Below are 56,280 nucleotides of genomic sequence, written 5' to 3' on the forward strand. Positions count from 1 at the left end.
CGGGTGGGGGTGTTACCGACCTGCGTCATGCTGAATCCTCCTGAAGATCCCAGGAGGGGAAGAACACCACCCGCCGTCGTGGTCTAGACTGGCGTCTCAACGACAGGGGAGCGCCACCGCGGCGCTGAGAGTGCGCGTGAGCGCAGACCCTCGAACCTGATCCGGCTCGTACCGGCGCTAGGGAGTCGAGTATCTCAAGGACCCGCTCGCAACGGCGGGTGGTGTTCTTCCCCTCCTGGGATCTTCAGGAGGATTCAGCATGACGCAGGTCGGTAACACCCCCACCCGTACACCGCGCGCAGGCGGCAACCGCAGCTCGTCGTGGCGGGTCGTGGACATCGTGGTCACCGCCGTGTTGGCCGCGGTGTGCGCCGTGATCTTCTGGATGTGGTCCAACCTCCTGTACCCGGCGGTCTCGGCGGGCACGGTGGCCTACCCGCCGTCCGCGGGCCTCATCGCGGGGGGCTGGCTCGTGGCGGGTACCCTGGGCGCCCTGATCATCCGCAAACCGGGCGCGGCCCTGTTCTGCGAGTTGCTCGCGGCCGTGATCGAGGGCTTCCTGGGTACGCATTTCGGGTGGCTCGTGGTGCTCTCCGGTCTGGTGCAGGGCCTCGGCGTGGAGGTCGTGTTCCTCCTGACCCGCTACCGCCGGTTCGGTCCCGTGACCGCGGCGATCGGCGGGGCGGTGTCCGGGCTGTTCCTGGGCGTGAGCGAGAACATCATGTACAACTTCGAGTGGGCCCTGGACCAGCAGGTCGTCTACGCGGCGCTGACCACGCTCTCCGGGGCCGTGATCGCCGGGCTGCTCATGTGGGCCGTGATGAAGGCCCTGCAGGCCACGGGTGTCCTCGGAGCACTGGCCTCCGGCGCCGTGCGCCGATGACCGCGGAACCGACCGTGCAGCTCACGGGCGCGCGGGTGGTCCTGGAGGGGTTCGGATGGCATCACCCCGGCCGCGAGACGCCCAGTCTGGTGGACCTGGACCTGATCATCGAGCCCGGCGAACGCGTCCTGCTTCTGGGCCCGTCCGGGGCCGGCAAGTCCACGCTCCTGCAGGCACTGGCCGGTGTGGACCAGGACCCTGACGGCCGTTCCGCATCGGGCGGGTTGAGCGTCGCGGGTGTCGACCCGCGCGACGCCCGCGGCACGGTGGGCTTCATGCACCAGGACCCCGAGACGCAGGTGGTCCTCTCGCGCGTGGGGGACGACGTCGCGTTCGGCCTCGAGAACCTCGCCGTCCCCCGCGAACGGATCTGGCCTCGCGTGCGGGAATCGCTCGCGCGCGTGGGCCTGGAGCTTCCTCTCGATCACCCCACCACGGCGCTGTCCGGGGGCCAGAAACAACGTCTCGCGCTCGCCGGGACCCTGGCCATGCGCCCGCGGTTGCTGTTGCTGGACGAACCCACGGCGAGCGTGGACCACGAGGGGGCGCAGCAGTTGTGCCGCGCCGTGGCCGATGCGGTGCGTGAGGACGGGACGACCCTCGTGGTCGTGGAGCACAGGGTGGCCCTGTGGGAACCGGTCGTGGACCGCGTGATCGTGCTGGGCGACGACGGTCGGGTGGCCTTCGACGGCCCCGCGCAGCAGACCCTGCAGGACGCCCGGGAGCTGTTGCAGCACCAGGGGACGTGGGTCCCCGGCTGGGTACCGCGCACTCGCACTCCCGTGCATGCCTTGAAGGGCATGGATCCCGCGGCACGGCGGACAACCTCCTCCACGGAGCCACACGGCAACACGCCACTCGCGGCGTGTTCGGAGAATGCGCGGGCCGCGTCGTCCATGAGAGCTCCGGATGTCGCGGAGTCTGCGCAGGATACGGGTGGTTCCCCCACCGTGTCCGTCGCCATCGCACGGGGCACCACCTTGTTGAGCGCGCGCGACCTCGCCGTGTCCCGGAGCCAACCGGGCCGGCGAGCGCTCGCGCGGCGGCGTCGTCGGGCGCTCACCGCGTGGCGGCGTGGGGAGACGTACCCGGAACCGGATGTGCGCCCGGGGGCCGCGCCGGCGGCGGAGAACATCACCGTGGACGTCCGCGCGGGGCACGCGCTGGCCGTCACGGGCGTCAACGGCGCGGGGAAGTCCACCCTCGCGCTGACCCTCGCCGGACTGCTGCTGCCCGTGCGCGGTACCGTGCGGGCCACGGCCGCCCTCGCGACCGACGCGCCCGCCGATCCCTCCCTGTGGGACGGCGCGGAACTGGTCTCCCGCGTGGGCACCGTGTTCCAGCACCCCGAGCACCAGTTCCTGCGGCCCACGGTGCGCGAGGAACTCGCGTTCGGTCCCCGACAACGACGACGCCGCGCGGGCCGACGCGATGCGCGCGTCACCGACGCGATGGCGGACGCGGACGGCGCCCGGGTGGCCGAGCTGCTGCGACGGCTGCGCCTCGAGGAGCTTGCCGAGGCCAACCCGTTCACCCTGTCCGGCGGGCAGAAGCGGCGACTGTCCGTGGGCACGGTCCTGGCGGCGTCCCCGCGCGTGCTGATCCTGGACGAACCCACGTTCGGTCAGGACGCCCGGACCTGGAAGGAGCTCGTGGACCTGTTGGTCGAGGAGCTGGACGGGGGAACGGCCGTGGTGGTCGTGACCCACGACCGGGATCTGGTCGCGGCCCTGGGCGCGCACGAGCTGAGGCTCGGCTCATGAGCACGGTCGCGAGCGTGCTGCCCACCGTGGCCCGCACGGGATTGCTCGCCCGGACGAATGCCGTGGTGAAACTGCTCGGGGCTCTCGTGATCACGGCGGTGCTCGTGGTCAGCGCGGACCCCGTGACGAGCGGCGTGGCACTCGGGGGACAGCTGATCCTGCTCGCCGCCGCCGGGATCGGTCCTTGGCGGTTGCTCACGACCCTGTGGCCGATCGTGGTGGCCGCATTGATCAGCGGGTGGGGGACCGCGGTGCTCTCACCCGAGGGCGGTCCCGTCCTGCTGCACCTGGGCTGGATCACGATCACCACGGGATCCCTCGCGGCCGGTGGCGCGATCGCCCTGCGTGGGCTCGCGATCGCCCTGCCCGGGATCACCGTGCTGCTCACGACCGACCCCACGGACCTCGCGGACGGTCTCGCCCAAACCCTCAAGCTGCCGGCGCGCTTCGTGCTCGCGGCGCTCGCAGCCCTGCGGCTCGTGGAGGTCATGGTCACCGAGTGGGGTGTGCTCGCGGCGGCCCGGCGCGCCCGCGGTGCGGGGGGAGCGCGGGGCCCGTGGGCCGCTCTCACCGAGTTCGCCGGTCTCGCGTTCACGTTGCTCGTGCAGTCCTTGCGCCGGGCCACGCGCCTGGCCATGACCATGGAGGCGCGCGGTTTCGGGGCGGGTCCGCGCACATGGGCGCGCGTGCCCCGTTTCGGCCGCGTGGACGTGGTCGTGGGGTGTGCCACCGTGCTCATCGCGGTCGCCGCGGTGACGCTGTCCCTGCTCACGGGGGCGCACCGCTTCATCTGGCAGTGATGCGCCGAAGGTGACGGGGGAGCACTCGCGCCCGGGCATGTCGAGACGGGACGGGCGGTGCGGGCGGCGACCAGCCGTGACGCGCTCAGCGCCCCGGGCGGCCCAGCAGGAAGTCCGTAAGGGCCCGGGTGAGCTGCGGGTCCGAGGCCACGGGCCGCCCGTCCACACTCGTCACGGGAACCGCGAGCCGCACGGAGGACGTGAGCCACACGGCGCTCGCCCCAAACAGGTCCTCGGGGTACAGCGGTCCGTAGTCCACGGCCCAGCCGCGCTCGCGGGCGGCGTCGAAGATCCGCGCCTGCGACGTCCCCGGCAGCACCCCGCGGGACGGTTCGGGCGTGAGCAGGGTGGGCGCAGCGCCGTCGTCGTGCCGTGCGCACACCACCGAGGACGTGGCGCCCTCCAGGATCCTGTGGTCCGTGGAGGTCATGAACACGGCGTCCTGCGCGCCGTGGGCGTGGGCGTAGCGCACCGCGGCCATGTTGACCGCGTAGGACAGGGTCTTGACCCCCGGGAGCAGCCACGGCAACCCGGTGTCCTCCGCGGGGTCGTGGCCGCGCTCGAGCAACACCACGGACACCCCCGTGCGCCGGGCGGCGAACGTCCGCTTGGGGACGGGCGCGACCGTGAGCCACGCCCACGGCTGATCACCGGGGACACCGCGGCTGATGCTCAACTTGACCGTGTGCTCCGCCCCGAGATCGGCCGAGGGGTCGCGGGCGCCGGGACCGGCCGCCGCGAGCGCCGCCGTCAGGGCCTCGCGCCACGTATCCGCGGACGGTGCGGGCAATTGGGCGGTCCTCGCGGAATGCCCCAGCCTGACCAGGTGGGCGTCGAGCTTGTACGCGGTGCCGTCCAGGACGTGGAGGGTCTCGAAGACGCCGTCCCCGCGGGTGAGTCCCTGGTCCTCGAGGCTCACGTGGGCCTCATGCGGGTCCACGAGCCGCGGCGGGGCACCGATCGGGGAGATCAGCACGGCCGCGGCGGGTCCGGGTGCTGCGGGGGACGGAGCGGGTGTCCCGGCACCGGGCGAAATCACGGGGTATCCCGCTGTTCCGTGCCCGGTTCCTGGGGTGAGGGTCCGGGGTGGAGGATCTCGGCGGACTCCCACACGGGGTCCTCACCGAGGTACTGCTCCTCCTGCTCCGCCCACACGTCCCAGTACTTCTCGTACGTGGCGCCGTCCCGGTCCAGGGCGCGCTGTTTGCGCTGTGAGGCGGGGAGTTCGACCCACACGGAGACGTCCAACAACGCCCGGGCCTCGCGGTGGCACGCCCCGACGCCCTCCACGAGCACGATCTGAGCGGTGCGGGTCAGACGCGGGGTGCCGGGCTCGTTGGTCAGCCAGTCCCACGCGGTCCAGTGGGCGTCCTCCTCGCGGCGCAGCGGTTCGAGGATCTCACCGCGGTACCGTTCCATGCCCTCGAGCAGTCCGTTCCACCCAGGGTAGATGTCCTCGAGGTGGAAGCTCACGACATCGTGCGAGCGCTCCAGCACCTGCGAGAGTTGCTCGGTCAGCGTGGTCTTGCCCGCTCCGGAACGGCCGTCGATGCCCACGATGAACGGCTTGCGCGTGGGTGGGGGCAGCAACCGTGCGAGGTTAACGCCTTCCGGGTACTGGGCGATCTCGTCGTCCTGGAAACCCTCGTCCGGGGAGATCACCGCGCGTCGATCCGATCCTCGACCCACGAGACCACGCCCGGGGTGGCGGCCGTAATCTGTTCCCACGCGGTGTCGAAGTCGTCCGAACCGCCGTACCATGGGTCGGCGATGTCGAGGCCCGCCTGTGAGTCGGCCACGGCCGGGTCGAAGCTGCGAATGAGCCGGACCTTCCGGGCGTCGTCCGTGGGCAGTCGGCGCTGCAGCTGGTCCCTGTGGGACCGGGTCATGGCGAGGATCAGGTCCGCGTCCGCGAGCTCGACGTCCGTGATCCTGTGTGCCTGATGCTCGGGCAGTTCCAGGTGGTTCCTGTTCAGGACGGTGCGGGCGCGGGGATCCACGGGGTTGCCGTGTTCCTCGTCACTCACGCCCGCCGAGCTGACGCGGACGCGCTGCGCGAGACCGGCGTCGGTGAGCTCGGATCGCAGCAGGGCCTCGGCCATGGGCGAGCGGCAGATGTTGCCGGTGCAAACCGTGACGATGGAGAACATGACCTCCACTGTACGAAAAATCCGTTCCCCGTGAGTGGCCTCAAGGTGTCGAGGAGCCACCCCACGTCTGACGTTCGATGCCCGCGAGCAGCAGTTCCAGGCCCGCGATGTATTCCGAGCGGTCGTCGTGTTCACCGAACGAGTCCAGCATGGCACGCACCACCGGGAGCATCCCCGGCCCCGAACGGCCCGCCCGTTCCAGTTTTTCGTGCACCTGCCGGGCGGATTCCTCCGCGGCGGGCCGGTTGTGACGGTGGGCGATTCCCGCGCCCGTTCCGAACGCGTAGTTGGCCACGGCGAGGGATGCGTAGAACCGCTGTTCGGCGTCGAGCTCCATGCGCTGCAGCAACTGTCCCGTGCATTCCCACGTGCGCAACGCGTTCTCCTCGCTGCGGGTGGTGCTGAGCAGCTGCCCGGCGAGCCACGGGTGCTCGCGCATCTGGGAGAACAGGCACAGGCACAGGCACCGCAGTTCCTCGAGGGCCTGCGCCGTGGCCGCGCTCGTACGGGGATCCGCCCTGGGTGCCGGGAAGGCCTCGAACTCCTCCGGCCCCGGCTCACCGTCCCTGCACAGCGCGTGGAACTGGCCCAGCGCGCGGCCCAGGACCTCGCTCGTGACCAGGGCCATGAGGTCGTCCTTGCCGGTGGTGTACCAGTAGAGACTCGCCACGCCGCTGTTGAGCTTGGTCGCGAGCCCGCGCAGGGTCAGGCGCCGCGACCCCTCGCGGTCCAGTACCGCGATCGAGGTGTCCACGATCGTCTCCAGGGACAGCGACGCACGACGCCGCTGGGCCCGGTTCCCGCTCGCCCCGCCCGTGTCGGGGGCGCCGGGCACGTGCTCGCGCGCGGCGCCCCCGGGCCCGTTTCCCGATGGGCTCATGGGCCGGGGCCGGGAATCGGGATCCGGATCGGGGGATCGTGGTGGGCCGTCGTTCATGCGCACCAACGTACGCAGCGTGGCCGTGCGGGACCAAACGGTGTCCCGGTACGCGAACGCGGGGTGCGCGTCCAATGACGTGCACCCCGCGTTCGGGAGGGGGCCCGGTTCAGCGGGCCATCGGTGTCACTGGTCGTTGCGGTGCTTCGGCGTGGTCTGTTCCCACGGGGCCTCGCCCTCGGGGGTGCCGTCCGCGATGTCGTCGGCGGCCGAGGAGACCCACGCCGACTTGTACGTGAAGTCGGTCTCGTCCCCGTTCTCGTCCGTCTGGCGGTACCACTCGGTGATTGCCGGATCGTGGGAGTCGAAAGTGTTGCCCGCGGCGCGATGACCCTCGGCGTGCTCCACCTGCAGGGCGAAGTTGTCGCCGTGCTCGGCGAGACCCGCGGACACGGCCTTCTCCACGGCGGACACCGCGAAGCGGGTGCGCAGGGTGGCCGGGTCGTTGCGCAGGTCCCGGTAGAGGGCGACCATCATCACGGCCACGATGACCGCGAACGGCAGCGCGGAGACGATCACGAGGTTCTGCATGCCAGCCAGGGCGTCGTCGCCACCCACGAGGAGCATCACGATCGCGATGCCCGCGAGGCACGCACCCCAGAAGATCACGATCCACTTGCTGGGGCTGGGCCGCCCGCGCTGGGTCATGGTGCCCATGACCACGGACGCGGAGTCCGCGCTGGTCACGAAGAAGATGCCGATGACGACCATGGCCAGCACCGAGGTGACGGCCGTGAGCGGGAGCTGGTCGAAGAGTCCGAAGAGCATAGACTCGGCGCCGTTTTCCACGGAGAGGTCCGCCCCGTTCTTCGCGAAGAACATGGCGGAGCCGCCGAAGACGATGAACCACAGGATGCACACGGAGGCCGGGACCACGAGGACCACGGTCACGAACTGGCGGATGGAACGCCCGCGCGAGATCTTGGCGATGAACATGCCCACGAACGGGGACCAGGACAGCCACCACGCCCAGTAGTACACGGTCCAGGTGTTGGAGAACTCGGCGCTGTCAGGACCCCACGCGGCCGACTGTCCGGTCATGAAGAGGTACTCGGAGATATAGGTGGAGAACGTGGAGGGGATCAGCGTGAGCAGGAAGACGGTGGGGCCCACGAAGAACACGAACAGCGCGAGCACGAAGGCCAGCGTCAGGTTGATGTTCGAGAGGTAACGGATACCCCGGGAGACGCCGGACACGGCCGAGATGACGAAGCACACGGACAGCGCGGCGATGATCCCGATCAGGGCGTTGTTGCCCAGCGGGCCGATCCCGCCCAAGATCGTGATGCCCGAACCGATCTGCATGGCGCCCACGCCGAGCGAGGCGGCGGTGCCGAAGAGGGTTGCGAAGATCGCGAAGACGTCGATGAGCTTGCCCAGGGGCCCGTCCACGCGCTTGTGGCCGAGCAACGAAGTGAACACCCGCGAGATCAGGGGTGCGCGCCCGCGGCGGTAGGCGCCGTAGGCCACGGAGACACCGACGACGGCGTAGATCGCCCACGGGTTCAGGGCCCAGTGGAACGCGGACTGCACCAGGGAGTAGACCACCATGGAGTCCTGGCCTGGCTCGGCGACGTGCGAGAAGCCGGGGATGCCGCCCTCGAAGTAGGACATGGGCTCGAACGCCCCGTAGAACATCAGGCCGATGCCCATGCCCGCGGCGAAGAGCATCGCGAGCCACGAGAAGAACGAGTACTCGGGTTCCTCGTCGTCACGGCCGAGCTTGATCCGCCCGGTGCGCGTAAAACCGATGAACAGCATGAACAGCACCGCCGCGGTGGACAACAGGATGAAGAACCACCCCGTGTTGGCCGTGACCCACGCGAGCGCGGTGCTCGACACGCTCGTGAGGCTGTCGGTGTCCAGGATGCCCCACAGGATGAAGCCCACGATCAGCAGGGCGGTGACGATGAAGACGGCCTTGTCGGTGCCGAAGCGCACCTTGCGGTCCTCCACGCCCACACCGGGGACGAGCGCGGGGTGGATGCCGTGCGGGTAGGTGAGCTCGTCGATGATCTGACGGGACCTGCTGCGCGCGGTCGATCCCTGGGTGGCGTGGTCGTGGGGCGGGGTGGTCGATGGTTCTCGGTCCGTGGAATGCGGTGGCGTGCTCAAGACAGTTCTCCTGACTGCGGCGGTGGGTGATCGGTGAGCTCGTGTGGTGCGGTGGCGCTCCTGGAGGGGTCGGGGTCAGTGCGGGCCCGGCACGTTTCGCCCTGGGCGTACAAACTCATCAGTGTAACGCGGCTAAGTGTCCACCCCCGAATTGCTGTGGAATTCCCGGCAGCTCGGGCGAGACGCGGTGTGCAGATACTTGAGCCGTTGCGACTCAACTTAGGTTGACAGGGGTAGCTCAAGGTGTAAACTTGAGTCTCGAAAGCTCAAGTCTTAAAGGTTCACGGACCGGCCGCGTCGGCGCCCCTCCGGACCGCATCGGAACAACGAAGGGATAGAACATGTCTCGTGCAGTAGGAATCGACCTCGGTACCACTAACTCCGTGGTATCCGTACTGGAAGGCGGCGAGCCCGTCGTCATTGCGAACGCCGAGGGCAACCGCACCACCCCGTCCGTTGTCGCCTTCTCCAAGGACGGCGAGACCCTCGTGGGCGACGTGGCCAAGCGCCAGGCCGTGACCAACGTGGACCGCACCGTGGCCTCCGTGAAGCGCCACATGGGCACGGACTGGACCACCGAGATCGACGGCAAGAAGTACACCCCGCAGGAGATCTCCGCCCGTACGCTCATGAAGCTCAAGGCGGACGCCGAGTCCTACCTGGGCGACACGGTCACGGACGCCGTGATCACTGTTCCCGCGTACTTCAACGACGCCGAGCGCCAGGCCACCAAGGAGGCCGGTGAGATCGCCGGCATGAACGTGCTGCGCATCGTCAACGAGCCCACCGCCGCGGCCCTGGCATACGGTCTGGAGAAGGGCAAGGAGGACGAGCTCATCCTGGTCTTCGACCTCGGTGGCGGCACGTTCGACGTCTCCCTGCTGGAGGTCGGCAAGGACGAGGACGACTTCTCCACCATCCAGGTCCGCGCCACCGCCGGTGACAACCGCCTCGGTGGCGACGACTGGGACCAGCGCATCGTGGACTGGCTGCTGGAGCAGGTGAAGTCCAAGACCGGTGCGGACCTGTCCAAGGACAAGATCGCCCTGCAGCGCTTGAAGGAGGCGGCCGAGCAGGCCAAGAAGGAACTGTCCTCCGCGACGTCCACGACCATCTCCCTGCAGTACCTGTCCGTGACCCCCGAGGGCCCCGTGCACCTGGACGAGAAGCTCTCCCGTGCCAAGTTCGAGGACCTCACCAAGGACCTGCTGGCCCGCACCGAGAAGCCGTTCAAGGACGTCATCTCCGAGGCCGGGATCAATGTCTCCGACATCGACCACGTGGTGCTCGTGGGTGGTTCCACCCGTATGCCCGCCGTGGTCGAGAAGGTCACCGAGCTCGCGGGTAAGGCCCCCAACAAGGGCGTGAACCCGGACGAGGTCGTGGCCATCGGCGCCGCGATCCAGGCCGGTGTGCTCAAGGGCGACCGCAAGGACGTGCTGCTGATCGACGTGACCCCGCTGTCGCTGGGCATCGAGACCAAGGGCGGCGTGATGACCAAGCTCATCGAGCGCAACACGGCCATCCCCACCAAGCGGTCCGAGACCTTCACCACCGCGGAGGACAACCAGCCGTCCGTGTCCATCCAGGTCTTCCAGGGCGAGCGCGAGTTCACCCGGGACAACAAGAACCTGGGCACGTTCGAGCTCACGGGCATCGCCCCGGCCCCGCGCGGCATGCCGCAGATCGAGGTCACGTTCGACATCGACGCGAATGGCATCGTGCACGTGTCCGCGAAGGACAAGGGCACGGGCAAGGAACAGTCCATGACCATCACGGGCGGTACCTCGCTGTCCAAGGAGGACATCGACCGCATGGTCAAGGACGCCGAGGCAAACGCCGACGCGGACAAGCAGCGCCGTGAAGCCGCCGACCGTCGCAACAACGCGGAACAGCAGGCGTACTCCGTGGAGAAGCTGCTCAATGACGACGAGGGCAAGATCCCCGAGGACGTCAAGACCGAGGTCCAGGCCGACGTCGACGCCGTGAAGTCCGCCCTCGAGGGCGACGACGACGACGCCGTGAAGACCGCGTTCGAGAAGTTGCAGGCCTCCCAGACCAAGATCGGTGAGGCGCTGTACGCCCAGGCCCAGAGCGAGAGTGCCGCCGGTGCCCAGCCGGGTGCCGAGGGTGCTCAGGGTGCGCAGGCCAAGGACGACGACGACATCGTCGACGCCGAGGTCGTGGACGACGAAGACGGTAAGAACGGGAGGAAGTGAGCATGAGCGATTCCGAGAACACCAAGGGTCACGGCGAGTCCGTGCCGGAGGACCCGGATCATTCAGCTCAGGACTCCACCGGCACCGAGCGTTCCGAGGGCGGTGAGGGGCTGACCGTGGACGACATCCTGGACACCCCTCAGTCCCAGGACGCCCAGGCCGGGGACACGCAGGCCGCGGACGCGGCGTCGTCGCAGGACGACGCCGCCCCGGCGGGCGAGTCCGCCGCGCAGAAGCTCGCGGACGAGCGCCTCGAGGACCTGCGTCGGCTGCAGGCGGAGTTCGTGAACTTCAAGAACCGCACCGCGCGGGAGAAGGATCAGCTGCGGGACTTCGTCTCCGGCGAGATGATCACCGCGCTGCTGCCGGTCCTGGACGACGTCGACGCCGCTCGCAAGGCCGGGGACCTCGAGGACGGCCCGTTCGCCGCGATCGCGACCAAGCTCGAGGACGCCCTGGGCAAGAAGGGTCTCACCCGGATCGGGGAGGTGGGGGAGGTCTTCGACCCCACCGTCCACGAGGCCGTGCTGCAGCAACCCACCGACGAGGTGGAACCGGACCACGTGTCCATGGTGCTGCGCTCGGGCTTCCGTGTGGGCGCTCGAGTGGTCCGGGCGGCCCAGGTGGCCGTGGCCACGAAGCCGTAACGCAAGAAATTCCTCGGGGCGGGTCCGCATGACGGGACCCGCCCCGAGTCACACAGGGAAGTACCAGGAGGAAGGAGGCGTCATGGCCAGTCAGGACTGGATCGACAAAGATTTCTACACTGTCCTGGGCGTCTCCAAGGACGCATCCCAGGCGGACATCAAGAAGGCTTACCGCAAGCTGGCCCGCAAGTACCACCCGGACCAGAACCCGGGGGATGCGGCCGCGGAGAAGAAGTTCAAGGACATCACCGAGGCCAATTCGGTGCTGTCGGACCCCGAGGAACGCAAACAGTACGACGCGATCCGGGCCATGGGTTCCGGGGCGCGGTTCACCGCCGGTGGCCCCGGTGGCGCGAGCAACGCTGGCGGCGCCGGGTTCGAGGACCTCTTCGGGGGTCTGTTCAACGGCGGCGGTGGCCGCAGGAGCTACTCCACCTCCGGGGGTGGCGGGTTCGAGGACCTGTTCGCGCAGTTCGGCGGCCAGGGCGGCAATTCGCGGTTCGGCGGGGGCTTCAGTGGCGGCCAGGGCGGATTCGGCGGGGGTCAGGGCGGATTCGGTGGCTACCAGGCACCGCCCGCCAAGGGTGAGGACATCCACACCACGACCACGATCCCGCTGCGTTCCGCGTACAACGGCACCACGGTGAAACTGCGCCGGGGCAACGGCCAGTCCACCACGGTGCGCGTGCCCAAGGGCGTCAAGGATGGGCAGCGATTGAAGATCGCGGGCAAGGGACACTCGGGGCCCGGTGGCCACGGGGACCTGTTCGTGACCGTCAAGGTCAAGGAGCACCCGTTCTTCACCCGCGAGGGCCAGGACGTGCACGTGGACATCCCGGTGACCGCTGCGGAGGCCGGACTCGGGACCACCGTGCAGGTGCCCACGCTGGACGAGGGCCACGTGACCGTGCGGGTCCCCGCGGGGACGTCGTCCGGGCACCGGATGCGTGTCAAGGGCAAGGGCTTCACGTCCGGGTCCACCACGGGCAACATGATCGTGACGGTGCAGATCCAGTTCCCGGCAGACCTGGACGATGCCGCACGGGAAGCACTGCAGGAGTTCGCGCGGGCCACCGAGGACTTCGACCCCCGCGCGAACCTGAGCGAGGAGGCGGCGCTCTGACATGGCCATCGACTTCACCCAGCCAGTGTTCGTGATCTCGGTGGCCGCGGAGCTCGCGGACATGCACCCCCAGACTCTGCGCCAGTACGACCGCATGGGTCTCGTGACCCCGTCCCGGGCCTCCGGGCGGGCCCGCCGGTACTCCCAGCTGGACGTGCAGAAACTGCGTCAGATCCAGGAGCTCTCCCAGGAGGGCGTGTCCCTCGAAGGGATCAAGCGCATCATCCAGCTCGAGAACCAGGTGCAGGCGCTGCAGACCCGGGTCACGGAACTGTCCGAGGAACTCGAACGGGAGCGCCGGGCGCGGCAGGAGCGGGACATGATTTTCACCGCCGGTTCCGCCGGGGATGTGGTGCGCATGGCCCGTGGCACCCGGCGCTCACCCCGCAAGGTGTCCCAGGCTCTCATGCTCTACCGCCCGGCCAAGCCCGAGGCTGCGGCCACCGGCCGGGATGCCATACTGGGCCGGGATACGGCCCCGGGCCGGGACGCGGCGTCCGCGCGGCGGGATGCGACGTCGTCGTCGACCACGAAGCTGCGCGGCTCGCAGAAGTAGACGACCCGCGAACGGCGAGATCCCCGCGGCTCCTCTCGGGAAGGGCCGCAGGGATCTCGTCATCCGGGGTACCGGGAAGGACTACTCCTGGATCGTGTTGCCGTCGAAGAAGTCGTCCGTGGTGGCGTTGGGGTGCTTGGCCAGCGGGGTCACCTTGACGTTCATGTACGCGAACATGGGGAACCCGGACAGGACGGTCTGCAGCTCGTCGTTGTCCTCGACGTCGTAGATCGAGTAGTTGGCGTATTCGCCCACCACGCGCCAGATGCCCTTCAAGACACCCGTGCGCTGGAGTTCACCGGAGTAGGCCTTCTCGCGGTGCTGGTAATCAGCCTTGGTCTCGTCGGTCATCGATTCCGGGAAGACCACGTCCATGCGGGCCAGGAACAACATGCGGGGCTACTTTCTCTGGGGGTCCGTGGAGGGTGCGTCGGGTTCCACCCTAGGCGCTGCCGCGCGCTCGCCGGGGTGTACGACGTCGTGCGAATCGGTAAACTCGCCCGTCTCGTAGTCGTAGGCCACGGGGTTGCCGTCCTCGTCCGTGCGCCGGTACCACTCGGTGACCTCCGGGGCGCTCGAGTCGAAGTCCGCGCCCGCCGCCCACTTGCTGTCCGGGGCGCGCTCCACCGAGAACGTGAAGTCGTCCCCGTACTCGTCGATGCCGTGGCGCACGGACTTGTCCACGGCCCAGCGCGAGTACTGCTCGCGGATGACCATGGGGTCCCGGCGCAGGTCCTTGTGGAAGGCCACGGCCATGACGAACATGATCAGCGTGAACGGCAGGGCCGTGACGGTGATCAGGTTCTGCAGACCCGTGAGCGCGTTCTGTCCGCCGATCAACAACATCACCACGGCGATCCCGGCCATGCACAGTCCCCAGAACACGGTGATCCGCCGCTTGGGGTTTGGGTTGCCCCGCTGGGACATCTGGGACGTCACCACGGAGGCGGAGTCCGCGGTGGTGATGAAGAAGATGGCCAGCATGAGCACCACGATTCCCGCCATGATGCCGGCCGCGGGCATGCCGTCCAGGACGGTGAAGAAGATCTCTTCCGGGGCCGGCAGGGTCTGCGCGGTGCCGTCCGGGGCGATCGCGTGGTCCTGCATCTGCTGGTGGATGGCGGTCCCGCCGAGCACCGTGAAGGCCATCACCACGATGGACGAGGGGATGAACAGCACCCCCAGGATGAACTGACGGATGGTGCGGCCCCGGGAGATCTTGGCCACGAAGACCCCCACGAAGGGTGCCCAGGAGACCCACCAGGCCCAGTAGAACGTGGTCCACGAGGACAGGAACGCCTGCATCTCGGGGCCGTCCGACATGGACGCGGACAGCATGGTGGGCAGCTCGGCGAAGTACGTGACGATCACGGAGGGCACGAAGTTGAGCAGGAACGCGGTGGGTCCCAGGACGAAGAAGAACAGTGCCAGACCCACGGCGAGGACCATGTTGATGTTGGACAACCATCGGATCCCGCGGGCCACGCCCGAGACCGCCGAGGCGATGAACCCCGCGGTGAGCACCGCGATGATGACGACCGCCGCGGCGTTGCCCGAGGGGCCCAGACCCGTGAAGATCTCCACACCGCGCCCGATCTGCAGGGCACCGATGCCCAGGGACGCCGCGGTGCCGAACAGGGTGGCCAGGATCGCCAGGATGTCGATGATCCGGCCGGCCAGGTTGTCGGTGTTGCCGTTGTGGAAGAACGGTGCGAACACGGAACTCATGAGTGGAACGCGTCCGCGCCGGTAGGACGTGTAGGCCACCGCCACGCCCACGAGACCGTAGATGGCCCACGCGTTGAGCCCCCAGTGCAGCGCGGCCTGCGCGGAGGCCTTCTTCATGGCGTCCACCGTGCCGGGGTCTGCGGAACCCGGGCGCGGGGACAGGAAGTAGGTCATGGGCTCGAAAGGGCCGAAGAAGATGATCCCGATCCCGATCCCCGCCGCGAACAGCATGGCCGCCCACGACGCCGTGGAGTACTCGGGCCGGTCCCCGTCCAGGCCCAGCGGGATCCGCCCGTAGCGGGACACCGCGATGTACAGCAGGTAGAGCAGCAGCCCGATCGCCAGGACGTTGAACGCCCACCCCATGTTGAGCATCGTCCAGTTCAGCGCCGCACCGGACACGGCCGTGAGTGACGCGGTGTCCACGACACCCCACCCGATGAACGCGACGATCAACCCGCCGGCCACGCCCACCACGATCTTGTCGATTCCGTAGCGCACCTTCTGGTCCTCCACGGACACGCCAGGCACCACGGCCGGGTGGATGTTGTGGGGGTAGTTGATCTCGTCGAGGAACGAGCGCGTGGCGTCCTTGCGGTTCGCCGGTTTGCGGGCGCCCCCGCGCGGCGAGGGCTCGGGCTCCGCGTCCGACGGGTGGGACGGTCGTGTACTGGAGGACACCGGGACTCCTGCGGGTCGGTCGGTCAGGGACCTTCCCACAATAGGCCCCCGGACCGGTTCGTCCCCGGGTCCGGCTAACGACGACGGTAGGTCAGGTCCCGCGGGATCCGCCCGGCTTCCGTGGCTTTGCGTTCGAAACTCGTGAGGATCCGGCCCTCCCAGCGCGGGGCCCACCCGGCGTCCGGGTGCTCGTCGTCCGTGAGCGGACCCGGATGCACGTTCTCGAAGTCCGCGTCCGCGCCGTTCAAGACCTCGCGCATCACCACCGCGTACTCCTGCCAGTCTGTGGCCAACCGCCACAGTCCACCCGGTTCCAGGACGCGGGCGGCCAGTTCGGCGAAACCGGGGGAGACCAGGCGCCGCTTGTGGTGGCGGGTCTTGTGCCACGGGTCCGGGAAGAAGACCCACAGTTCGTGCACGGAACCGGGTTCCAGCATGTGCTCGAGCACCTCGGGGGCGTTGGCCTGCGCCACGCGCACGTTGGTCACACCGGCCTGGGCGGCCTTCATGAGTAGATCCGCCACACCGGGCTTGTAGACCTCCACGGCCAGGTGGTCCAGCTCCGGGTGGGCCGCCGCATGGGCCACGATGGCCTCGCCCAGGCCCGAGCCCACCTCCACGACGACCGGCGCCACGCGGCCGAACACGGCCTCCCGGTCCAGGCGGTAGCCGGGATCCACGGACGTGTCGGTCATGACGCGGGGGATGTCCAGGACCCACTCGCCCGCATGCTCGTCCCACGCCTTCTGGCGCTTGGGGGACAACCGGTCACCGCGGCGCACGAACGAGTACGGTTGCCGCGGGAACGCCACGCCCGCGGGGGCACCGCCGGTCGCCGCGGCGGGACCCGCGGGAGCGTCGTCGCCTGTCGGAGCGGCGTCGTTCGTCGGGGTGGCATCGGCATCGGTGTGCTCGGATGACGACGGCGCGGCACCGGCGGCACGGGCCTCGGCGGGCTGTTCGGTGCGGTGTTCGGGGGCCGGGGACGCCTCCGGGGCGCTGCCCGGGGAGTCCGGGAGAGCCGCGTCGTGCGCGGACGTGTCAGGGGTGCGATCGCTGGATTCCATCGTGGATCATCCTAGGCGCGGGGGGCGTCACAGGAGGGGATCGGGTGACCCCCGGCACCTACTATTTGAACAGCCCGCCCACCCCTCAGCGCCCAGGCGCGTGCCAGGAGAGCCCGCATGACCCAGAACCCCGCGTTCCCCGAGCCCGGTCGCAGCAGGCTGGGATTGAGCCCGCGCCTGGACTGGATCGTGCTCGTGGGCGCCCTGGGCATCCTCTCCGCCGTGAGCCCGCTGGCCACGGACATGTACCTCGCGTCCATGCCGGAGATGGGCGAGTGGTTCGGCTCCCCGGCCAGCATGATCCAGCTGACCCTCACCGCGTACATGGTGGGCATGGCTCTGGGTCAATTCCTGCTGGGCCCGCTCTCGGACGTGCTGGGGCGGCACAAACTCATGGTCACGGGGAACCTGATCTTCCTGCTCGCGTCCGTGGGGATCATCGTGGCCCCGGACATCCACTGGGTGCTCGCCCTGCGGTTCGTGCAGGGTCTCGCCGGGGCGGCGGGCGTGGTGATCGCCCGGGCCGTGGTTTCGGACATCGCCCATGGCCACCGCGCGGCCCAGCTGTACTCGGTGCTCGCGCTCATCACGTCCCTGGCACCCGTGGTCGCACCGCTCGCGGGCGGTGTGATCGCGACCGTGGCCGACTGGCGTGTGGTGTTCTGGGTGCTCGCGATCTTCGGGGCCGTGATGCTCGCGTGCTCCGTGTTCATCGTGCCGGAGACCCTCCCGCCGGGGCAGCGCTCGCGGGGCGGGCTGGGGCGCATCCTGCGCAACGCCGGGCAGGTGATCAGTGATCGGCACTTCACGCTCTACGCCCTGAGCTTCGCCTTCGCGTTCGGTGCGCTGTTCTCCTACATCTCCGCGTCCTCGTTCGTGATCCAGAACGTGCTGGGCTTCAGCGCCCTGGTCTACTCCGTGATCTTCGCGATCAACGCGTGCGGTTCGATCACCATGGGAGTGGTCAACACCAAGCTCGTGGGCAGTCGGGACCCCTCCTCCCTGTTGCTCGTGGGGGTCACGGGACTCGCAACCTTCTCCGTGCTCAACATGGTCCTGGTGCTGCTGGGCGTGGTCGGAGCGATCACCCTGGTGTTGTTGTTCCTGGCCCAGTCCTGCATGGGACTCGTCCTGGGCAACGCCGTGGCTATGGCCCAGCGCCAGGCCCAACGGCTGCGCCTCTCCGGCACAGGTTCCGCCGTGGTGGGCATGGCCCAGTTCATCCTGGCCGGGCTCGTCACGCCCCTCACGGGCCTCGGCGGGGAGTACACCGCGGTGCCCATGGCGCTGAGCATGGCGGCATGCGCCGTGATCTCCGTGGGACTGGTCCTCACGGCGCGCCGGCAGGGGACGCCCCTCCGGTGAACCACCCGGCGCTGCAACGTCGTTCGTCGGGCGGACGTCCCGGCCGCGTCGTCCGGAGGGCGAATGTCCCGACCCGGCGGTGTCGCCCGTCGGGTGAATGCCCGGACCCGGCGGCGTCGTCCCGCGAGCCGTGCGACATGGCCCCCGCTCCGCGCGCCGACGGGCCCGGAACCGCGCGGGATGTGGTTCACTGTCCGGGACAGTGACATTGTTCACACACCGTCCGTGGCATCCTGCCCCAGTTGAACGAGGGACACCTTCATGCTCGATTCGCTCCAATCCATTCTCGACACGATCGGCGGGTTCGTGTGGGGGCCGTTCCTCCTGATCCCGCTGCTGCTCGGAACGGGCGTCTACCTGACCATCCGGCTGTCCGGACTGCAGATCACCAAGTTGATCCCCGCACTGCGCCTCGCGTTGTTCGAACGCAAGGACAAGGACGCCCCCGGCGGTGACGTCTCCCAGTTCCAGGCATTGACCACGGCGCTCGCCGCGACCGTGGGTACCGGCAACATCGTGGGCGTGGCCACGGCCATCTCGATCGGCGGCCCCGGCGCCCTGTTCTGGATGTGGGTCACGGGCGTGCTGGGCATGGCGTCCAAGTACTCGGAGGCCTTCCTGGGCGTGCGGTTCCGCACCCGAGACGCCAAGGGCGAGATCTCCGGCGGTCCGCAGTACTACCTGTTCCGCGGGATCCCCAACGGTTTCGGCAAGTTCCTCTCCCTGTTCTTCGCGATCGCCGCGGTGCTCGCGTCCTTCGGGATCGGCAACATGACCCAGGGCAACTCCATCTCCGCGAACGTGGAGTCCTCCTTCGGTGTGCCCGTGTGGGTCACGGGCCTCGTGCTCGCGGCGCTGACGCTGCTCGTGCTCGTGGGCGGGATCAAGTCCATCGGCAAGGTCACCGCCGCGCTCGTGCCTATCATGATTGTCTTCTACGTCCTGGGCGCGCTCTACATCCTGGCAGTCAACATCGAGTCCGTTCCCGCGGCGTTCGGGAGCATCTTCAGCACGGCCTTCACGGGGCACTCCGCGGTGGGCGGCTTCGCCGGATCCGCGATCATCCTGGTGGTGCAGATGGGTGTGGCCCGCGGCATCTTCTCCAACGAGTCCGGCATGGGGTCCGCGGCCATCGCCGCAGCGGCCGCGCAGACCACTCACCCCGTCCGTCAGGGCCTGGTGTCCATGACCCAGACGTTCATCGACACCATCATCGTGGTGACCTGCACGGGCCTCGTGATCGTGACCACCGGCGTGTGGGACCAGGGCAAGGACTTCGCGGCCACCATGACCGGGGACGCCTTCAGCCATGGGCTGCCCGGCGGGTGGGGCCACCTGATCGTGACCCTGGGCCTGATCCTCTTCGCGTACTCCACGATCCTGGGCTGGGCCTACTACGGCGAGCGCTGCATGGAGCGCCTGTTCGGCCGCAGGTCCGTGATGCCGTACCGCGTGTTCTTCTCGCTGATCGTGTTCGTGGGCTGCAGCGTGCCGTTGGCCATCGTGTGGTCCTTCGCGGACCTCATGAACGGGCTCATGGCGCTGCCCAACCTGCTGGGTCTGCTCATCCTCTCCGGGCTGATCGCCCGCGAGACCAAGCACTACCTGCGCAACGACCCGCAGTTGCGCGCGGACAAGCTGCAGATCGACGGGTTCATGGAGGGCCGCCCCGGGGCCATCGACAGCTACGTCTCCACCGACTCCGGACGCCCGGACCGGGTGCAGCGCGTGCGTTGAGCGCCGCTCCGCCCGCTCGCCGAGCTTGTCGGGGCCCTCGGTCCCGACGGCGCTGAACAGCCAGGGCCCCAAACGGCATGTGATCCGCGGATCACCTGCCGTTTCGGGCCTCAGCTGTTCCCGACACCCGGGCGCAGGCCCCGCTACGGTTGGGCGCCCGCCCGGGAGTACCCTCTGACTCCATGACGAACAGCTCCACCGCGGTGTCGCCGCCGCACACGCACTTCGAGCCCAGTAGGGGCCTGAGCAATCGACACATCCAACTGATCGCGATCGGCGGTGCGATCGGCACCGGGTTGTTCATGGGATCGGGGCGCACCATCTCCCTGGCGGGCCCGGCCGTGGTGTTCATCTACGTGGTGATCGGTTTCTTCCTCTTCTTCATGATGCGCGCGATGGGCGAGCTGTTGCTGTCCAATCTGCGCTACAAGACCTTCGCGGACTTCGCCGCCGATCTGATCGGCCCGTGGGCGGGGTTCTTCGTGGGTTGGTCCTACTGGTTCTGCTGGATCGTCACGGCGATCGCCGAGCTCGTGGCCATCACGGGCTACGTCCAGTTCTGGTGGGCGGCCGTCCCGCTGTGGCTGCCCACCGTCCTCGTGGTCCTCATCGTGTTCCTGCTCAACGCCGTGAGCGTGAAGAACTTCGGGGAGATGGAGTTCTGGTTCGCGCTCATCAAGATCGTGGCCATCCTGGCCCTGATCGTGGTGGGTGCGATCATGGCACTGACCCATTTCGCATCCCCGGACGGGCACACCGCCCAGCTCGCGAACCTGTGGAACGACGGCGGGTGGTTCCCGAACGGCGCCATGGGCGTGGTCGCGGGGTTCCAGATCGCGGTCTTCGCGTTCGTGGGCATCGAACTCGTGGGCACCACCGCGGCCGAGGCCCGTGATCCCCGCACGACCCTTCCCCGGGCGATCAACTCCGTCCCGGTGCGCATCCTCATCTTCTACGTGGGATCCCTCCTGGCCATCCTGGTGGTCACCCCATGGCGCTCGATCAACCCCGAGCAGTCCCCGTTCGTGGCCATGTTCGCGCTGGCCGGGCTCGCGGGCGCCGCGTCCGTGGTGAACTTCGTGGTGCTGACCTCCGCGATGTCCTCGTCCAACTCCGGGGTGTTCTCCACGTCCCGGATGATGTTCGGTCTCTCCGCGGAGGGCAGCGCACCCGGGATCTTCAAGGGGCTCAACCGCGTGGGCGTACCCGTGCGGGCCCTGTACCTCACGGCGGGCATCCTGCTGCTGACCATCCCCGTGCTCTACGCGGGGGACTCGATCATCGAGGCGTTCACGCTGATCACGTCCGTGGCGTCCCTCTTGTTCGTGTTCGTGTGGTCCATGATCCTGATCTCCTACATCCGCTACCGCATGAAGTTCCCCGAGCGCCACGCCACCTCGGAGTACAAGATGCCCGGCGGCGTGGTGATGTGCGCTGTGGTGCTCGCGTTCTTCGTGTTCGTGGCGTGGGCGCTGAGCACGGATCCCCAGACCGCCACGGGGCTGGTCGCGGTGGCCGCGTGGCTCGTGGTGCTGGGAATCTCGTGGGCCTTCGTACGCCGCACGGAGTCCCACCGGCAGACCTTCGAGTGGTTCAAGCAGGAGATGGCCCGCCCCGCGGAGCATGAACACCCGTCCCGATAGAACACGCCTGGCCCCCTGTTCAGCACGCACCCCATGCTTAAGCTGGGGACATGACTCGACTGCCGGAACCCCTGTCCCTGTCCTGCGCCGACGGCTCGGGATCCGTCCTGAGCTACGGCGCGCACGTGGTGTCGTGGGCACCGGAGGATCACGAGCCCGTGCTGTGGGTCTCCTCCCGCTCCTACAACGAGACGGGCAGAGCGGTCCGCGGCGCTGTCCCCATCTGCTTCCCGTGGTTCGGCCCCGGGCGCACGGGGGACATGGACCCCGCACACGGGTTCGCGCGGATCACCGAGTGGCAGCTCGCCGAGCAGGGGGAGGACACCGAGGGTCACGCCTACGCCGAGTTCACCCTCACGCCCGCGGACGTGGCCGAGCACCTGCGCGAGACGTTCCCCCACGAGTTCGAGGCCCGGTTCCGGGTCACCGTGGGCGCCCGCTTGCGTATGGCGCTCACCGTGACGAATACCGGCACCGGGACCTTCGACTTCGAGGAGGCGCTGCACAGCTACCTCCACGTGGGCGATTCCCGGCGCGTGAGCGTGACCGGCCTCGACGGTGTCTCCTACTACGACAAGGTGGCCAAGGAGCAGCGGCGCCAGAGCGGGGAACTCACGATCACGGGCGAGACCGACGCCGTGTTCGCCCATCGCGGCGAGGTGCGGGTTTCCGACCCCGAGCTCGGTCGCACTCTCGTGATCACCAAGGAGGGCTCGGACAGCACCGTGGTGTGGAACCCCTGGGCGGACAAGTCCGTGGCCATGGCGGACTTCGCGGACGACGAGTGGCAGCAGATGCTGTGCGTGGAAGCGGGCAACGTGATGGGCTCCCCGGTCCGGCTCGCCGCCGGCGAGTCACACACCCTCGTGCAGAGCATCGAGGTGCAGGAGCTCATGGCGCAGGATCCCGTCGCCCACGACGCCTGAGCAGGCGCCCGTCGCCCACGACACCTAAGCGCGCTCTCGCCACGCAACGTCGCTGGCGCCCGGCGAGAGCGCCGCTCGGCCCGGCCCGCACCCCGCGGGGAACGCCCCGGTGTGGGAATGCCCCGGGGCGAAAGTCCCGGGGTGCGGGACCGTCAGTCGCGCTCGGCGGACGACGCCGCGGCGTCGCCCCCCGGTGCCGCACCGGTAGCGGCCCCGGCGCGCGGGGACTCGGCGGGCGGGACCACGGGCAGCGTACCCGTCTCCGACAGCGCCGGGTTGGCCGAGGAGAGGTCCACCGTGTGGTGGATCTGGGCGTCCAGGGCACCGGGGTGGGTGCCCATGAACGCGTCGATCTGATCGGTCGTGGCGTTGAACTTGGGATCGTTCTTCAGATACAGGTTGGTCTCCCGGACCACCAGGCCGGAGAGGATGATCAGCCCGATCAGGTTGGGGATGGCCATGAGCCCGTTCATGATGTCCGAGAAGGACCACACGAGCGTGAGCGGGGCGAGGGCGCCCAGACCGGCCGCGAGGGAGAAGATCACGCGGTACACGATGGCCGCTCGGGCCCCCGCGAGGCGTTCCACGTTGCGCTCGCCGTAGTACGCCCACCCCAGGACGGTGGAGTAACCCAGCAGCACCAGGCAGATGGTGACCACGATCCCGCCCCACGAACCGGGCAGGCCCGTGGAGAACGCCACGGAGGTCATGGTCGCGGTGTCCGCGCCGTTCCACACCCCGGTCGTGAGGATCACGAAACCGGTGATGGAGATGACCACCAGGGTGTCCACGAAGGTCTGGGTCATGGACACGAGACCCTGACGCACGGGGTGGCTCGTCTGCGCCACGGACGCGGCGATCGAGGCGGTGCCCATGCCGGACTCGTTGGAGAACAGGGAGCGGGCGGCACCCATCTGGATGGCCATGAGCACCGTGGAGCCCACGAAACCGCCGGCGGCACCCATGGGGGTGAACGCGCCGGTGAAGATGAGGCGTAGCGACTCGGGGATCCCCTGGAAGTTCACGCCGATGATGTACAGCCCCGAACCGATGTAAAGCACGATCATGAGCGGGACCATGTACGTGGTGACCTTGGCGATCGACTGGATGCCGCCCAGCAGGGCGAGCCCGGTGCCCACGGCCAGGACCACGGCGGTGATCACGGGGGAGACGTTGAAGGTGTGTTCCAGGTTGGACGCGATCGCGTTGCCCTGGGTCATGTTGCCGATCCCGAACGTGGCCACCACGCAACACACCGCGAACATCACGGACAGGAAGCGGCCGAACTTGTTGGGGATGCCGCGGGCCAGGTACACCTGCGGTCCGCCGGTGAGCTGACCGGCGGTGTCCCGGGTGCGGAAGCGCACGCCCAGGAAGCACTCCGCGTACTTGGACGCCATGCCGAACAGCGCGGTGATCCACATCCAGAACAGGGCGCCGGGGCCGCCGATGGACATGGCCGCTGCCACACCCACGATGTTGCCCGTCCCCACCGTGGCGGCCAGCGCCGTGGACATCGCTGCGAAGGAGGAGATGTCGCCCTTCTCCCCGGTGGCCCGGGAACGGCGCCCGAATCCCAGGCTCATGGCCTTGGTGAAGAGTCGGAACTGGATGCCGCGCAAGCGGAACGTCAGGAAGATCCCCGTTCCCAGCAGCAGGGGGATCAGGAGCCACGGCCCCCAGATCAGGTCACGAACCAAGTCCAGATTGTGTTGGAGGGTTTCCATGGGGGTACGGAGCTTTCCGTGAGCAACGGTGCGAATTGCTGACTAACGTAGCAGCTCGGCGCGCGTCCCGGGGGGCGGTCCCGGCAGGGAAGATGACGACGCCGCAGTGGCGGACCACTGCGGCGTCGTCGGGAAAGCGTGGTGCTTGCGTTACTTCTGCAGCACGAGGGCCGCGCCGATGGCGGCCAGGAACGCGTCCTTGGACAGCGTCAGGCCCTGCTCGGACGGGCGGATGCCGTCCTCCTGGGTCATGTCCGAGTTGCGGAAGTACATGCTCAGCAGCCCGGCGCTGAAGGCGAGCAGGCCCGCGCCAGCCAGGCGCTTGGACACGAACGGGGTCAGCAGGGCGGTGCCCAGGGCCAGTTCGGTGCCGGCGATGAACGTGGTGAAGGTCTGGGAGTCCCAGTCCGCGAACTGGGGGACACCGGTGGAGGCGAACTGCTTCAGGCCCTCGGCGGACTCGGCGTCCATGCCGAGCTTGCCGTAGCCGGACTGGAGCAGGAACGCGCCGGGGACACCGCGCAGGATGGCGTTGGAAATGCGCATGACTGAGCCTTTCGTCGGGAAGTGCGGTGGGGGCGGAGCAGGGCCCTGGGTACCCACCGGGGATCGCTGTTCATCCTAACAGCGGGCCTTTTCACGGCGGCGGGGTGGGTGCAACATGCCGACAGTGAACGCACGGACGCCGCCCACGGTGCGATGTCTACTGTGGTGCCACGTCGTGCGCACCGCGCGCCCTCGGAAAGGAGAACCATGGACATCGAGACCATGAAGAAGATCCTCCTGGTGCTGACCAGCCAGGACACCCTGGGAGACACGGGGGAGGCCACCGGTTACAACGTGGCCGAGGCGTCCCACCCGTGGAAGGTCTTCCGGGACGCCGGCTATTTCGTGGACTTCGCCTCGATCGCCGGGGGTCAGCCCCCGCGTGACGAGGTCCAGGAGGACGACCCCGTCCAAGTGGAGTTCACGCAGGATGAGACCGTCAAGGCGTCCCTCTACAACACGCCGCGGGTCTCCGTGGTGGACCCCTCCCAGTACGACGCCGTCTACCTCGTGGGCGGGCACGGCACCATGTGGGACTTCACCGGGGACGCGGACCTGCAGAAGCTCATCGCGTCCGTCTACGACTCCGGTGGCGTGGTGGGCGCGGTGTGCCACGGCCCCGCCGGCCTCGTGGACGTGGAGCTCGGCGCGGGCGTGGCGTTGCTGTCCGGGCGCAAGGTGGCCGCATTCACCAATGCGGAGGAGAAAGCCGTGGGCAAGCAGGACGTGGTGCCGTACCTGCTCCAGGACAAGCTCGAGGAACAGGGCGCCACGGTCAAGCTCGCCGACAACTGGGAGGAGAACGTCCAGGTGGACGAGCGCCTCGTCACGGGGCAGAACCCCCAGTCCGCCGCGGGTGTGGCCAAGGAGATGACCAAGCTGCTCACCGAGGTCGTGCGCGAACAGAAGGCGGAGGAGGAAGAGGCCGCCCAGAAGCTGCGTGCGGAGCGGGACGCGGAGAAGGCCGCGGAGGACGACGAGTGACGGCGTCCTGACTCATTGCCGCACGCCCTGGTGGTCGGCGGCGACACGGGTGAGACTGGAAGCGGTCCCCATGGATTCGACGCCAGGAGTTGTCATGCCAGAGTTCACGTCCCGTGTCGCGCTGGTCACCGGCGCCGCCTCCGGTATCGGTGAGGCCATTGCCAAACACCTGGCCCGGCAGGGCGCAAAGGTGGTGGTCACGGACATCGATGCCACCGGGATCGACGACGTGGTCCAGGCCATCATGGCGGACGGCGGGGACGCCGCCGGGATCCACCAGGACGTCTCCAAGCGCGAGGACGCCGTGGCCGCCGTCGACTTCGCGGTGCAGACCTACGGCGGACTGCACTACGCCGTGAACAATGCTGGCGTGGGCGGGCAGATGGAGGCCCTCGGGGAGACCGATATCGAGGCGTGGGAGCGCACGCTCGCGATCGATCTCACCGGCGTGGCCTACGGGATGCACGCCCAGCTGCCCGTGATCGAACAGCACGGGGGAGGGGCCATCGTGAACATCGGCTCCATCCATTCCACCGTGGCCACTGCCGTGGGCAACAGCGCGTACACCGCGGCCAAGCACGGTCTGGTGGGTCTCACCAAGCAGACGGGCGTGGACTACGCCCGACGCGGCGTACGCGTGAACGCGGTGGGTCCCGCCTACATCGACACCCCGCTGCTCAAGAACCTGCCCCCGCAGACGCTGTCGGAACTGATCGACAAGCACCCCATGGGGCGGCTGGGCACCTCGCAGGAAGTGGCTCAGCTGACCACGTTCCTGCTCTCGGACGGCGCGTCCTTCATCACCGGGGGCTACTTCCTGGTGGACGGCGGGTACACGGCGGTCTGAGTAGCGGCGACACCCGCGGGTCACGGGTGTTCCGGCACGCGTGTAGAATGGTCAGGTTCCCCCGTACACATTGCGGGGTAGAGGCGCGCCGGTCCGAGGCGCGCAGTTCGCGCCCCAACATGGCGCGTGCGCGCGGAATCGTTTCGCGTGGACCAACCTGAAAGACGTTCTTTGTCTCATTCCTTCGAAGACCTCGGTGTATCCGAGGCGCTTTCCGCTGACCTCGCCCGCGTGGGCATCACGGAAGCTTTCCCCATCCAAGAGAAAACTCTCCCCGATTCGCTGTCCGGGCGTGACGTGCTCGGCCGCGGCCGCACCGGCTCGGGCAAGACGGTCGCGTTCGCGCTGCCGCTCGTGTCCCGGCTCGCGGGACTCGCCCCCGGCTCGTCCCGCGTGGCCCGCCGGGCGAACCGCCCCACCGGCCTGGTGCTGGCTCCCACGCGTGAGCTCGCGACCCAGATCGATCGCACCGTGGCGCCCCTGGCCAAGGCCGCGGGGCTGAACACCACCGTAATCTTCGGCGGTGTCTCCCAGAAGCACCAGGAGAAGGCGCTCGCGGGCGGTGTGGACATCGTCGTGGCCTGCCCGGGCCGGCTCGAGGACCTCATCAAGCAAGGTCTGCTCACGCTCGACGACGTCCGCGTGACCGTCCTGGACGAGGCCGACCACATGGCCGACATGGGCTTCCTGCCCGTGGTCACCCGGATCCTGTCCCGCACCCCCAAGGGCTCCCAGCGGTTGCTGTTCTCCGCGACCCTGGACAACGGCGTGGACATCCTGGTCAAGAAGTTCCTCAAGGACCCGGTGCTGCACTCGGCGGACAACGCCCAGGCCGCGGTGACCACCATGGACCACCACGTCCTGGTCACCGACAGCGATCACAAGCAAGCGCTGATCGAGACCCTCGCGTCGGGCACCGGCCGGCGGATGATGTTCACCCGCACCAAGTACCGCGCCAAGAAGATGGCCAAGAAGCTCAGTCAGGCCGGGATCCCCGCGGTGGACCTGCAGGGTAACCTGTCCCAGGGCGCGCGGGACCGCAATCTCGCCGCGTTCTCCGCGGGTGACGTGCGGGTCCTCGTGGCCACGGACGTGGCCGCGCGCGGTGTCCACGTGGACGACGTCGAACTCGTCGTACACATCGACCCGCCCGCCGAGCACAAGTCCTACCTGCACCGTTCCGGCCGCACGGCGCGGGCCGGCGCCTCCGGGTCCGTGATCACGATCGCGACCACCGAGGAGCGCTCGGACGTCAACAAGCTCATGAAGAAGGCCGGTGTCACGCCCCGGGTGGACCAGGTCGCACCCGGTTCCGAGGTCGTGAAGGACCTCGTGGGCGAGCGCGCCGAGCGCGTTGCGCCGGGTGCCACCCCGGCCGGCGCGACCGGTGGCTCGCCTTCCGCTTCCCGTTCCGGCGGGGGTGCCTCCGGGTCCCGCCGCGGTGGCCGTGGCGGTTCGGGCCGGGGCCGCGGTCGCGGTTCCGCTCAGGCCGCCGGACGCGGCAACGGTGCTCGTTCCGGCGACGCCGGTGCCGGGCGCGGTCCCTCGAACGGGCGTTCGCAGGCTCGCTCCAGTGAACGACGCCGCGGTGGCAGCGTCGATGGCGCGGCCTCCGGTAGCGCACGCCCCGGCGCGTCCCGCTCCGCCCGCGGCGGTTCCGCCCAGCGCGGCCACGGGGCGGACCGGGTTCCGGACCGCGCCACGGCGGCGGCGCAGCGGCGTCGTGAGAACAACCGGGCGGGTCAGCCCACTCGCTGATCGCTCGGCGAGGGTCGCCGCGAGCGCTGTCCCACCTCGACCCCGGGGTGGAACGGTGCTCGCGGAACTGCGCTTCCCAGTGGAGAACTCCCGGTCCGATGAGTCATCGGACCGGGAGTTCTCTATTGCTGGTTCGGGCCGGGGCGGTTCCGGCATCATGCCCGCGGGCCTACTCCGGAGGAGTGAGCGAGCGCAGGAAGTCCAGGGTGACGTCCTCGTGCGCGTTGACGAACACCCGGTGCGGGCCGTCAGGGACGGGCTTGTCACCCGGGACGACCACCACGGTCATGCCCGCGGCAACCGCACTGCGCACCCCCGGTTCCGAGTCCTCGATGGCCACGCAATTCCGCGGGGCGACCCCGAGCAGTTCGGCACCCGTGAGGTACGGTTCGGGATCCGGCTTGGGACGGGTCACGTCGTCCTGGGAGACGATCCGGGTGAGCACGTCCGGGGCACCAGCGGCGGTGGTCCCCGCGACCGAGCTCAGCGCGTTCGTGACGATCGCCGCTGGGATACCGGCCTCGCTCAGTTCGCTCAACAGCGAGCGCATGCCGGGCAGGAAGGGTACACGGTCGTCCATGCTGTCGATCACGTGCTCGGCGAGTTGCTGCGTGATGTCCTCGACGGAATCGGTGGCCCCGCGTTCCACGAACTTGCGGGCCGCATCCGGCACGGTCCCCCCGAGGGTCGCGTGATCGTCCTCCACGGTCCAGCTCTGGTCGTACCGCTGCGCGACCTTGCGCTTGGCGGCCGCCCATTGGGGCTCCGTGTCCACCAGGGTGCCGTCGTGGTCGAAGAGCACAGCCAGGGGGTAGGTCATGGCCACCTTTCGGAAGCATCGGGGGTGGGATATGGGACCCCAGTTTACCGGCGAACCCCGGGGCCGGAGGCGGCGTCGTCGGGATGCCGCCGCGCTATGCAGGGGCCAGGCCGCGCAGGAAGTCCAGGGTGAGCGCCGCGTGATCGGCCACGTGCACGATGCCGGGTCCGGGCAGGACCTGCTGCACCCCCGGGACCACGACCGTGGTGATCCCCGCGGCCACGCCGGACGCCGCGCCGGAGGGCGAATCCTCCACGACCACGCACGCCCCGGGCGCCACGCCCAGACGCCTGGCGGCCTCGAGGTACGCGTCCGGATCCGGTTTGGGCCTGACACCCTGGGCCACCTCCTGGTCCCCGATGATCACCCGGAACAGGTTGTCCGGGGCCAGGGACGAGGTGTAGCGGGCCACCTCGGAGGTCGCGTTCGTGACGATCGCCGCGGGGATCCCGGCACGGTCCAGGTCCTCCAGGAGAGGTACGACCCCGGGAATGAACGTGGGCGGGTTCTCCTCCAACACCGCCTGCAGCACCCCGTAGAACTCGCGGTAGACCTCGTCCAGCGACCCCGGTACGCCCAGCGCGCTCAACCGCTCCACGGTGGTCGCGAGCGGCCTGCCCAGGGTGTCCTGGGTGTCCCGCTCGGTCCACTCACCCCCGTGCGCGGCCACGATCCGCTGTTTGCCCAGTTCCCACAGTGGTTCGGTGTCCACCAGGGTGCCGTCATGGTCGAAGAGGACGGCCTGCGGGAAGTCGTGGGTGCTCATGACCCCACGGTACGTGCCCGCCCCGACACGGACCGCGCCCTACGATGGACGTATGAGTGCTTCCGATCCCGCGTCCGCCCATCACAGACCGGGATCCGCGCTGTCCGGCGCCTTCCCGGTAATCATGATCGCGGTGGCCGCGGCGTTGGCCCTGTGGGTCGGCTTCGGCCGGGGCGCCGCGGGTCTGCTCGGCTCCCTCACCCCGGTCTACGCGGCGGCGATCGGGCTGCCCATCCTGCTGTTACACGTCATCGCGGCGGCGCTGTTCCGCCGGGACGCACTCAGCTACCCGTCCCACGCCATGAGCCGGCGGGGCATGCTCACCGCGGTGGCCTCATGGGTGATCACGCTGTGCTTCGGGTTCTTCCTCCCGGATTCCACCGCCCACGGTATGCAGTCCCTGTTCACCCATGCGGTCGGCGCCGAGTACGTGGAGTTGAGTTACGGGTTTGTCAACATCTTCGGCGTGCTGTCCGTGGCGCTCGCGGTCGCCCTGGTGTTGCTCGCGCTCACGGATCTGCGCGTCACGGCGCGCCGGCTGCGCGGTGAGCCCCTCACGGAGGACGAGCGCCTGGACCGCCTTGAGGCGCACCCCCGCGGTCTCGACGCTGCCGCCGACGCCGACACCGACGCCGCCGGTGCCGGGCCCGCGCCGGCGAGCGCGACGTCGTCGTCCCGGGAACGACCGTGACGGTGCCGCTGCGCACGCCGCGACTCATGCTGCGTGCCTACCGCGCGGACGACGCCGCGTTCGTGCGTGACCTGTATGCGCGCGCCGAGGTGCAGCGCTACATCGGGGACGGCACGCAGCGCGTGAGCTCGGACGGGCAGGCCCGGGAGAAGATCCGGGGCTGGGACCAGGGCTACGCGCACGAGCCGGTGCTCGGTGTGTGGGCCATCGTCGACCCGGTCGGCGCCCTCGCGGGGACCCTGCTGCTCAAGCCCATCCCCGATTCCGGCACGAACACCGCGACCGACGTGGAGGTCGGGTGGCACCTGCACCCGCGCGCGTGGGGACGCGGATACGCCACAGAGGCGGCCCGTGCCGTGCTGGCCCACGCCTTCGAGCACGGTCAGGACCGGGTGGTCGCCGTGACGCACCCAGCCAACCGGGCGTCGCAGGCCGTGTGTCGTCGCCTGGGCATAACCCACCGCGGTCTCAGCCGAGCGTACTACGACGCCGAGTGCGCACTCTTCGAGCTCCGGGCACCCACCGCGCACGAAGGGGAGGCAGCATGAGTGATCCCGATCTCGTGATCGGTGCGGACGGTCTCGCCCGGCCCAGATGGGCGGCCTCGGACCCACTGCTCAGGGAGTACTACGACCACGAGTGGGGCGTGCCGGTGCGGGACGAGACCGGGCTGTTCGAGCGCGTGACGCTCGAGGCGTTCCAATCCGGGCTGTCATGGCGCACGGTGCTCGCGAAACGGCCGGCGTTCCGGGAGGTCTTTCACGGCTTCGACCCGGAGGCCGTGGCGGCCATGGATGAACGGGACGTCGAGCGGCTCCTGGGGGACGCGCGGATCATCCGCAACCGGCGCAAGATCGAGGCGACCGTGACGAACGCGCGAGCCACCGTGGCTCTGCGCGAGGACGGCGGTCTGGCGGACCTCGTGTGGTCCTTCATGCCGAGCAGTACCCCGCATCCCGATCGCTTCGCGGACGTCCCGACCACCTCGGATGAGAGTAGGGCCCTGTCCCGCGAACTGAAACGGCGCGGGTTCGTGTTTGTGGGTCCCACGACCATGTACGCGCTCATGGAAGCGATCGGGATGGTGGACACCCATTTGGTGGGCAGTCACCGCCGCGGGACCTCCGGGGTCTGGACGTGAGACCGGGTGCCGCGGGCGCTAGCGATCACGACGGCGCAGATAGCTGCGGCCGTCGGAATCCCTGACCATCTCGTAGTCGTCCTGGAGGTTGCGGTACCAGTCCTGGGCCTCGGGGGTCATCTCGGTGTTGCCCCGCAGGTTCATGGAGCTGCGGTTGGCCGGTCCCACGAAGCGCATCACCACCTTGTTGAAACGCTGCAGCCGACTCGGCTTGCGCGGGGTGGTCTCATCGGACGGTGAATCGGTGTCCACGGCGGGTTCCTTTGGAGACTGCGGGTGGGGAGAGAACTCTGGGGAGCGCACGCGCGTCCCCCTCTATTATGCCCGACGCAGGGGTGAGAAAGGCCCTAGGGCCCCTGACCGTTCCCGGTCAGGGGCCCTAGGGTGCGATTACGAGCGGATCAGGCCCGCTGCGTGTCGTCCTTGACGTTTTTGGCGTGCTCCTGCGCGGAGCCCTTGAGCTGGCCGGCTTCCTGCTGACCCTGCTCCTTGACCTCCTGGGCGCCGGACTGCGCGGTCTGCTTGACCGACTCCGCAGCCTCCTTGGCCGGTTTTTTCAGGTCGTCCGCGATCTCCTGCGCGGTTTCCTTGGTGGAATCCATGGCGCTCTGCAGGTGCGGCTGGACGCGGTCGGCGGCCTCGGCCACGAGCTCCTGCTCCTTCTGGCTCGAGGGCAGCAGGGAACCGATCAACCAACCGGCACCGAGGGCGATCAGGCCCGCGGCCATGGGGTTGCCACGGGTCTTGGCCCGGGCGGCCGCCGGGGCGTTGCTGATGGCCTCGCCGGCCTGGTCCATGCGGTGGGAGGCCTCGTCACGAAGGTCGCGGCCTGTATCCCGGGCGTCCTCTGCGGAGCCCATGATGGACTCACGGACGTCCTGGATCTTGTGGCGGGCCTTGCTCTTCTGACGGTCGACCACCTTTTCCGGGGTCACCTTCTCCGCCACGGCGTCCACGTCCGCATTCAGGCGTGCACGGGTGGCTTCGATATCGGCGCGGATCTGATCAGGGTTCTGCTGGCTCATCGGGTCTCCTTGGAAGGCTTCACGGTATCCGGAATTTCGCTGACGGTTTCGCGGGTTCGGGGCAGCGGGTCCTTGGTGGCCTGGGCCATCTTGCGCTTGCCGCGGTCCAGGTTCTTCTTGCCCACCGCGGCGAGGATCGCGGCGATGATCGCCCAGATGACCGCCACGATCACGGCCGACCAGCCAAGACCCACCAGGTTGCCCAGGGCCCACATGAGGGCCAGGGATAGGAACAGGAGCACGAAGTGGCCGGCCACACCGGCGCCTCCCAACAGCCCCGCGCCCTTACCTGTGACCTTTACGGAGTCCGTGGCCTTCTGGATCGCCATGTTCGCCTCGGCCTTGGCCAGCGCGATCTCCTGCTGGATCAGGGTGGTCAGGTTGGTGCTCAGAGACTTGAACATCTCACCGAGCGACTCGTGTTCCGCCCGCTCTTCGGGTTCCGACGGGGGAATGGGGTGACTCATCGACGCTCACTGCCTTGTCCGGGGTAGGTGGTGCCGGGGACCTGGGTGTCGCCCTGACCGGGGTACGTGGTGCCGGGAACCTGCGCGTCGCGCTGATCCGGGTAGACCGTGCCGGGAACCCGGTCGGTGTAGGTGCGGGTGCCCTCGCCACGGGTGTCGTTGCGGTACGCGTACGTGTCACCCGTGCTGGGGGTGCCGTACGCGGGTGCCTGGGTGCGGGCGACGGTGTCGTGGTGGTCGTTGCCGATCTCGTCGCTGTCCTTGGCGCTGCGCGTGGCGCGCCCGGCGAGCAGACCGATGCCGGCCGCGATGGCCAGGAAGGTCCCGGGACGGCGGGCAGCGAAACGGCGTACGTCACCGAGCAGCTGCTGCGGGTCCTTGTTCTCCAGCGAGGACGCGAGGGAGTTCACGGTGCCCGAGGCGTTGCCGAGCAGGCCACTGACGTACTCGGTCTCCGGCTTCTTGCCCTGGGAGATGGCGTCCACCTCATCGCTCACGGAGCGGACGGTCGATGCGAGGCGCTCCTGCTGCGGGCCCACGTAGCCCTGTAGGTCTTCCTTGAGGCGGCCCCACAGGTCGTGCGCCTGGCCCATGGCCTCGTCCTTGGCGGCGACGGCCTGCTCCTTGGCGGTCTCTTTCACGCGGCGGCCGGATCCAGCCGCCTCGTTCTTGAGCTGCTGCGCCTCGACCTTGCCGGATTCCGCGGCGACGTCCTTCTTGGACGGGACCTCGGTGGAACCCTGGGAGTGGGTCTGTTGACCAGCTCGACGCTGATCGTTGTTGTTGCTCATAGTGGCACCTTTCCTACAGCATGTGGTGGATTTAATAAGGCTACATATTATCGGGGGATTGGTATAGAGCATTCGATAATCTATTTCCACCCGGTTAGGCCGAAAACTCGGAATGGAAAATGAATTGACAAATCATTTCGCGCTGAGCGGAATATCGGGCTTCCCGTATCAAGTTGAGCGTAGTAGACTCAAGTTAACTGAAGTCAACGTCATCACTACTGTCGGAAGGAGCCGCCGTGGACACCAAGTTCACGACCAAGTCTCAAGAAGCCCTGAGCGCTGCAGCGTCGAATGCCGCGACCGCGGGCAACCCCAATATCGAGCCCGCCCACGTCCTCAAGGCGCTCATGGACCAGCGCGACGGCGTGGCCGTCGCTGTCCTACAGGCCACCGGTGCCAACGCGGACGCCGTGTCCATCAAGGCGAGCAACATCATCCACGAGATGCCCAGGGCATCCGGGACCTCCACGGCCCAGCCCCAGCTGAGCCGCACCGCGCTGCAGGCACTGCAGGCCGCGGAGAACTACGCGCGTGACCTCAAGGACGAGTACGTCTCCACCGAGCACCTGCTCTACGGTCTGGCCGCGGGACGCGACAAGACCGCCGAGGCGCTGCAGGCTGCGGGCGTGACCACGGAGGCGCTCGCACAGGCCATCCCGCAGGTGCGCGGTGACCGCCGGGTCACCAGCCCGGACCCGGAGGGGACCTTCCAATCCCTCGAGAAGTTCGGCACGGACCTCACGGCGATCGCCCGCGAGGGGAAGCTCGATCCCGTGATCGGGCGTGACTCGGAGATCCGCCGCGTGGTCCAGGTGCTCTCGCGCCGGACCAAGAACAACCCCGTGCTGATCGGTGAGCCCGGTGTGGGTAAGACCGCCGTGGTCGAGGGCCTCGCCCAGCGCATGGTGGCCGGGGACGTACCCGAGTCGCTGCGCGGCAAGACCCTGATCTCCCTGGACCTGGGGTCCATGGTGGCCGGCGCCAAGTACCGCGGGGAGTTCGAGGAACGCCTCAAGGCCGTCCTGGACGAGATCAAGAAGTCCGAGGGTCAGATCGTCACGTTCATCGACGAGATCCACACGGTCGTGGGCGCGGGTGCGTCCGAGGGGTCCATGGACGCGGGCAACATGCTCAAGCCCATGCTGGCCCGCGGTGAGCTGCGCCTGATCGGTGCCACCACGCTGGACGAGTACCGCGAGAACATCGAGAAGGACGCCGCCCTGGAGCGCCGGTTCCAGCAGGTCTACGTGGGGGAGCCCTCGGTCGAGGACACCGTGGCGATCCTGCGCGGATTGAAGGAGCGTTACGAGGCGCACCACAAGGTGCAGATCGCGGACTCGGCCCTCGTTGCCGCCGCTCAACTGTCCCAGCGTTACATCCCCAGCCGTCAGCTCCCGGACAAGGCCATCGACCTGATTGACGAGGCCGCGTCCCGGTTGCGCATGGAGATCGATTCCGCCCCGGAGGAGATCGACGAGCTGCGCCGCTCCGTGGACCGCTTGACCATGGAGGAACTGGCCCTGGACGGGGAGACAGACCCCGCGTCCGTCGAACGTCTGGCCGCTCTGCGCCAGGACAAGGCGGACAAGGAGGCCGAGCTGGATGCCCTCAACGCGCGGTGGGAGGCCGAGAAGGCCGGACTCAACCGCGTGGGTGACCTCAAGGCGCAGATCGACGACCTGCGCTCGCAGGCCGAACGCGCCCAGCGCAACGGTGACCTGGGGGAGGCCTCCCGCTTGCTGTACGGCGAGATCCCGGCTCTGCAGAAGGACCTGGACGCCGCACAGGCGCAGGAGGAGGCCGGGGCCCGGCATGACACCATGGTCTCGGAGGAGGTTACCGCGGACGACATCGCCGAGGTGATCTCCGCGTGGACCGGTATCCCCGCGGGCAAGATGCTGCAGGGCGAGTCCGACAAGCTGCTGCACATGGAGCAGCTGCTGGGCAAGCGCCTGATCGGGCAGAAGCCGGCCGTGAGTGCGGTCGCGGACGCCGTACGGCGTTCCCGCGCGGGGATCTCGGACCCGGACCGCCCCATCGGCTCGTTCCTGTTCCTGGGTCCCACGGGCGTGGGCAAGACCGAGCTGGCCAAGTCCCTCGCGGACTTCCAGTTCGACGACGAGCGCGCCCTGATCCGCATCGACATGTCCGAGTACTCGGAGAAGCACTCCGTCTCACGCCTGGTCGGTGCCCCTCCGGGGTACGTGGGCTACGACGAGGGTGGGCAGCTGACCGAGGCCGTGCGGCGTCGTCCGTACTCGGTGGTGCTGCTCGACGAGGTCGAGAAGGCCCATCCCGAGGTCTTCGACATCCTGCTGCAGGTCCTGGACGACGGTCGCCTGACCGACGGGCAGGGCCGCACGGTGGACTTCCGCAACGTGATCCTGATCCTGACCTCGAACATGGGCAGCCAGTTCCTGGTGGATCCCACCATGGACGAGGAGGCCAAGAAGAACGCCGTGATGGGCGTGGTCAACGCCTCGTTCAAGCCGGAGTTCCTCAACCGGTTGGACGACATCATCATGTTCGACCCGCTGAGCACCGAGGACCTGGCCAAGATCGTGGACATCCAGGTGGCCCAGCTCGCGCACCGTCTCGAGCAGCGGCGCCTGTCCTTGGAGGTCACGCCCGGGGCTAGCGAGTGGCTGGGTATCACGGGCTACGACCCCGCCTACGGTGCCCGCCCGCTGCGTCGGCTCGTGCAGCGCGAGATCGGTGACCGCTTGGCGCGCGGGCTGCTCTCCGGCGCCATCACGGACGGGGACACCGTGCTCGTGGACGTCAACCCGGACGTCGCCCAGGACGGCCTGACTGTCACGGCTTCGCACGGCGACGACCCGCAGGACGACGACGCCGCGCACGCCCACGACGCCCCGGCGCGGGACAGCGGCGACGACGTCGTGGACGCGGAGATCGTCGACGAGTGACACCCCGGCTACCGCGGATGCGTTCGCGGTGACCGAGACCGCCCGAGGAGCCTAGTGCTGCTCGGGCGGTCGTCCGTTCCGGGGCGACCGCTCATCCACGGTGGGCCTCTCGCCCGCGGCCGGCTGATCGGCCACGGCGGGCCGCGCGTCCACGTAGGTGTCCTGACGGTAGTCGTACTCCACGGGCTGACCGTTCTCGTCGGTGCGCTGGTACCACGAACTCATGCGCTCCCCCGTGGAGTCCACGTCGTGACCGGCCGCGGCGGGGCCCTCCTGGTGGCGGACCTCCAGGGCGAAGTCGTCCCCGTGCTCGTCCATGCCCTGGCGTACCGCGTTGTCGAGCGCCGTGCGCGCGTAGTGGTGGCGCAGACTCATGGGATCGGTGGAGAGGTCCCGCAGGAACGCCGGGATCAGGGCCAGCAGGATCACCGCGAACGGCAGCGCCGCCACGGTCACGAGGTCCTGCAGACCCTGCAGGGCGTTCGCCCCGCCCACCGCGAGCATCACGGAGGACACCCCGGCCAGGGCCACACCCCAGAAGATGATGATCTTCCGGTCCGGTTCGGGCTTGCCCTGCTGGGACATGGACGCCATCACGAGCGTCGCGGAGTCCGCGGACGTAATGAAGAAGACGGCCAGCAGCACGATGATCGCAATGGGCGTGATCTGCGCGAACGGCAGGGCGTCCAGGACGCGGAAGAGCATGTCCTCGGGGGACGCGGCACCCGCGATGTCCACGCCGTCGCGCTGCAACCAGATGGCGGTGCCGCCGAAGACCGAGAACGCGAGCACACAGATCACGGTGGGTGCCAGCAGTACCACGCTCACATACTGGCGCAGGGTGCGCCCGCGGGAGATGCGGGCCACGAACACGCCCACGAACGGCGCCCACGAAACCCACCACGCCCAGTAGAACAGGGTCCATGAGCGCATGAATTCCTCGGCCTCCCTGCCCCAGGACGCGGAGAGGGACAGCATCTGGAACATCTCACCGAAGTACGTGCCCACGACCGAGGGGATGAAGTTCAGCAGGAACACGGTGGGGCCCGCCACGAACAGGAAGAACGCGACCACGGCCGCGAGCACCATGTTGAAGTTCGAGAGCCTGCGGATCCCCTTGGCCACGCCGGAGACCGCGGAGATCAGGAACACGCACGTGAGCACCGCGATGATCGCGATCAGCACCGCGTTGCCCACCTCACCGAGACCGGTGATGATCTGCAGACCGCGGCCGATCTGCAGCGTGCCCAATCCCAGGGAGGCGGAGGTCGCGAAGAGGATGCCCACGATCGCGAACATGTCGATGAGCCGCCCGCCCACGCTCAGGTGCGCGCGCTGGCCGAAGATCGCGGACATCAGCAGGGGCCGCCCACGGCGATAGCCCGCGTAGCCCACGGCCGCCCCCACGAGCGCGTAGATGGCCCACGCCTGCAGTCCCCAGTGGAAGATGGTCTGTGCGAGTGCGGAATGCATCGCGTGGTAGCTCTGCGCCGCGGCGCGTCCCGGGGGAGGGGTCATGTAGTACGTGACGGGTTCGTAGACACCGAAGAAGATGAGCCCCACGCCCATCCCCGCCGCGAAGAGCATGGCGATCCACGACCCCATGGAGTAGGCCGGTTCCTCGCCGTCCTTGCCCAGAGGGATCCGGCCGTAGCGTGAGAACCCCACGAAGAGCAGGAACAACAGCATCACGGCGGCCAACAAGGTGAAGACCCATCCGCCGTAGGTCACCACCGCGTCCAGCGCACCTTTGGACACCGTGGTGAGCGATTCGGTGGAGACCGCACCCCACACCACGAACCCCACGATCAGTGCTCCGGCGACCCCGAACGTGATCTTGTCCGTGCGGTAGCGCACCCGCTGCTCCTCCACCGAGACCCCGGGCACCAGGCCCGGGTGGGTGTCATGGGGATACGGACTCTCGGAGGGCGGGACCCTCCGCGGGGATGAACTCATGGCAAACCTGCTCTGGTGCGGGGAATGTGCGGACTGCGCCGCCGGGGCCGTTTCACTGTACCGGCCGGATTCGCCCCGCGAGTTTCCTCGAACCACGCCGTGAGGGCCCGGGATTCGCCCGGGATTCGCCCGGGGTGGACGCACGGCGTGCGGGTGCGCGAGAAGCGTACAAAACATGTACCCTGGACACACGAAAAACTGACAAGACACTCCGGGGCCGTACTGTGTGCTCAACACGGTACCGCCGATCGGACACGAGACGCAGAGGGGGTCACGCCATGGGGCGCGGCCGTCAAAAGGCGAAGGCGACACGACAGGCGCGGGAGATGAAGTACTTCAGCCCGCAGACCGACTATTCGGCGTTGCAGCGGGAGTTGCGCAGCAGCAAACCGTCCTCCCGAGCCATGGATCACGAGGAACGTCCCGAGGATGAGGACGACTACTCGACCTACGCGGAGAAGTACTCGGACTACGACTGATCCGCTCGCCGCGCCACCGCGGCGGCGTCGTCATCGTGACCAGCAGAGCAAGGAACCGCCCACACGAGCGTGTGGGCGGTTCCTTGCGTGCCCGTCGCGTCGCGGGCGCTCGGTGCGCGTTCAGAGGGCGTAGTCACCTGTCATGAGCACGCCGCCGCCGGCCACGCCCTTGGCGCCTTGCACCCAGTCACTGCCGTGGCGGGAGGCATCCGGGTCCACGGGACCCACGCGGCCCATGATCCAGGACGGCAGCCCGCGTTCGGTGAGATGGGCCACGGCGGCGTCGGCCACGGCGGGGTCCACGATCGCGACCATGCCCACGCCCAGGTTGAGCGTGCGCTCGAGGTCCGCCAGGGGCACCTGACCGAGCTGCGCCACGAGCTGGAACACGGGCGGCAGGGACCACGTGGAGCGCTCCACCGTGGCCTGCAGGTCCGCGGGCAGAACACGCGCCAGGTTGGCCGCGAGACCACCGCCGGTCACGTGGGAGAAGCCGCGCACGCCGTGGCCCGTGGTGCCGTCCGGACCGTTCACGGGGAACGCCCGCGCGAGGTCCAGGACGTCCGCCGCGTAGACGCGCGTGGGTTCGAGCAGTTCCTCGCCCAGGGTCCGGCCCAGTTCGCTGACCTGGCGGTCCAGCTGCCAACCGGCCACGTTGATGACCCGGCGCACCAGGGAGTACCCGTTGGAGTGCAGCCCGGAGGACGCCATGCCGATCACGACGTCCCCGTCACGCACGCGCTGCGGGCCGAGCAGTTCGTCCGCCTCGATCACGCCGGTGGCCGCACCGGCGACGTCGTACTCGTCCACGCCCAGCAGCCCGGGGTGCTCGGCGGTCTCTCCGCCCACGAGGGCGGTGCCCGCGGCCTCGCACGCCGCGGCGATGCCCCGCACGATGTCCGCGATGCGTTCCGGGACCACCTTGCCGGTCGCGATGTAGTCGGTCATGAACAGCGGCTTGGCGCCCACGACCACGATGTCGTCCACGACCATGCCCACGAGGTCCCACCCGATGGTGTCGTGGACGTCCAGGGACTGGGCGATCGCGACCTTGGTGCCCACGCCGTCCGTGGACGTGGCCAGGTAGGGCTTGCGGTAGCCGGTGAGCTCGGAGACGTCGAAGAGCCCGGCGAAGCCGCCCACGCCGCCCACCACGCCGGACGTGTGGGTCGCCTTCACGGCGGACTTCATGAGTTCGACGGCGCGGTCCCCGGCCTCGACGTCCACCCCCGCGCTCGCGTAGGTGACGGCTTCCGTGCCGTGGGCTCGGGACTGGCTCATGCGGTGGTCTCCTCGTGGGCGGTGTCGGTGCGCGGTGCTGGGTCCACGAGGTCCTCGGAAGGTTCCGCGTGGGCCCCGGGGGATTCCAGCACGGACTTGCCGAGCCGGTCCGCCTTGGGCAGGGCCGTGGGGTAATCACCCGAGAAGCACGCGGTGCACAGGGTGGAACGGGGGCGGGCGGTGGCCTCGATCATCCCCTCCTCGGAGATGTACCCCAGGGAATCGGCGCCCAGGGAGGCGCGGACGTCCTCCACGGCGAGCCCGTTGGCGATCAGCTCCGCGGGGGACGCGAAGTCGATGCCGTAGAAGCACGGCCACTTGATGGGCGGGGAGGAGATCCGCACGTGGATCTCCGCCGCCCCCGCTTCACGCAGCATGCGCACGAGGGCCCGCTGGGTGTTGCCGCGCACGATCGAGTCGTCCACGACCACCAGGCGCTTGCCCGCCACGATCGAACGCAGGGGGTTGAGCTTGAGCCGGATCCCGAGCTGACGGATGGTGTCCGAGGGCTCGATGAACGTGCGGCCCACGTAGGAGTTCTTCACGAGTCCGTGTCCGAACGGGATGCCCGAGGCCTCCGCGTATCCGATCGCGGCGGGGGTCCCGGACTCGGGGGTGGGCATCACGAGGTCCGCGTTCACGGCATGCTCGCGCGCGAGTTGTCGGCCCATCTCCACGCGGGACTCGTACACGGAGCGCCCGGCGATCGTGGTGTCGGGGCGGGCCAGGTACACGTACTCGAACACGCACCCCGCGGGCTTCGCCTCCGCGAAACGGCGCGAACGCAGGCCGTTCTCGTCGATTGCGATGAACTCACCAGGTTCCACCTCGCGCACGAGGGAGGCGCCCACGATGTCCAGCGCAGCGGTCTCGGAGGCCACGACCCAGCCGCGTTCCAGTCGGCCCAGCACGAGGGGACGCACGCCCAGGGGATCGCGCGCGGCGTAGAGTGTGGCCTCGTCCATGAACGTGAGACAGAAGGACCCCACGAGCCGGGGCAGCAGCATCATGGCCGCCTCCTCGAGCGAGTTTAGGGGGTGCTCCGCGAGCAGCGCGGTGATCAACGCGGTGTCCGTGGTGTTGCCCCGGGCGATCTCACCGCGGGACGGGAACCCGGACTTGTCGAGCAGCAGGTCGTAGAGCTCGGCGGAGTTGGTCAGGTTGCCGTTGTGCGCGAGCGCGAGCGTGCCGTGCGGGGTGGCACCCAGGGTGGGCTGGGCATTGGCCCAGTGGGACGCACCCGTGGTGGAGTAGCGCGCATGTCCCACGGCCAGGTACCCCTTGAGGGTGTTGAGCGTGGTCTCGTCGAAGACCTGGGACACGAGCCCCATGTCCTTGTAGACCGAGATCCGTTCCCCGTCGGACGTCGCGATGCCCGCGGACTCCTGCCCGCGGTGCTGCAGCGCGTACAGGCCGTAGTACGTCAGTTTGGCGACGTCCTCGCCCGGGGCCCACACGCCGAACACGCCGCACGCGTCCTGGGGGCCTTTTTCTCCGGGCAAGAGGTCGTGAGAGAGTTTTCCGTCAGCTCGAACCACGCAGACAGTGTCTCATGTGCCGGGGCGCTCGTCCGCCCCGTGAAGATCCTGGACCTCCGCGGTCACGTGCCGGGAGCGTTTGAGGGAGATCCGGTCCAGGACGAGTGCCACCACGGCACCCACGGTCGCACCCACGATCAGGAACGTCATGAGGAAGAACCCGATGATGGCCCCGCGGGTGTAGGCGAGCGATCCGGGGCCCAGCGCCCCCACGAGCAGTCCCGCGATGGCCCCGACGGCCGCGCCCGTGATGAGGAACGCGATCATGTTGGGGGCGCGGCGCACCGTCATCCGTTCGGTGGCGGAACCGGGCTGCGAGGCGGGCGCGGGCGTCTCGGGATCGGCGGAGCTCATGGTTTCCAGGTTATCGCGCATCCGGGCGTGCGCGGGCCACGCGATGTCGTCGGTGGGGCGTGGGTGGTGCCTCAGCCGAACAGCGGGAGCCACGCGCTGAGGTCGGTGCGCGTCCCGGACGCCGCGACGCTGCCCTCGCGGACGCTGTCGGTCCACCGTGCGCGTCCGGTCGCGAGCGCGAGCCACGTGGTGGCGTCGGTCTCCACCACGTTGGGTGGGGTGCCGCGCGTGTGGCGCGGACCGGGGACGCACTGGGTCACGCCGAAGGGCGGCACGCGCACCTCCACGGAATTGCCCTCAGCGCGACTCGCGAGTTCCTCGAGGCAGTAGCGCACCGCGGTGGCCGTGGTGCGGCGGTCGGCCTCGTCAGGGGATCGACGCCAGCGCGCGAGCGCGAGGCTGCCGTCCGCCGGGTCGACCTTGCGTCGGATCGTCATGGCCCACCTCTGGGATCGTGGATCTCGGATTGAGGATCGGGGGGGGCGGTCAGCCCAGGAGTTCCCGCAGCGGCTCGGCGAGCTCGATGGCACCCACGGGCCGCCCGGCCCCGGTGATCGGGTGCGTGACGCGTTCGAGGACGCTATCGGCGTCGGCCCGGGAAACGGCACCCGCGTGCGCGAGCAGTGTGAGGCCCACGAGTGAGTTGGCGCGCGAGGAACCGTCCAGCATCTTGATGGCCACGGACCACCCGGAACGGGTGCCCAGCCCCAGCACGCCCTCCGCGCCGAGCTTGGTGATCACGTCCAGCTCCTCCATGATCACGGTGTTCGAACGCCCCGGGCCCTGGACGTACTCGGGGTAGTCGAGCATGGACGTGGCCACGGTCGCGGCGCGGGCGTCAGCCTGGACGTTGCGTGCGGCGCGCCCCAGCGTGGAGTACATGCGGGCGAGGCCGGTGAGGGTGATCGCCGTGAGCGGTGCACCGCAGCCGTCCACGCCCACGTGCTGGGCGCGCTCGCCGGAGAACTCCTCGATGGTCTCGATCACGAGCTGCTGCAGCGGGTGCTCGGGATTCAGGTAGGAGTCGATGGGCCACCCGTTGGTCACGCACGCGAGCAGGAACGCCGCGTGCTTGCCCGAACAGTTCATGCACATGCGGTTGCGGCCGCGTTCGGTGCGGATCAACCACGCGCGCGTGTCCTCGTCCTGGGGCCAGTCCGGCGGGCACTGCAGCGCCTCGGGGTCCAGCTCGGCCGCCTTGAGGATCGAGTTGACCGCGTCCAGGTGGTCGAACGTGGCGGTGTGCGACGCCGCCGCGATCGCCACCTGCTCGCCGCGCAGCGGGGCCCCGGCCTTCATCGCGGCGATCGCTTGGAACGGCTTGAGGGTCGAGCGCGGGAAGATCGCCTCGTCCGGAGCGCCCACGGAGAACGCCACGGATCCGTCAGGTGCCAGCACCACGGCGGATCCGCTGTGCCGGGACTCCACGAAGCCGCTGCGTTGCACCACGGCGAGTTCCACGGCCTGGTCCGAGCTGAAGGTCTGCATACCTTCCAGTATGGCAGCGTGGCCCGCGCAATCGTTGCCCGGACGGGGGCTGTGGCCGATACGCTGAGCGCGTGAAGGTTTTGGTGGTGGGCCCAGGGGGCCGCGAACACGCGATGATCACGTCCCTGCTACGGGACCCGCACGTCAGCGAGGTGCACAGCGCACCCGGTAACCAGGGGATCGCCCAGGACGTCCCGGTACATCCCCTCAACGCGCAGGACCCGGAGGCCGTGGTCGCGCTGGCTCGGGAGTTGGACGCGGACCTCGTGGTCGTGGGACCGGAGGCACCGCTCGTCGCCGGTGTCGCGGACGCCCTCACTCGTGCGGGCATCCCCGTGTTCGGTCCGTCCGCACAGGCCGCGCGGATCGAGGGCTCCAAGGCGTTCGCCAAGGAGATCATGGCGGCGGCGGGTGTCCCCACCGCGCGATCGGTGGCCACGACGGATCTCGCGGACGTGCGGGCGGCCTTCGAGCGTTTCGGTGCGCCCTACGTGGTTAAGGACGACGGGTTGGCCGCGGGCAAGGGCGTGGTGGTCACGCCGGACCGGGACCGTGCCGAGGCCCACGCGCGCGAGTGCCTGGACGCGGGCGGTGCCGTGGTCGTCGAAGAGTTCCTGGACGGCCCGGAAGTGTCCCTGTTCGTGCTCAGCGACGGCGAGAACGTGGTCCCACTGCAACCGGCCCAGGACTTCAAGCGCGTTCGCGACGGTGACCAGGGCCCCAACACGGGTGGCATGGGCGCTTACACGCCGCTCGAGTGGCTGCCCGAGGGGTTCACGGACGAGGTCGTGCGCCGCGTGGCCCGCCCCGTGATCGACGAACTGCGACGCCGCGGCACCCCCTTCGTGGGGGTGCTCTACTGCGGTCTCGCCGTGACCGAGCGCGGCATCCAGGTCATCGAGTTCAACGCGCGCTTCGGCGATCCCGAGACCCAGTCCGTCCTGGCGGTGCTCGAAACCCCGCTGGGCGAACTGCTGCTCGACGCCGCGCAGGGCCGGTTGTCCGAGCGCGAGGAGCTCCAGTGGGCCTCCGGCGCGTCCGTGACCATCGTGCTCGCGGCTCACAACTACCCGGGCGCCCCGCGCAAGGGGGACGTGATCACGGGGCTGGCCGAGGCCGCCCAGGACCCGGACACGTGGGTCATCCACGCCGGCACAGACCGCAACGCCGCCGGGGAGATCGTCTCGGCGGGCGGGCGCGTGCTCGCCGTCGTCTCCCGCGGGGCGGACCTGCGGGAAGCGCGCGAGCGTGGCTATCGTGGGATGGAGCGCATCACCCTTCCCGGATCGCACTACCGCACCGACATCGCACTGGCCGCGTCCGAGGGACGGATCACGGTCCCCGGGGGCCAACCGGGTCCCGGCACCACGGACGCCCCGGGCGGGACGCCGGGTCGCACCGGGGCGCCCACCGCGACCACAGCAGAGGAGCAGGCATGAGCGAGCACGGCATACCCCTCGAGATCCCGGGCTGGAAGCACGTCTACTCCGGCAAGGTCCGGGAACTCTACGTCCCGGACGAGTCCCGCCTCAGCGCCACGGGTGTGGCGATCCACGACGACGCCGAGTACCGCGCCGGTGCCGTGCTCGTGGTCGCGAGCGACCGGATCTCCGCGTTCGACCAGGTGCTGCCCACCACCATCCCGGACAAGGGCGTCATCCTCACCCAGTTGTCCCTGTGGTGGTTCCAGCAGTTGGACGGGATCGCGAACCACATCCTGACCACGGACGTTCACGAGTCCGTGCGCGGGCGCGCGGTCGTGTGCAAGAACCTGTCTATGTTTCCCGTGGAGAACATCGTGCGCGGGTATCTCACCGGCTCCGGGCTCAAGGACTACCGCGCCACCGGGTCGGTGTGCGGGATCGAGCTGCCGGAGGGCCTCGAGGACGGCGACCGGCTGGAGCAGCCCATCTTCACCCCCACGGGCAAGGCCGAACTGGGGGAGCACGACGAGCCCATCACATATCAGGAAATGGCGAACGTGGTGGGCAATTCCGTGGCGGACCGGTTGCGGGAGCTGTCCCTGAAGATTTACTCGAGCGCCGAGCGGATCGCCCGGGAGCGGGGGATCATCGTGGCGGACACCAAGGTGGAGTTCGGCCTGGACTCCTACCGCGGGGCCATCACCCTGGGGGACGAGGTGCTCACCCCGGACTCCTCACGGTTCTGGGACCTGGAGACCTACAAGCCGGGCCGCCCGCAACCGTCCTTCGACAAACAGTACGTGCGGGACTGGTTGCGCTCGGACGCCTCCGGGTGGGACGGCCAGGGCCCCGTGCCCGAGCTGCCCGAGGAGGTCGTGGCCAAGACGCGCGAGCGCTACGTGGAGGCGTACGAGCGGCTCACCGGTCGGGTGTTCGACGCCCGCGGCCCGTTCTTCGAGGTCGCCGGCCCGCCCGAGTACTGATCCGGCCGAGTACGGATCCTGCCCGGCGCTAGGCTGGCGGCAGCGCGGGTCCTACTTTGTCGAGACTGACGCGTCGGCGCGCTCACGCGCCGGTGCTCACCGGCCGTCCCAGCGCCCGGTGCGCATATCCACGCGGACCCAATGGGCGTCGGTCTCGCGCAGGGGCGTGCCCTCGCGTTCGTAGTGTTCCCGCGCAGTGATCTGCAGGTGGTCGGGCAGCGTGCCGTCCGCGCGCACCACACGCCACCACGGGACGTCCGTCCCGGCCAGGCCCATGGCCATGATCCGCGCCGCGAGCCGCGGGGTGCTCAACCACGCGAGTTCCGCCACGTCCCCGTAGCTGAGCACCGCGCCCGGTGGGATCGCGACGACGACGCCGCGCACGGCCTCGACCGCGTCCGTCCCGGTCCTCGGGGCGTCCGGGGTGTCACTCACGCGACCGGGATCCGCACGTCCAGGTGCCACACGGCATTGCGCGGACCGTACTCCACCTGACCGTTGAGCAGGGCGACCCGTTCCTGGATGCCGCGCAGCCCGAACGCGGAGGTCAGTTCCCTGCGCCCGGAGTCGGTGCCGGCACCCCGGCGGATCTGGTTCTCGGCGTGGACGTGCACGGCGCCGTCCCGGACGAACACCCGCAGGGCGCACCGGGAACCCGTGGGCGCGTACTTGATCATGTTGGTCGAGGCCTCCTGCAGCACCCGGGCCGCGGTGCCGCGGATGGACGTGGGGATCTCGTCCAGGCCGTCACCCAGTTCGAGCTCCGGCACGAGTGCGGCGCGTTCGAGGCTCGCCGCGAGTGCCCGGGCCACGCCGTACAGGGACCCCGTGGTGAGCCCGGAACTGCTGTCCCGCTCGTCCGGGGCGCCGGGGGAGTCCCGCAGGATGTGCAGCAGCGTGCGCAGCTCATGCAGCCCGGAGCGGGCGGCGGAGTCCATCATGTCGATCGTGCGGTGCAGTTCCCTGGGGTCCTGCTGCCGGTGGGACCCCGCAGCCTGCATGGTCACGAGGGTCAGTTCGTGCGCGACCACGTCGTGCAGGTCCCGGGCCAGGGCGAGCCGTTCCTGCTCCCGCAGCCGCTGGTGGGTGACCTCCAGAACGGCGAGGCGGCGGGTGTTGAGCCGGTACTGGGTCACGAAGAACCGCACGGCCGCACCGATCAGCGCGGACACACCCAGGGGGATGCCCACGGTCCACACGAAATCGGAATTGCGCAGCACCCCCGCAGACACGACTATCCACGTGGCGGTGACCGCGAGGTGGGCCAGCGCGGTCCCGCGGGAGAGCATCGCGAGCACCGCGACCATCACGACGCACCCGCACAACAGGGCCAGGGCGTAGTCGTGCAAGACCGTGGCCAACACGTACGACAGCGTGATGGCCACGGCGCTCGCGAGGGGCGACCATGCGAGCAGCGCCACGGCCCCGTAGCTCAGGACCAGGAAACTGCTCGAGAGCACGGCGGGTGCCGGGGGCATGAACGACCACGGCATGGACCGCAGGTCGTCGAGCAGTGCCACCGCGGCGAAGAGCACCACGACGACACGCAGCCAGCTCGGCATACCGCCGGATCGAGGGGCGGGGTCCACCCCGATAGCAGTACCCCCCGGGATCACCGGTTGGGGCAGAGAACGGGCCAGTAGTGGCAGATCACGTTCGTGGGGCCGCGCGGGACCGTGGGGGACGCGGCGTGCGCCGGCGCCGCGCTGAGGATAAGGGCTCCGCTCAGCAGGGCCGCGGTGGCGGTGCGCACCCAGCGTGTGCGGGTCGAAGTGGTGGTGGTCACGGGGGACGAGTGCTCAGTCATGCGCTCAGTTTATGATCAGGCCATGGATTTGTGCAGGCTTCTCTTGGTGGACGATCATCCGCTCATGCGTGACGCCCTCGCGAACCTGTTCCGCGCGGAGCCGGGTTTCGAGGTCGCGGGGGAGGCCTCGGACGGCGCGGAGGCCGTGGCCACGTGCCTGGAACTGCGCCCTGACGTGGTGCTCATGGACATCCGTATGCCGGGGATGGACGGGATCGAGGCCACCGGGGAGATCGTGCAGCGTTGCCCGGAGACCAAGGTGCTCGCGCTGACCACGTTCTCGACCCTCGAGTACGTGGTCCCCGCTCTGCGCGCGGGGGCCTCCGGGTACCTCGTCAAGGACGCCCGGCACGACGAGATCGTCTCCGCCGTGAGCCTGATCCGCGAGGACGAACTCGCGCTGTCCCCGTCCGTGGCCAGCTCGCTGGCCAACAACGTGCTGGGGGACGTCCCGGTGCCCTCCGTGCGCCGCGGTCACCTGCGCGCGGCGGCGGCCGGCGCCGTCGAACCCGCACCCCGGGGACCCCACCCGGACGCGCCCAAGCTCTCGCCGCGCGAACTCGAAACGCTCGAGTGGATCGCCAAGGGGCTCAACAACAATGAGATCGCCGAGCGCATGTCCGTCTCGCACGGCAGTGTGAAGGCCTACGTGTCCCATCTGTGCGAGAAACTCGCGGTGCGGGATCGGGTCCAGGTGCTGATCTCGGGCATCCAGTGGGGCCTCGTGCATCCCGAGCTGGACGACGAGCGGTACCCCCGCCTGACCTGATTCCCAGGTTACCTTCAGGTTCACGCTCGAAGACTGGCCGAATGGCCATGGTGGCGCGGGTCCCCGGTACGGCACAGTTAGTGGTGGACATCGGAAGAGATGTCCACCGCTCCACGGGGGTCGAGCGAGTGTACGGCGTACGGCCCCGAGTAGGAGCGGACCGCTGAACTCGCGACGGGGGTCCTCGTACCCCTTTGTGACAGAGCTCCGCGAGGCCTGGATCACCTCGCGTGCAGTTCCGAGGTCCTCCGTCGCGTCAGCGGGCCAGGGCGGATGCAAGCCTGACCCCGGCGCCTCCCGGCCAGGAGGCGCCGGGGTTTTTCCTTTGTCAGGGGAGTGCCGGGGAGTTTCCGACGTGCGGGTCAACGGCGCCCCTTCATCGATCCGACGCCCGGGCCGGTCGTGGCCGGTCTCGGGACCGTTCGCTGCCGGGCCGTTCAGTCCCGTTCGGCTCGGTTTCTACCCGGCTCAGTCCCGTTCAGCTCAGTCCTGCCGGGCCCGGTCCTGTTCGGCGCGGTCGTGGTTGGCTCGGTCCTGGTCGGCCGTGCCGGTCGCGTCCGGCACGAAGCCGTAGAACCACATGATGTGCTCGCGCAGCAGGCGCGCGGTCAGGGCGCCGTCGCGTTCGGTGGTCGCGCGCAGGATCGCGCGGTGCTGTTGCTGCAGGTGCGCGCGGATCTCCGGCCAGCCCGTGACCTTCGCGACCGTCTCCTGGACGTACCCGATCGTGGCTTCGCGCAGGGACGCCATGATCGTCTCGAGCACCACATTCCCGCTCAGGGATGCGAGGCGCACGTGGAACTGCGCGTCCAGCGCGTGGAACTCGGCGTCGCTCACCTCGGGGTCGTCCATGCGGTCGAGCAGTTCGCCGGCCTGCGCAAGGATTTCGTTCCGGTGCGGACCGGTCGACGACGCCGCCTCAAGACTCGCGTGGCTCTCCAGCAGCACGCGTGTGCCCACCACGTCCGCGACCGGCAAGGAACGGGTGGCAATGTGCATCCGCAGGGCCCAGCCGAGCGCCGCGGAGGGGTCCGAGATAACGGAGGCCCCGGACTGCGGGCCCGAGCCCGTGGCCGTCCGTACGAGCCCCATGGCCGCGAGGATCCGCACGGCCTCCCGTACCGACGCCCGGGAGATGCCGAAGTCCTCGGCGAGCGCGCGTTCGGCGGGGAGCTTGTCGCCCACGTGCAGCCCGCCCGTGCGCAACTGGTGTTCGAGCCAGTCCAGCACAAGGGTGTAGGCGGGGGTGGTGCTCATTGATTCCTCTCGGGGCGGGTCCGTGGTCCGTTGCGGCGAGGTGCCGCCGGACCGGGCTCCTCACTGTGCCCACAGGGTTGCGGGTGCCATGGCGTGCTGAGCCCCATGGTGCTCGGCGTCCCCGGGGTGCCCGCAGCTCCGCGGCGCCCGGACGGTCTGGTATCTCAGGAGTGCTCAGGCGGCGGGCAGCATCCATGCGAGCACGTTGGACTGCAGGAACACCAGGCAGCACAACACCAGCAGCATGCCCAGGGACCACGGGACCACGGAGCGGAAGATCTGAGACTCCTTGCCCTGCATGCCCACTGCTGAGGACGCGATGGCCAGTGACTGCGGCGAGATCATCTTGCCCACCACACCGCCGGACGTGTTCGCGGCGGTCATCAGGTGCGGGTCCAGCCCAGACCCAAGGGCCGCGGTCTTCTGCAGGTTGGCGAACAGTGCGTTGGCGGACGTATCCGAACCGGTGACCGCGGTGCCCACCCAGCCCAGCACGGGGGAGAAGAACGCGAACGCCGCGCCAAGACCGGCCACGAACGTGCCGATCGCCAGGGTCTGGCCGGAGAAGTTCATCACGTAGGCCAGTGCCAGCACGGACATGATGGTCAGGGCGGAGAAACGCATCTTCCAGAAGCTGCGTCCGATTTCGGCAAGGGCATCCGCGATCGAGAGTCGGAACATCCCGTGGTGGTTGAACAGGGCGTAGATCACGGCCACCAGCAGGCCGGTGATGAGCAGCAGCGTGCCGGGGCTGGAGAGCCACTGGAAAGAATAGACCGTGCCCGAGATGGCTTCGCCCTTGGCATTGAGCAGGTGCCCGTTCAGGCCGGGCCACGGGATCTTGACGTCCGTGGACGCCAGCGCCTTGGGCACATTGACCCCGGCGGTCCAGAGCTTGGCGACGCCGAAGACGGCCACCACCAGCAGATAGGGCAGCACTGCCATCCACACGCGCCCGGCCGTGAGTACCGCAGCATCCTCCGGGCGGGAGACGCCCAGGTCCGCGCGCACGGCCTCGGCGCCCTTGGGACGCCAGAAGCGCATGAGGATCACCACACCGGCGAGCCCGGCGAGGGACGCCACCACGTCGGTGAGCTCGTACGAGAAGTGCGTGGCGCACCACCACTGGGCGATCGCGAAGCTGCCGCCCACCACGAGGGCGGCGGGCCAGGCCTGCTTGAGACCGCGGGCGCCGTCGACGATCAGCAGCAGGAAGAAGGGGACCACGAACGCGAAGAACGGGGCCTGGTGACCCACCACGGCACCGATGTGGGCCGGGTCGAGGTCCGTGAGTGTGCCCGCGGTGGTGATGGGGATCGCGATCGCGCCGAAGGCCACGGGGGCGGTGTTGGCGATCAGCACCAGCGTGGCCGTCTTGAGAGGCTTGAGCCCAAGGGCCAGGATCATCGTGGCGGTGATCGCCACGGGGGCGCCGAAGCCTGCGAGAGCCTCGAGCAGACCGCCGAAGCAGAACGCGATGAGCATGGCCTGGATGCGCAGGTCACCGCCCCCGATGGTGTCGAAGATGGTGCGCAGGTCCTCGAAACGCCCGGAGAGCACGGTCACCTGGTAGAACCACAGGGCCATGACCACGATCCACACGATCGGGAACAGTCCGTAGACGGCGCCCTGGGTGGCGGTCAGTGCGGCGAGGTGCGCTGGCATGCCGAAGCCCAGGGTGGCCACCAGCAGGGCCACGGCGAGGGACGTGAGACCCGCTACGTAGGCGCTGGTCTTGAAGGCCAGCAGCATCACGAAGAAGGTCAGCAGGGGCAGGCAGCCGACCAGGGCGGACAGCCCGACGCTGCCTCCCACGGCGTCGGTCGCGGCGGTAAAGGTATTCACGCGTTCTCCAAGGGGTGGGGCCGGATCGGAACCGTGGTTCCCGGATCGAGAGTGTGGTCTCGGCGGGGCGGTGTGCACCACGTCCGGGCAAGTCGTACGATGAGTGGTCAGACCACATTGGTCCTACCGCACAGCGTACATGATGCAGGTCACATGGTGAACACCTCGCGCCCCGCCGTGGGGAGCCCGCGCGCGGCCTTTCATGCCTGTCCCATGCCACGCCGTACGTTGTTGTGACCGGGCTCACGGGCGTAGCCTGGTATGACCGCAGAGTATGGACCGGGGCAGACGGTTAGGAGACCACACACATGAAAATCGCGCTCTTCGCCACATGCATTGTGGATGCCATGTATCCCAAGGTGGCGCTGGCCACCGTGCGGATCCTCGAGCGGCTGGGACACGAGGTCGTGTTTCCCCAGGGGCAGGGCTGCTGTTCCCAGATGCACGTCAACAGCGGGTACTTCCAGGACGCTGTGCCGGTGATCCGCAACCACGTGCGCGCGTTCACCAGCGCGGACTACGACGTCGCCGTGGCCCCCTCCGGCTCCTGTGTGGCCTCCCTGGGGCACCAGCAGCCGATGGTTGCGCGCCAGTGCGGCGAGGACGCCCTGGCCGAGGATGCCGCCATGGTGGCCAAGAACACCTACGAGCTCTCCGAGCTGCTCGTGGACGTGCTGGGCGTGACGGACGCCGCCGAGCAGCTCGGCTCCTGGTTCCCGCACCCGGTGACCTACCACCCCTCGTGCCACGGCATGCGCCTGCTGGGACTCGGGGATCGCCAGAAGGACCTCGTGCGCTCCGTAGCGGACATCGAGTTCCATGAGCTACCCGACGCCGAGGAGTGCTGCGGCTTCGGCGGCACGTTCTCCTTCAAGAATCCGGACGTCTCCGGTGCCATGGCGGACGCCAAGCTCAACAACATCCGCAGCTCGGGCGCCTCGCTGTGCACCGGCGGGGATGCCTCGTGCCTGCTGCACCTGGGCGGAGCCGCGTCCAAGCGGAACGTGGACGTCCAGACCGTCCACTTCGCGGAAATCCTCGCCTCAACCCGGGCCAACCCGCTGCAGGTAGAGGGCCCCGTTGAACTGTCCATCTCCCAACCCGGCCGTCGCACGGCGAGCCCGGTCACCACTGCAGGAGCAACTCGATGAGCGTCACGTCCCTCGGCATGCCCGCCGTGCGTCCCGTGCACGGGCAGGGCAACCTGCACGCGCAGGTCGCCTTCCCCAAGGCCGCCAAGAAGGAGCTGCAGAACAAGCAGATGCGCGCCAACATCCGGCACGCCACCCACACCATCCGCGCCAAGCGCGCTGGCGTGGTGGGGGAAGTCCCTGACTGGAGCGAGCTGCGCGACGCCGGCTCCGCCATCAAGGAGACCGTGATGGCGGAGCTGCCCGAGCTGCTCGAGCTGTTCGAGGCGAACGTGACGGCGCGCGGCGGCGTCGTCCACTGGGCCCGGGACGCGGACGAGGCGAACGCCATCGTGACCCGTCTGGTCCAGGAGCAGGACACCACGGACGTGATCAAGGTGAAGTCCATGGCCACCCAGGAGATCGGGCTGGACGAGCACCTCTCCGAGCACGGGATCACCGCCACGGAGACGGACCTCGCCGAGCTCATCGTGCAGCTGGGGCGGGACAAGCCCTCCCACATCCTGGTGCCCGCGATCCACAAGAACCGCGAGGAGATCCGCGAGATCTTCAGCCGCGAGATGCCCGGCGTCACCGAGGAGCTCACGAGCGAGCCCCGAGTGCTCGCGGAGGCCGCGCGGCAGCACCTGCGGGAGAAGTTCCTCACCTCCAAGGTGGCCATCAGCGGCGCGAACTTCGGCATCGCGGAGACTGGCACCCTGTCCGTGGTGGAGTCCGAGGGCAACGGGCGCATGTGCCTGACCCTGCCCGAGACCCTGATCACCGTGATGGGCATCGAGAAACTGTTGCCCACCTACCAGGACCTCGAGGTGTTCTTCCAGCTCTTGCCGCGCTCCTCCACTGGCGAACGCATGAACCCGTACACCTCCCTGTGGACCGGCGTGACGCCCGGGGACGGCCCCAAGAACTTCCACGTGGTGCTCCTGGACAACGGGCGCTCCGCGGTGCTCGCGGACCCGCAGGGTCGCTCCGCACTGCACTGCATCCGGTGTTCCGCGTGCCTGAACGTGTGCCCCGTGTACGAGCACGCGGGCGGGCACTCCTACGGCTCCACCTACCCCGGTCCCATCGGGGCGATCCTTTCGCCGCAGCTCACGGGCATCACGTCCGAGAAGAATGCCTCCCTGCCGTACGCGTCCTCCCTGTGCGGGGCGTGCTACCAGGTGTGTCCCGTGAAGATCAACATCCCCGAGATCCTCGTGCATCTGCGGGACGAGGACATCCGCGCCCAGCACGGGAAACGCCCGGACCACGCCCACCCTGCACCGGTCTCCAAGGACCCCGCGGTGGGCGGGGACGACAACTGGCGCGAGGAGAAGTCCCTGACCGCGGACGAGGGCCGGGGTGGGCAGGACACTGCCCCCCAGAAGGGCACCCTCCAGGAGCTCGGTTCTCGGGCGCGTCGCGCAGGACGCCGCATCCGAGGAGCCGTGCCTTCCCGCGGTGTGCCCACGCAGATGGACGCCATGATGAAGGGCGCTTCCTTCGTGATGTCCTCTGGTCAGCGGATGTCCTTGGCGGAGCGCGGGCTACCCATGGGCCGTGTCATCGCCGGCCGCGACCGCGCCATCGGTTGGCTGCCCGGCATGGTGGGCGGCTGGACCGCCGAGCGCGACATCCCCGAGCCCCCCAAGGAGTCCTTCCGCAACTGGTGGAAGAAGCACGAGGGGGAGACCGGGGAACGACTCGAGCGCGACGGCGTCACTGCAGCGCCGGGAACCGAGCGCACCGGTGCGGGGCCCGCGGAGGACCACCCGGCGTCGTCCGTCGAGGTGGCAACCCCCCAGGGCTCGCACGGCGAGTCCAAGGCAGCCCGGACCGAGGAGACCGCGGCCGGCACCGGCCAGGACGCCGCCACCCCGGGTGCCGGCGCGGATGCCGTGGCCGGGGCGTACAGTGCTGCCACGGGCGACCCCCACGAGGACAACATCGCACCCCGCAACGGCCACGCAGGCCGCGGGAACCAGGACGGAGAGCCGGCATGAGCGCCGACGCCAAGACCGAAATCCTCGAGCGGCTCAACGGTGCGCTCGCGGACCACCCGCGGGCACCCCACGTGCCCCGCGACTACCGGCACACCTCGGACCTCGGGCGGGACGAGATCATCGACATGCTCGAGGACCGGTTGCTGGATTACAAGGCCAACGTCTACAGGGAGACCGCGCAGACCGTGGCGCAGCGCGTCGCCACCCAGCTTGGGACCTCCGCGCGCTACGTGATCCCCGAGGGCCTCGACACCGCGTGGTTGCCTGAGGAGACCGCCGCGCGCCGGGCCATCGTGGACCCCAATGACGGTCGCAAGGCCTCCGCGCTGACCGTGCGGGACCTCAACCAGGTGGACGCCGTGGTGACCTCCTCCACGGTCTCGTGCGCGCAGACGGGCACCATCTTCCTGTCCGGGCGCCCGGACGAGGGTCGGCGCGCCATCACCCTGGTGCCGGACCACCACATCTGCATCGTGCCGCTGGACTCCGTGGTGGAGCTCATCCCGGAGGCCATGGCCCGCGTGGAGCCCACTGCGCCCACCACCATGATCTCGGGGCCCTCGGCCACCTCGGACATCGAGCTCGAACGCGTGGAGGGTGTCCACGGTCCGCGCACGCTGGACGTGATCCTGCTGGGTTGAGGCCGCGCGGTCCTGTCCCGCATACTTCGAGAAAGGTCCCCGTCGCCCGCGTTACCGCGGTGACGGGGACCTTCGCGTTCACACGTTGCTCACCAGCAGCGATCGCTCACGAGGAGCTGCCGCGCGCTACAAGCGATCAGTCAGTCCAACGGCTATCCACCACGAACCGCTGGACCTCATGGTGACACACGCGCGGAAACCGCTCCTTGAGGAGGAGCTGTGATCGAACGGGTCAGTAGCGCGGCAGCGCCGGGTCCACCCGGTCGATCCACGCGAGCACCCCGCCGTCCAGGTGCTTCACGGTGTCCTCCCGCAGGGCGTAGTCCCTGCGCAGTGCCGCGAGGGCCTGGGCGGAACGGGCACCGGCCTTGCAGTGCAGGATCACGGTGCCCTCCGCCTCATCCGGAAGAGCCGTGACACCCCGGTCCAGGACGTCCTGCAGCGGCACGTGCACGGATCCGGGGATGGCCACGAGTTTGCGCTCCCAGTCCT

The 56,280-nt window shown here is 69.1% G+C and carries 53 protein-coding genes and 1 riboswitch (1 of these 54 only partly in view); of the genes, 25 read left to right on the plus strand and 28 right to left on the minus strand.

Translation table 11 applies throughout. The annotated features are described in order from the left end of the window. Positions 1–94 precede the first annotated feature (94 nt). Positions 95–201: riboswitch (TPP riboswitch) on the plus strand. A 58-nt stretch (positions 202–259) separates the two neighbouring features. The 3 genes from A5728_RS06800 to A5728_RS06810 are packed head-to-tail and all read left to right on the plus strand — an operon-like array spanning position 260 to position 3,446. Beyond that, complete coding sequence (locus A5728_RS06800) at positions 260–883, plus strand: ECF transporter S component (RefSeq protein ID WP_035964079.1); 624 nt, start codon at positions 260–262, stop codon at positions 881–883. Beyond that, entirely contained in the window at positions 880–2,646 is a 1,767-nt protein-coding gene (locus A5728_RS06805; protein ID WP_064846329.1) for an ABC transporter ATP-binding protein, read from the plus strand. Before A5728_RS06800 ends, A5728_RS06805 begins: the two co-directional genes overlap by 4 nt. Continuing rightward, entirely contained in the window at positions 2,643–3,446 is an 804-nt protein-coding gene (locus A5728_RS06810) for an energy-coupling factor transporter transmembrane protein EcfT (RefSeq protein WP_064846330.1), read from the plus strand. Before A5728_RS06805 ends, A5728_RS06810 begins: the two co-directional genes overlap by 4 nt. Positions 3,447–3,531: 85 nt before the next feature. On the opposite strand, the gene A5728_RS06815 is transcribed toward A5728_RS06810, so the two are convergent. From A5728_RS06815 to A5728_RS06835, 5 genes are all read right to left on the minus strand, one after another. Then, the gene (locus A5728_RS06815; RefSeq protein ID WP_231885548.1) at positions 3,532–4,485 is read right to left on the minus strand and encodes an aminotransferase class IV; all 954 of its coding nucleotides are present in this window, start codon (positions 4,483–4,485) and stop codon (positions 3,532–3,534) included. Next, complete coding sequence (locus A5728_RS06820; RefSeq protein ID WP_064846331.1) at positions 4,482–5,108, minus strand: hypothetical protein; 627 nt, start codon at positions 5,106–5,108, stop codon at positions 4,482–4,484. The genes A5728_RS06815 and A5728_RS06820 overlap by 4 nt, the downstream gene beginning before the upstream one ends. Beyond that, positions 5,105–5,596: a low molecular weight protein-tyrosine-phosphatase gene (locus tag A5728_RS06825; protein WP_064846375.1), complete on the minus strand. Its 492-nt coding sequence runs from the start codon at positions 5,594–5,596 to the stop codon at positions 5,105–5,107. Before A5728_RS06825 ends, A5728_RS06820 begins: the two co-directional genes overlap by 4 nt. A 40-nt stretch (positions 5,597–5,636) precedes the next feature. Beyond that, the gene (locus A5728_RS06830) at positions 5,637–6,476 is read right to left on the minus strand and encodes a TetR/AcrR family transcriptional regulator (RefSeq protein ID WP_082943304.1); all 840 of its coding nucleotides are present in this window, start codon (positions 6,474–6,476) and stop codon (positions 5,637–5,639) included. A gap of 183 nt (positions 6,477–6,659) precedes the next feature. Beyond that, positions 6,660–8,648: a BCCT family transporter gene (locus A5728_RS06835; protein WP_064846332.1), complete on the minus strand. Its 1,989-nt coding sequence runs from the start codon at positions 8,646–8,648 to the stop codon at positions 6,660–6,662. A 341-nt stretch (positions 8,649–8,989) separates the two neighbouring features. Here A5728_RS06835 and dnaK point away from each other — a divergent pair, with 341 nt between their 5' ends. The 4 genes from dnaK to A5728_RS14775 all read left to right on the plus strand — a co-directional run bounded on the left by dnaK (position 8,990) and on the right by A5728_RS14775 (position 13,193). Beyond that, complete coding sequence (dnaK, locus tag A5728_RS06840) at positions 8,990–10,867, plus strand: molecular chaperone DnaK (RefSeq protein ID WP_064846333.1); 1,878 nt, start codon at positions 8,990–8,992, stop codon at positions 10,865–10,867. Then, entirely contained in the window at positions 10,864–11,514 is a 651-nt protein-coding gene (locus A5728_RS06845) for a nucleotide exchange factor GrpE (protein WP_064846334.1), read from the plus strand. Before dnaK ends, A5728_RS06845 begins: the two co-directional genes overlap by 4 nt. Positions 11,515–11,596: 82 nt before the next feature. Beyond that, the gene (locus A5728_RS06850; protein WP_064846335.1) at positions 11,597–12,637 is read left to right on the plus strand and encodes a DnaJ C-terminal domain-containing protein; all 1,041 of its coding nucleotides are present in this window, start codon (positions 11,597–11,599) and stop codon (positions 12,635–12,637) included. Between the two features lies 1 nt (position 12,638). Continuing rightward, positions 12,639–13,193: a heat shock protein transcriptional repressor HspR gene (locus A5728_RS14775; protein WP_082943299.1), complete on the plus strand. Its 555-nt coding sequence runs from the start codon at positions 12,639–12,641 to the stop codon at positions 13,191–13,193. 81 nt (positions 13,194–13,274) lie between these two features. Here the strand turns inward: A5728_RS14775 and catC are convergent, their stop codons facing one another. The 3 genes from catC to trmB all read right to left on the minus strand — a co-directional run bounded on the left by catC (position 13,275) and on the right by trmB (position 16,669). Then, a complete protein-coding gene (gene catC / locus A5728_RS06860; protein ID WP_035964097.1) occupies positions 13,275–13,586 on the minus strand; it encodes a muconolactone Delta-isomerase in 312 nt (103 codons plus the stop codon). A 6-nt stretch (positions 13,587–13,592) separates the two neighbouring features. Next, the gene (locus tag A5728_RS06865; protein ID WP_082943300.1) at positions 13,593–15,602 is read right to left on the minus strand and encodes a BCCT family transporter; all 2,010 of its coding nucleotides are present in this window, start codon (positions 15,600–15,602) and stop codon (positions 13,593–13,595) included. 74 nt (positions 15,603–15,676) lie between these two features. Then, positions 15,677–16,669, minus strand: a complete 993-nt coding sequence (gene trmB / locus A5728_RS06870) for a tRNA (guanosine(46)-N7)-methyltransferase TrmB (RefSeq protein ID WP_231885549.1) — start codon at positions 16,667–16,669, stop codon at positions 15,677–15,679. A gap of 117 nt (positions 16,670–16,786) precedes the next feature. Here trmB and A5728_RS06875 point away from each other — a divergent pair, with 117 nt between their 5' ends. The 4 genes from A5728_RS06875 to A5728_RS06890 all read left to right on the plus strand — a co-directional run bounded on the left by A5728_RS06875 (position 16,787) and on the right by A5728_RS06890 (position 22,340). Then, the gene (locus tag A5728_RS06875; protein WP_082943301.1) at positions 16,787–18,034 is read left to right on the plus strand and encodes a multidrug effflux MFS transporter; all 1,248 of its coding nucleotides are present in this window, start codon (positions 16,787–16,789) and stop codon (positions 18,032–18,034) included. Between the two features lie 261 nt (positions 18,035–18,295). Then, the gene (locus A5728_RS06880) at positions 18,296–19,771 is read left to right on the plus strand and encodes a sodium:alanine symporter family protein (RefSeq protein ID WP_064846336.1); all 1,476 of its coding nucleotides are present in this window, start codon (positions 18,296–18,298) and stop codon (positions 19,769–19,771) included. Positions 19,772–19,953: 182 nt separating this feature from the next. Continuing rightward, positions 19,954–21,414 (plus strand): amino acid permease, encoded by a 1,461-nt coding sequence (locus A5728_RS06885; RefSeq protein ID WP_064846337.1) that lies wholly within the window; start codon positions 19,954–19,956, stop codon positions 21,412–21,414. A gap of 50 nt (positions 21,415–21,464) precedes the next feature. After that, positions 21,465–22,340, plus strand: coding sequence for a D-hexose-6-phosphate mutarotase (locus tag A5728_RS06890; RefSeq protein WP_064846338.1), 876 nt, complete (start codon positions 21,465–21,467; stop codon positions 22,338–22,340). A gap of 152 nt (positions 22,341–22,492) precedes the next feature. Here A5728_RS06890 and A5728_RS06895 read toward each other — a convergent pair whose 3' ends face one another. Both A5728_RS06895 and A5728_RS06900 read right to left on the minus strand, forming a co-directional pair. Beyond that, on the minus strand, positions 22,493–24,067 hold the full coding sequence (locus A5728_RS06895) for a sodium:alanine symporter family protein (RefSeq protein ID WP_082943302.1): 1,575 nt from the start codon (positions 24,065–24,067) through the stop codon (positions 22,493–22,495). A 150-nt stretch (positions 24,068–24,217) separates the two neighbouring features. After that, positions 24,218–24,613 (minus strand): hypothetical protein, encoded by a 396-nt coding sequence (locus A5728_RS06900; protein WP_064846339.1) that lies wholly within the window; start codon positions 24,611–24,613, stop codon positions 24,218–24,220. 207 nt (positions 24,614–24,820) lie between these two features. Here A5728_RS06900 and A5728_RS06905 point away from each other — a divergent pair, with 207 nt between their 5' ends. The 3 genes from A5728_RS06905 (at position 24,821) to A5728_RS06915 (ending at position 28,202) form a co-directional block, all read left to right on the plus strand. Further along, the gene (locus A5728_RS06905) at positions 24,821–25,597 is read left to right on the plus strand and encodes a type 1 glutamine amidotransferase domain-containing protein (RefSeq protein ID WP_064846340.1); all 777 of its coding nucleotides are present in this window, start codon (positions 24,821–24,823) and stop codon (positions 25,595–25,597) included. A gap of 94 nt (positions 25,598–25,691) precedes the next feature. Then, complete coding sequence (locus A5728_RS06910) at positions 25,692–26,444, plus strand: SDR family NAD(P)-dependent oxidoreductase (protein WP_064846341.1); 753 nt, start codon at positions 25,692–25,694, stop codon at positions 26,442–26,444. Between the two features lie 171 nt (positions 26,445–26,615). Continuing rightward, entirely contained in the window at positions 26,616–28,202 is a 1,587-nt protein-coding gene (locus A5728_RS06915; protein WP_064846342.1) for a DEAD/DEAH box helicase, read from the plus strand. A 169-nt stretch (positions 28,203–28,371) separates the two neighbouring features. Here the strand turns inward: A5728_RS06915 and A5728_RS06920 are convergent, their stop codons facing one another. Next, positions 28,372–29,022 carry an HAD family phosphatase gene (locus A5728_RS06920; RefSeq protein WP_064846343.1) on the minus strand — a complete coding sequence of 217 codons (651 nt, stop codon included), beginning with the start codon at positions 29,020–29,022 and terminating at the stop codon, positions 28,372–28,374. Between the two features lie 94 nt (positions 29,023–29,116). Next, positions 29,117–29,788: an HAD family phosphatase gene (locus tag A5728_RS06925; RefSeq protein ID WP_064846344.1), complete on the minus strand. Its 672-nt coding sequence runs from the start codon at positions 29,786–29,788 to the stop codon at positions 29,117–29,119. A gap of 52 nt (positions 29,789–29,840) precedes the next feature. On the opposite strand from A5728_RS06925, the gene A5728_RS06930 reads away from it, so the two are divergent. The 3 genes from A5728_RS06930 to A5728_RS06940 are packed head-to-tail and all read left to right on the plus strand — an operon-like array spanning position 29,841 to position 31,620. Continuing rightward, complete coding sequence (locus A5728_RS06930) at positions 29,841–30,479, plus strand: hypothetical protein (protein WP_064846345.1); 639 nt, start codon at positions 29,841–29,843, stop codon at positions 30,477–30,479. Next, positions 30,476–31,027: a GNAT family N-acetyltransferase gene (locus A5728_RS06935; protein WP_304440229.1), complete on the plus strand. Its 552-nt coding sequence runs from the start codon at positions 30,476–30,478 to the stop codon at positions 31,025–31,027. Before A5728_RS06930 ends, A5728_RS06935 begins: the two co-directional genes overlap by 4 nt. Beyond that, the gene (locus A5728_RS06940; RefSeq protein WP_064846346.1) at positions 31,024–31,620 is read left to right on the plus strand and encodes a DNA-3-methyladenine glycosylase I; all 597 of its coding nucleotides are present in this window, start codon (positions 31,024–31,026) and stop codon (positions 31,618–31,620) included. Before A5728_RS06935 ends, A5728_RS06940 begins: the two co-directional genes overlap by 4 nt. Before the next feature lie 18 nt (positions 31,621–31,638). Here the strand turns inward: A5728_RS06940 and A5728_RS06945 are convergent, their stop codons facing one another. The 4 genes from A5728_RS06945 to A5728_RS06960 form a co-directional block, all read right to left on the minus strand. Then, complete coding sequence (locus tag A5728_RS06945; protein ID WP_064846347.1) at positions 31,639–31,872, minus strand: hypothetical protein; 234 nt, start codon at positions 31,870–31,872, stop codon at positions 31,639–31,641. Positions 31,873–32,021: 149 nt separating this feature from the next. After that, positions 32,022–32,645 carry a DUF3618 domain-containing protein gene (locus A5728_RS06950; RefSeq protein WP_064846348.1) on the minus strand — a complete coding sequence of 208 codons (624 nt, stop codon included), beginning with the start codon at positions 32,643–32,645 and terminating at the stop codon, positions 32,022–32,024. Next, a complete protein-coding gene (locus tag A5728_RS06955; protein WP_064846349.1) occupies positions 32,642–33,112 on the minus strand; it encodes a phage holin family protein in 471 nt (156 codons plus the stop codon). Before A5728_RS06955 ends, A5728_RS06950 begins: the two co-directional genes overlap by 4 nt. Then, complete coding sequence (locus A5728_RS06960) at positions 33,109–33,903, minus strand: hypothetical protein (RefSeq protein ID WP_064846350.1); 795 nt, start codon at positions 33,901–33,903, stop codon at positions 33,109–33,111. Before A5728_RS06960 ends, A5728_RS06955 begins: the two co-directional genes overlap by 4 nt. A 236-nt stretch (positions 33,904–34,139) precedes the next feature. Here A5728_RS06960 and clpB point away from each other — a divergent pair, with 236 nt between their 5' ends. Continuing rightward, entirely contained in the window at positions 34,140–36,830 is a 2,691-nt protein-coding gene (gene clpB / locus A5728_RS06965; protein WP_064846351.1) for an ATP-dependent chaperone ClpB, read from the plus strand. A 51-nt stretch (positions 36,831–36,881) separates the two neighbouring features. On the opposite strand, the gene A5728_RS06970 is transcribed toward clpB, so the two are convergent. Beyond that, positions 36,882–38,786 carry a BCCT family transporter gene (locus tag A5728_RS06970; RefSeq protein WP_064846352.1) on the minus strand — a complete coding sequence of 635 codons (1,905 nt, stop codon included), beginning with the start codon at positions 38,784–38,786 and terminating at the stop codon, positions 36,882–36,884. Between the two features lie 278 nt (positions 38,787–39,064). Between A5728_RS06970 and A5728_RS06975 the strand changes: the two genes are divergently transcribed. Beyond that, entirely contained in the window at positions 39,065–39,265 is a 201-nt protein-coding gene (locus tag A5728_RS06975) for a DUF3073 domain-containing protein (protein ID WP_064846353.1), read from the plus strand. A gap of 120 nt (positions 39,266–39,385) precedes the next feature. On the opposite strand, the gene purM is transcribed toward A5728_RS06975, so the two are convergent. The 5 genes from purM to A5728_RS07000 all read right to left on the minus strand — a co-directional run bounded on the left by purM (position 39,386) and on the right by A5728_RS07000 (position 43,926). Beyond that, complete coding sequence (purM, locus tag A5728_RS06980) at positions 39,386–40,546, minus strand: phosphoribosylformylglycinamidine cyclo-ligase (protein WP_064846354.1); 1,161 nt, start codon at positions 40,544–40,546, stop codon at positions 39,386–39,388. Beyond that, positions 40,543–42,084, minus strand: coding sequence for an amidophosphoribosyltransferase (purF, locus tag A5728_RS06985; protein ID WP_064846355.1), 1,542 nt, complete (start codon positions 42,082–42,084; stop codon positions 40,543–40,545). Before purF ends, purM begins: the two co-directional genes overlap by 4 nt. Positions 42,085–42,096: 12 nt before the next feature. Next, positions 42,097–42,438, minus strand: a complete 342-nt coding sequence (locus A5728_RS06990; RefSeq protein WP_064846356.1) for a hypothetical protein — start codon at positions 42,436–42,438, stop codon at positions 42,097–42,099. Positions 42,439–42,509: 71 nt separating this feature from the next. Beyond that, a complete protein-coding gene (locus tag A5728_RS06995) occupies positions 42,510–42,875 on the minus strand; it encodes a sterol carrier family protein (RefSeq protein WP_064846357.1) in 366 nt (121 codons plus the stop codon). Between the two features lie 49 nt (positions 42,876–42,924). Continuing rightward, positions 42,925–43,926, minus strand: a complete 1,002-nt coding sequence (locus A5728_RS07000; RefSeq protein ID WP_064846358.1) for an asparaginase — start codon at positions 43,924–43,926, stop codon at positions 42,925–42,927. A 71-nt stretch (positions 43,927–43,997) separates the two neighbouring features. Between A5728_RS07000 and purD the strand changes: the two genes are divergently transcribed. Both purD and A5728_RS07010 read left to right on the plus strand, forming a co-directional pair. After that, positions 43,998–45,365, plus strand: a complete 1,368-nt coding sequence (purD, locus tag A5728_RS07005; RefSeq protein WP_064846359.1) for a phosphoribosylamine--glycine ligase — start codon at positions 43,998–44,000, stop codon at positions 45,363–45,365. Then, positions 45,362–46,333, plus strand: a complete 972-nt coding sequence (locus A5728_RS07010; RefSeq protein WP_064846360.1) for a phosphoribosylaminoimidazolesuccinocarboxamide synthase — start codon at positions 45,362–45,364, stop codon at positions 46,331–46,333. The genes purD and A5728_RS07010 overlap by 4 nt, the downstream gene beginning before the upstream one ends. A 96-nt stretch (positions 46,334–46,429) precedes the next feature. On the opposite strand, the gene A5728_RS07015 is transcribed toward A5728_RS07010, so the two are convergent. From A5728_RS07015 to A5728_RS07025, 3 genes are read right to left on the minus strand one after another with little or no spacing between them, the layout of a single operon-like run. Continuing rightward, positions 46,430–46,768 (minus strand): MGMT family protein, encoded by a 339-nt coding sequence (locus A5728_RS07015; protein ID WP_231885550.1) that lies wholly within the window; start codon positions 46,766–46,768, stop codon positions 46,430–46,432. Beyond that, positions 46,765–47,895: a sensor histidine kinase gene (locus A5728_RS07020; RefSeq protein WP_064846362.1), complete on the minus strand. Its 1,131-nt coding sequence runs from the start codon at positions 47,893–47,895 to the stop codon at positions 46,765–46,767. The genes A5728_RS07015 and A5728_RS07020 overlap by 4 nt, the downstream gene beginning before the upstream one ends. Before the next feature lie 50 nt (positions 47,896–47,945). Beyond that, the gene (locus A5728_RS07025; protein ID WP_064846363.1) at positions 47,946–48,140 is read right to left on the minus strand and encodes a hypothetical protein; all 195 of its coding nucleotides are present in this window, start codon (positions 48,138–48,140) and stop codon (positions 47,946–47,948) included. 22 nt (positions 48,141–48,162) lie between these two features. Between A5728_RS07025 and A5728_RS07030 the strand changes: the two genes are divergently transcribed. Beyond that, positions 48,163–48,909: a response regulator transcription factor gene (locus tag A5728_RS07030; protein WP_035964139.1), complete on the plus strand. Its 747-nt coding sequence runs from the start codon at positions 48,163–48,165 to the stop codon at positions 48,907–48,909. Between the two features lie 483 nt (positions 48,910–49,392). Here A5728_RS07030 and A5728_RS07035 read toward each other — a convergent pair whose 3' ends face one another. Beyond that, on the minus strand, positions 49,393–50,166 hold the full coding sequence (locus A5728_RS07035) for a FadR/GntR family transcriptional regulator (protein ID WP_082943303.1): 774 nt from the start codon (positions 50,164–50,166) through the stop codon (positions 49,393–49,395). Between the two features lie 174 nt (positions 50,167–50,340). Beyond that, entirely contained in the window at positions 50,341–52,011 is a 1,671-nt protein-coding gene (locus A5728_RS07040; RefSeq protein ID WP_064846364.1) for an L-lactate permease, read from the minus strand. Positions 52,012–52,319: 308 nt separating this feature from the next. Between A5728_RS07040 and A5728_RS07045 the strand changes: the two genes are divergently transcribed. The 3 genes from A5728_RS07045 to A5728_RS07055 are packed head-to-tail and all read left to right on the plus strand — an operon-like array spanning position 52,320 to position 55,788. Further along, positions 52,320–53,162: a (Fe-S)-binding protein gene (locus A5728_RS07045; protein ID WP_064846365.1), complete on the plus strand. Its 843-nt coding sequence runs from the start codon at positions 52,320–52,322 to the stop codon at positions 53,160–53,162. Beyond that, a complete protein-coding gene (locus tag A5728_RS07050) occupies positions 53,159–55,147 on the plus strand; it encodes a LutB/LldF family L-lactate oxidation iron-sulfur protein (protein ID WP_064846366.1) in 1,989 nt (662 codons plus the stop codon). The genes A5728_RS07045 and A5728_RS07050 overlap by 4 nt, the downstream gene beginning before the upstream one ends. Next, complete coding sequence (locus A5728_RS07055; protein ID WP_064846367.1) at positions 55,144–55,788, plus strand: lactate utilization protein C; 645 nt, start codon at positions 55,144–55,146, stop codon at positions 55,786–55,788. The genes A5728_RS07050 and A5728_RS07055 overlap by 4 nt, the downstream gene beginning before the upstream one ends. 232 nt (positions 55,789–56,020) lie before the next feature. Here the strand turns inward: A5728_RS07055 and moeB are convergent, their stop codons facing one another. Further along, on the minus strand, positions 56,021–56,280 hold the end of the coding sequence (gene moeB, locus A5728_RS07060) for a molybdopterin-synthase adenylyltransferase MoeB (protein WP_064846368.1). 931 nt of this gene lie beyond the right edge of the window; only the last 260 of its 1,191 coding nucleotides appear in the window; the start codon falls outside the window, past its right edge; the stop codon is at positions 56,021–56,023.

The organism is Kocuria sp. ICS0012, from assembly GCF_001665945.1.
In the GTDB taxonomy this organism is placed as follows: Bacteria; Actinomycetota; Actinomycetes; order Actinomycetales; family Micrococcaceae; genus Kocuria; species Kocuria marina.

Coding starts and splice junctions, on each gene's coding strand:
- A5728_RS06885 (WP_064846337.1), top strand. CDS start 19,954: ATGACGAACAGCTCCACCGCGGTGTCGCCGCCGCACACGCACTTCGAG.
- A5728_RS06975 (WP_064846353.1), top strand. CDS start 39,065: ATGGGGCGCGGCCGTCAAAAGGCGAAGGCGACACGACAGGCGCGGGAG.
- A5728_RS06910 (WP_064846341.1), top strand. CDS start 25,692: ATGCCAGAGTTCACGTCCCGTGTCGCGCTGGTCACCGGCGCCGCCTCC.
- A5728_RS06800 (WP_035964079.1), top strand. CDS start 260: ATGACGCAGGTCGGTAACACCCCCACCCGTACACCGCGCGCAGGCGGC.
- A5728_RS06940 (WP_064846346.1), top strand. CDS start 31,024: ATGAGTGATCCCGATCTCGTGATCGGTGCGGACGGTCTCGCCCGGCCC.
- A5728_RS06890 (WP_064846338.1), top strand. CDS start 21,465: ATGACTCGACTGCCGGAACCCCTGTCCCTGTCCTGCGCCGACGGCTCG.
- A5728_RS06960 (WP_064846350.1), bottom strand. CDS start 33,903: ATGAGCAACAACAACGATCAGCGTCGAGCTGGTCAACAGACCCACTCC.
- A5728_RS14775 (WP_082943299.1), top strand. CDS start 12,639: ATGGCCATCGACTTCACCCAGCCAGTGTTCGTGATCTCGGTGGCCGCG.
- A5728_RS07055 (WP_064846367.1), top strand. CDS start 55,144: ATGAGCGCCGACGCCAAGACCGAAATCCTCGAGCGGCTCAACGGTGCG.
- A5728_RS07025 (WP_064846363.1), bottom strand. CDS start 48,140: ATGACTGAGCACTCGTCCCCCGTGACCACCACCACTTCGACCCGCACA.
- A5728_RS06880 (WP_064846336.1), top strand. CDS start 18,296: ATGCTCGATTCGCTCCAATCCATTCTCGACACGATCGGCGGGTTCGTG.
- A5728_RS06995 (WP_064846357.1), bottom strand. CDS start 42,875: ATGACGATCCGACGCAAGGTCGACCCGGCGGACGGCAGCCTCGCGCTC.
- A5728_RS06990 (WP_064846356.1), bottom strand. CDS start 42,438: ATGAGCTCCGCCGATCCCGAGACGCCCGCGCCCGCCTCGCAGCCCGGT.
- A5728_RS06895 (WP_082943302.1), bottom strand. CDS start 24,067: ATGGAAACCCTCCAACACAATCTGGACTTGGTTCGTGACCTGATCTGG.
- A5728_RS06825 (WP_064846375.1), bottom strand. CDS start 5,596: ATGTTCTCCATCGTCACGGTTTGCACCGGCAACATCTGCCGCTCGCCC.
- A5728_RS07030 (WP_035964139.1), top strand. CDS start 48,163: ATGGATTTGTGCAGGCTTCTCTTGGTGGACGATCATCCGCTCATGCGT.
- A5728_RS06805 (WP_064846329.1), top strand. CDS start 880: ATGACCGCGGAACCGACCGTGCAGCTCACGGGCGCGCGGGTGGTCCTG.
- A5728_RS06955 (WP_064846349.1), bottom strand. CDS start 33,112: ATGAGTCACCCCATTCCCCCGTCGGAACCCGAAGAGCGGGCGGAACAC.
- A5728_RS06900 (WP_064846339.1), bottom strand. CDS start 24,613: ATGCGCATTTCCAACGCCATCCTGCGCGGTGTCCCCGGCGCGTTCCTG.
- A5728_RS06950 (WP_064846348.1), bottom strand. CDS start 32,645: ATGAGCCAGCAGAACCCTGATCAGATCCGCGCCGATATCGAAGCCACC.
- A5728_RS06850 (WP_064846335.1), top strand. CDS start 11,597: ATGGCCAGTCAGGACTGGATCGACAAAGATTTCTACACTGTCCTGGGC.
- A5728_RS06930 (WP_064846345.1), top strand. CDS start 29,841: ATGAGTGCTTCCGATCCCGCGTCCGCCCATCACAGACCGGGATCCGCG.
- A5728_RS07010 (WP_064846360.1), top strand. CDS start 45,362: ATGAGCGAGCACGGCATACCCCTCGAGATCCCGGGCTGGAAGCACGTC.
- purM (WP_064846354.1), bottom strand. CDS start 40,546: ATGAGCCAGTCCCGAGCCCACGGCACGGAAGCCGTCACCTACGCGAGC.
- A5728_RS07035 (WP_082943303.1), bottom strand. CDS start 50,166: ATGAGCACCACCCCCGCCTACACCCTTGTGCTGGACTGGCTCGAACAC.
- catC (WP_035964097.1), bottom strand. CDS start 13,586: ATGTTGTTCCTGGCCCGCATGGACGTGGTCTTCCCGGAATCGATGACC.
- A5728_RS06875 (WP_082943301.1), top strand. CDS start 16,787: ATGACCCAGAACCCCGCGTTCCCCGAGCCCGGTCGCAGCAGGCTGGGA.
- A5728_RS06830 (WP_082943304.1), bottom strand. CDS start 6,476: ATGAGCCCATCGGGAAACGGGCCCGGGGGCGCCGCGCGCGAGCACGTG.
- trmB (WP_231885549.1), bottom strand. CDS start 16,669: ATGGAATCCAGCGATCGCACCCCTGACACGTCCGCGCACGACGCGGCT.
- A5728_RS07045 (WP_064846365.1), top strand. CDS start 52,320: ATGAAAATCGCGCTCTTCGCCACATGCATTGTGGATGCCATGTATCCC.
- A5728_RS06810 (WP_064846330.1), top strand. CDS start 2,643: ATGAGCACGGTCGCGAGCGTGCTGCCCACCGTGGCCCGCACGGGATTG.
- A5728_RS06905 (WP_064846340.1), top strand. CDS start 24,821: ATGGACATCGAGACCATGAAGAAGATCCTCCTGGTGCTGACCAGCCAG.
- dnaK (WP_064846333.1), top strand. CDS start 8,990: ATGTCTCGTGCAGTAGGAATCGACCTCGGTACCACTAACTCCGTGGTA.
- A5728_RS07000 (WP_064846358.1), bottom strand. CDS start 43,926: ATGCAGACCTTCAGCTCGGACCAGGCCGTGGAACTCGCCGTGGTGCAA.
- A5728_RS07050 (WP_064846366.1), top strand. CDS start 53,159: ATGAGCGTCACGTCCCTCGGCATGCCCGCCGTGCGTCCCGTGCACGGG.
- A5728_RS06970 (WP_064846352.1), bottom strand. CDS start 38,786: ATGAGTTCATCCCCGCGGAGGGTCCCGCCCTCCGAGAGTCCGTATCCC.
- A5728_RS06925 (WP_064846344.1), bottom strand. CDS start 29,788: ATGAGCACCCACGACTTCCCGCAGGCCGTCCTCTTCGACCATGACGGC.
- A5728_RS07020 (WP_064846362.1), bottom strand. CDS start 47,895: ATGCCGAGCTGGCTGCGTGTCGTCGTGGTGCTCTTCGCCGCGGTGGCA.
- A5728_RS06920 (WP_064846343.1), bottom strand. CDS start 29,022: ATGACCTACCCCCTGGCTGTGCTCTTCGACCACGACGGCACCCTGGTG.